The sequence below is a fragment of the Streptomyces sp. NPDC014734 genome (genome assembly GCF_043083325.1).
Lineage (GTDB): Bacteria > Actinomycetota > Actinomycetes > Streptomycetales > Streptomycetaceae > Streptomyces.
Genome location: NZ_JBIBYN010000013.1, coordinates 166,745 through 212,990, shown reverse-complemented (window position 1 = coordinate 212,990; position 46,246 = coordinate 166,745). Strand labels below are relative to the sequence as shown.

Annotated in this window: 42 protein-coding genes (1 of these 42 only partly in view); 34 read left to right on the top strand and 8 right to left on the bottom strand. The window is 72.7% G+C overall.

What is annotated here, in order from left to right; translation table 11 throughout:
* Positions 1–31 precede the first annotated feature (31 nt).
* Entirely contained in the window at positions 32–391 is a 360-nt protein-coding gene (locus tag ACF1CT_RS21925) for a hypothetical protein (protein ID WP_391785584.1), read from the top strand.
* Positions 391–1,125: a hypothetical protein gene (locus ACF1CT_RS21920; RefSeq protein WP_391785583.1), complete on the top strand. Its 735-nt coding sequence runs from the start codon at positions 391–393 to the stop codon at positions 1,123–1,125. Before ACF1CT_RS21925 ends, ACF1CT_RS21920 begins: the two co-directional genes overlap by 1 nt.
* A gap of 68 nt (positions 1,126–1,193) precedes the next feature.
* Here ACF1CT_RS21920 and ACF1CT_RS21915 read toward each other — a convergent pair whose 3' ends face one another.
* Positions 1,194–2,471 carry a DUF1015 family protein gene (locus tag ACF1CT_RS21915; RefSeq protein ID WP_391785582.1) on the bottom strand — a complete coding sequence of 426 codons (1,278 nt, stop codon included), beginning with the start codon at positions 2,469–2,471 and terminating at the stop codon, positions 1,194–1,196.
* Between the two features lie 71 nt (positions 2,472–2,542).
* Between ACF1CT_RS21915 and ACF1CT_RS21910 the strand changes: the two genes are divergently transcribed.
* Both ACF1CT_RS21910 and ACF1CT_RS21905 read left to right on the top strand, forming a co-directional pair.
* Positions 2,543–3,571, top strand: a complete 1,029-nt coding sequence (locus ACF1CT_RS21910; RefSeq protein WP_391785581.1) for an HAD hydrolase-like protein — start codon at positions 2,543–2,545, stop codon at positions 3,569–3,571.
* A 201-nt stretch (positions 3,572–3,772) separates the two neighbouring features.
* Entirely contained in the window at positions 3,773–4,582 is an 810-nt protein-coding gene (locus ACF1CT_RS21905; protein ID WP_391785580.1) for an ABC transporter ATP-binding protein, read from the top strand.
* Here the strand turns inward: ACF1CT_RS21905 and ACF1CT_RS21900 are convergent.
* On the bottom strand, positions 4,566–4,913 hold the full coding sequence (locus tag ACF1CT_RS21900; RefSeq protein WP_391785579.1) for an SCP2 sterol-binding domain-containing protein: 348 nt from the start codon (positions 4,911–4,913) through the stop codon (positions 4,566–4,568). The genes ACF1CT_RS21905 and ACF1CT_RS21900 overlap by 17 nt on opposite strands.
* Positions 4,914–4,956: 43 nt before the next feature.
* On the opposite strand from ACF1CT_RS21900, the gene ACF1CT_RS21895 reads away from it, so the two are divergent.
* The 6 genes from ACF1CT_RS21895 to ACF1CT_RS21870 all read left to right on the top strand — a co-directional run bounded on the left by ACF1CT_RS21895 (position 4,957) and on the right by ACF1CT_RS21870 (position 11,114).
* On the top strand, positions 4,957–5,307 hold the full coding sequence (locus ACF1CT_RS21895; protein WP_391785578.1) for a hypothetical protein: 351 nt from the start codon (positions 4,957–4,959) through the stop codon (positions 5,305–5,307).
* Between the two features lie 7 nt (positions 5,308–5,314).
* Positions 5,315–6,130 carry a TlyA family RNA methyltransferase gene (locus ACF1CT_RS21890; RefSeq protein WP_391785577.1) on the top strand — a complete coding sequence of 272 codons (816 nt, stop codon included), beginning with the start codon at positions 5,315–5,317 and terminating at the stop codon, positions 6,128–6,130.
* On the top strand, positions 6,127–7,032 hold the full coding sequence (locus ACF1CT_RS21885) for an NAD kinase (RefSeq protein WP_391785576.1): 906 nt from the start codon (positions 6,127–6,129) through the stop codon (positions 7,030–7,032). The genes ACF1CT_RS21890 and ACF1CT_RS21885 overlap by 4 nt, the downstream gene beginning before the upstream one ends.
* A gap of 164 nt (positions 7,033–7,196) precedes the next feature.
* Positions 7,197–8,942, top strand: a complete 1,746-nt coding sequence (gene recN / locus ACF1CT_RS21880; RefSeq protein ID WP_391785575.1) for a DNA repair protein RecN — start codon at positions 7,197–7,199, stop codon at positions 8,940–8,942.
* A 90-nt stretch (positions 8,943–9,032) separates the two neighbouring features.
* Complete coding sequence (locus ACF1CT_RS21875; protein ID WP_391785574.1) at positions 9,033–9,812, top strand: hypothetical protein; 780 nt, start codon at positions 9,033–9,035, stop codon at positions 9,810–9,812.
* Positions 9,813–10,016: 204 nt separating this feature from the next.
* Positions 10,017–11,114 (top strand): glycosyltransferase family 4 protein, encoded by a 1,098-nt coding sequence (locus ACF1CT_RS21870; protein ID WP_391785573.1) that lies wholly within the window; start codon positions 10,017–10,019, stop codon positions 11,112–11,114.
* Between the two features lie 51 nt (positions 11,115–11,165).
* Here ACF1CT_RS21870 and ACF1CT_RS21865 read toward each other — a convergent pair whose 3' ends face one another.
* Both ACF1CT_RS21865 and ACF1CT_RS21860 read right to left on the bottom strand, forming a co-directional pair.
* On the bottom strand, positions 11,166–12,824 hold the full coding sequence (locus ACF1CT_RS21865; protein ID WP_391785572.1) for a PucR family transcriptional regulator: 1,659 nt from the start codon (positions 12,822–12,824) through the stop codon (positions 11,166–11,168).
* A 367-nt stretch (positions 12,825–13,191) separates the two neighbouring features.
* Positions 13,192–14,994 carry a glycoside hydrolase family 15 protein gene (locus ACF1CT_RS21860; protein WP_391785571.1) on the bottom strand — a complete coding sequence of 601 codons (1,803 nt, stop codon included), beginning with the start codon at positions 14,992–14,994 and terminating at the stop codon, positions 13,192–13,194.
* A gap of 430 nt (positions 14,995–15,424) precedes the next feature.
* On the opposite strand from ACF1CT_RS21860, the gene ACF1CT_RS21855 reads away from it, so the two are divergent.
* From ACF1CT_RS21855 to ACF1CT_RS21795, 13 genes are all read left to right on the top strand, one after another.
* Positions 15,425–17,110, top strand: a complete 1,686-nt coding sequence (locus ACF1CT_RS21855) for a CTP synthase (protein ID WP_391785570.1) — start codon at positions 15,425–15,427, stop codon at positions 17,108–17,110.
* Positions 17,111–17,201: 91 nt separating this feature from the next.
* Positions 17,202–17,828 (top strand): NUDIX domain-containing protein, encoded by a 627-nt coding sequence (locus ACF1CT_RS21850; protein ID WP_391785569.1) that lies wholly within the window; start codon positions 17,202–17,204, stop codon positions 17,826–17,828.
* 514 nt (positions 17,829–18,342) lie between these two features.
* Positions 18,343–20,400: a tetratricopeptide repeat protein gene (locus ACF1CT_RS21845; protein WP_391785568.1), complete on the top strand. Its 2,058-nt coding sequence runs from the start codon at positions 18,343–18,345 to the stop codon at positions 20,398–20,400.
* Between the two features lie 134 nt (positions 20,401–20,534).
* Complete coding sequence (gene ald / locus ACF1CT_RS21840) at positions 20,535–21,659, top strand: alanine dehydrogenase (protein WP_391785567.1); 1,125 nt, start codon at positions 20,535–20,537, stop codon at positions 21,657–21,659.
* Between the two features lie 370 nt (positions 21,660–22,029).
* On the top strand, positions 22,030–23,148 hold the full coding sequence (locus ACF1CT_RS21835) for a ParA family protein (protein WP_391785566.1): 1,119 nt from the start codon (positions 22,030–22,032) through the stop codon (positions 23,146–23,148).
* A complete protein-coding gene (locus tag ACF1CT_RS21830) occupies positions 23,145–23,735 on the top strand; it encodes a hypothetical protein (protein WP_391785592.1) in 591 nt (196 codons plus the stop codon). Before ACF1CT_RS21835 ends, ACF1CT_RS21830 begins: the two co-directional genes overlap by 4 nt.
* A gap of 160 nt (positions 23,736–23,895) precedes the next feature.
* Entirely contained in the window at positions 23,896–24,996 is a 1,101-nt protein-coding gene (locus ACF1CT_RS21825) for a segregation and condensation protein A (protein ID WP_391785565.1), read from the top strand.
* Positions 24,993–25,640: an SMC-Scp complex subunit ScpB gene (gene scpB / locus ACF1CT_RS21820; RefSeq protein ID WP_391785564.1), complete on the top strand. Its 648-nt coding sequence runs from the start codon at positions 24,993–24,995 to the stop codon at positions 25,638–25,640. Before ACF1CT_RS21825 ends, scpB begins: the two co-directional genes overlap by 4 nt.
* Complete coding sequence (locus ACF1CT_RS21815; protein ID WP_391785563.1) at positions 25,640–26,746, top strand: pseudouridine synthase; 1,107 nt, start codon at positions 25,640–25,642, stop codon at positions 26,744–26,746. The genes scpB and ACF1CT_RS21815 overlap by 1 nt, the downstream gene beginning before the upstream one ends.
* A gap of 175 nt (positions 26,747–26,921) precedes the next feature.
* Positions 26,922–27,578, top strand: coding sequence for a nicotinamide riboside transporter PnuC (pnuC, locus tag ACF1CT_RS21810; protein ID WP_391785562.1), 657 nt, complete (start codon positions 26,922–26,924; stop codon positions 27,576–27,578).
* Entirely contained in the window at positions 27,575–28,654 is a 1,080-nt protein-coding gene (locus ACF1CT_RS21805; RefSeq protein WP_391785561.1) for an AAA family ATPase, read from the top strand. The genes pnuC and ACF1CT_RS21805 overlap by 4 nt, the downstream gene beginning before the upstream one ends.
* Positions 28,651–29,385: an NUDIX domain-containing protein gene (locus ACF1CT_RS21800; RefSeq protein ID WP_391785560.1), complete on the top strand. Its 735-nt coding sequence runs from the start codon at positions 28,651–28,653 to the stop codon at positions 29,383–29,385. The genes ACF1CT_RS21805 and ACF1CT_RS21800 overlap by 4 nt, the downstream gene beginning before the upstream one ends.
* Entirely contained in the window at positions 29,382–30,404 is a 1,023-nt protein-coding gene (locus ACF1CT_RS21795; RefSeq protein ID WP_391785559.1) for an ADP-ribosylglycohydrolase family protein, read from the top strand. Before ACF1CT_RS21800 ends, ACF1CT_RS21795 begins: the two co-directional genes overlap by 4 nt.
* A 128-nt stretch (positions 30,405–30,532) precedes the next feature.
* Here ACF1CT_RS21795 and ACF1CT_RS21790 read toward each other — a convergent pair whose 3' ends face one another.
* Positions 30,533–31,237, bottom strand: coding sequence for a DNA polymerase beta superfamily protein (locus ACF1CT_RS21790; RefSeq protein ID WP_391785558.1), 705 nt, complete (start codon positions 31,235–31,237; stop codon positions 30,533–30,535).
* A 153-nt stretch (positions 31,238–31,390) separates the two neighbouring features.
* Here ACF1CT_RS21790 and aroH point away from each other — a divergent pair, with 153 nt between their 5' ends.
* The 5 genes from aroH to der all read left to right on the top strand — a co-directional run bounded on the left by aroH (position 31,391) and on the right by der (position 35,879).
* Entirely contained in the window at positions 31,391–31,753 is a 363-nt protein-coding gene (gene aroH / locus ACF1CT_RS21785) for a chorismate mutase (RefSeq protein ID WP_391785591.1), read from the top strand.
* The gene (locus tag ACF1CT_RS21780) at positions 31,750–32,835 is read left to right on the top strand and encodes a prephenate dehydrogenase (RefSeq protein WP_391785557.1); all 1,086 of its coding nucleotides are present in this window, start codon (positions 31,750–31,752) and stop codon (positions 32,833–32,835) included. The genes aroH and ACF1CT_RS21780 overlap by 4 nt, the downstream gene beginning before the upstream one ends.
* 108 nt (positions 32,836–32,943) lie before the next feature.
* Entirely contained in the window at positions 32,944–33,660 is a 717-nt protein-coding gene (cmk, locus tag ACF1CT_RS21775; RefSeq protein WP_391785556.1) for a (d)CMP kinase, read from the top strand.
* Entirely contained in the window at positions 33,657–34,310 is a 654-nt protein-coding gene (locus tag ACF1CT_RS21770; RefSeq protein ID WP_391785555.1) for a lysophospholipid acyltransferase family protein, read from the top strand. The genes cmk and ACF1CT_RS21770 overlap by 4 nt, the downstream gene beginning before the upstream one ends.
* 99 nt (positions 34,311–34,409) lie before the next feature.
* Positions 34,410–35,879 (top strand): ribosome biogenesis GTPase Der, encoded by a 1,470-nt coding sequence (gene der / locus ACF1CT_RS21765; RefSeq protein ID WP_391785554.1) that lies wholly within the window; start codon positions 34,410–34,412, stop codon positions 35,877–35,879.
* 259 nt (positions 35,880–36,138) lie between these two features.
* Here the strand turns inward: der and ACF1CT_RS21760 are convergent, their stop codons facing one another.
* Both ACF1CT_RS21760 and ACF1CT_RS21755 read right to left on the bottom strand, forming a co-directional pair.
* Positions 36,139–36,498, bottom strand: coding sequence for a hypothetical protein (locus ACF1CT_RS21760; RefSeq protein WP_391785553.1), 360 nt, complete (start codon positions 36,496–36,498; stop codon positions 36,139–36,141).
* A gap of 137 nt (positions 36,499–36,635) precedes the next feature.
* Positions 36,636–37,436 (bottom strand): hypothetical protein, encoded by an 801-nt coding sequence (locus ACF1CT_RS21755; RefSeq protein WP_391785552.1) that lies wholly within the window; start codon positions 37,434–37,436, stop codon positions 36,636–36,638.
* Positions 37,437–37,789: 353 nt separating this feature from the next.
* Here ACF1CT_RS21755 and ACF1CT_RS21750 point away from each other — a divergent pair, with 353 nt between their 5' ends.
* The 4 genes from ACF1CT_RS21750 to ACF1CT_RS21735 all read left to right on the top strand — a co-directional run bounded on the left by ACF1CT_RS21750 (position 37,790) and on the right by ACF1CT_RS21735 (position 41,658).
* Positions 37,790–39,073 carry a glycosyltransferase family 4 protein gene (locus ACF1CT_RS21750; protein WP_391785551.1) on the top strand — a complete coding sequence of 428 codons (1,284 nt, stop codon included), beginning with the start codon at positions 37,790–37,792 and terminating at the stop codon, positions 39,071–39,073.
* A complete protein-coding gene (locus ACF1CT_RS21745) occupies positions 39,070–39,948 on the top strand; it encodes a transferase (RefSeq protein ID WP_391785550.1) in 879 nt (292 codons plus the stop codon). The genes ACF1CT_RS21750 and ACF1CT_RS21745 overlap by 4 nt, the downstream gene beginning before the upstream one ends.
* A gap of 115 nt (positions 39,949–40,063) precedes the next feature.
* On the top strand, positions 40,064–41,023 hold the full coding sequence (locus ACF1CT_RS21740) for a helix-turn-helix transcriptional regulator (protein WP_391785549.1): 960 nt from the start codon (positions 40,064–40,066) through the stop codon (positions 41,021–41,023).
* Between the two features lie 419 nt (positions 41,024–41,442).
* The gene (locus ACF1CT_RS21735) at positions 41,443–41,658 is read left to right on the top strand and encodes an I78 family peptidase inhibitor (RefSeq protein ID WP_391785548.1); all 216 of its coding nucleotides are present in this window, start codon (positions 41,443–41,445) and stop codon (positions 41,656–41,658) included.
* Between the two features lie 106 nt (positions 41,659–41,764).
* Here the strand turns inward: ACF1CT_RS21735 and ACF1CT_RS21730 are convergent, their stop codons facing one another.
* Positions 41,765–42,793, bottom strand: a complete 1,029-nt coding sequence (locus ACF1CT_RS21730; protein ID WP_391785547.1) for a phosphatase PAP2 family protein — start codon at positions 42,791–42,793, stop codon at positions 41,765–41,767.
* Between the two features lie 543 nt (positions 42,794–43,336).
* Here ACF1CT_RS21730 and ACF1CT_RS21725 point away from each other — a divergent pair.
* Both ACF1CT_RS21725 and ACF1CT_RS21720 read left to right on the top strand, forming a co-directional pair.
* Positions 43,337–45,034 (top strand): MFS transporter, encoded by a 1,698-nt coding sequence (locus ACF1CT_RS21725; RefSeq protein WP_391785546.1) that lies wholly within the window; start codon positions 43,337–43,339, stop codon positions 45,032–45,034.
* Between the two features lie 181 nt (positions 45,035–45,215).
* Positions 45,216–46,246: the 5' portion of an acyl-CoA dehydrogenase family protein gene (locus ACF1CT_RS21720; RefSeq protein ID WP_391785545.1), read on the top strand. The gene runs 184 nt beyond the window's last position; the window shows 1,031 of its 1,215 coding nt (coding positions 1–1,031); it begins with the start codon at positions 45,216–45,218; its stop codon lies off the right edge, out of view.

Below are 46,246 nucleotides of genomic sequence, written 5' to 3'. Positions count from 1 at the left end.
GTTCGGGACGACCGGCAGGGTGGTTTCCGTCGTGATGACCGTCGTGAGGACGGTCGTGGTGGCGGGTTCCGTCGGGATGACCGTGACCGGGACCGTGGTCCGCGTCGTGACGACGACCGTGGCGGGTTCCGTGGCCCGCGTCGCGATGATGACCGCGGTCCGCGTCGTGACGATGACCGTGGTGGGTTCCGTGGTCCGCGTCGGGACGACGACCGTCGTGGCGGTGGTGGCTATCGCGGGCAGCGTGACGACCGCGGCGGCTATCGCGGGCGCGACGACAGGGGTGGGTTCGGGCGCCGTGACGACCGTGACCGCGAGCCCATCAAGCGGCTTCCCATTCCCGAGGACGTCACCGGTGACGAGATCGACAAGGAGGTGCGGCAGGAGCTGATGAGCCTGCCGAAGACCCTGGCCGAGGACGTGGCCAGGAACCTCGTGATGGTGGCTCGCCTGATCGATGAGGACCCGGAGCAGGCATACGCGTACTCCAGGATCGCTCTGCGACTGGCCTCGCGAGTCGCCGCCGTGCGTGAGGCGGCCGGATTCGCCGCGTACGCGACGCAGAAGTACTCGGAGGCCCTCGCGGAGTTCCGGGCGGCCAAGCGGATGACCGGTTCCGTCGAACTGTGGCCCGTCATGGCCGACTGCGAGCGCGGACTCGGCAGGCCCGAACGGGCGTTGGCGATGGCCGGCGAGGCCGAGGTGCGGAAGCTGGACAAGGCCGGGCAGGTCGAAATGCGCCTGGTGGCCGCGGGGGCTCGGCGGGACATGGGGCAGCTCGATGCCGCCATCGTCACGCTGCAGAGTTCCGAGCTCGCCTCGAACGCCGTGCACGCGTGGACGCCGCGACTGCGGTACGCGTACGCCGACGCATTGCTGGCGGCAGGGCGCGAGGACGAGGCGCGCGAGTGGTTCGGCAAGGCCCTGGAGGCCGACAAGGACGGCGTCACGGACGCGTCGGACCGGCTCGCGGAGCTGGACGGGGTCGAGTTCGTGGACGCCTTCGTCGAGGACGAGAGCGACGAGGGAACGGCCGACGACGAGCGCGCCGCCCGGACCGAGCGCGAGGACACGGGTGAGGAAACGCGCGAGGACACGGGTGAGGACCGGCCGTCCGAGGCGTAGTACATGAAGGAAAGAGGGGCGGCACTCCGTAGCGGGTGCCGCCCCTCTTTCGCGTTTCGTGCCGCCGGTCAGTCGAGGGCGAGGCTTCGCAGCACCAGCCCGGAGGCAGGTTTGGGGCCGAAGGAGGTCGACTTGCGGGGCATGGTGACACCCTGCCGGGCGAGACCGCGGACGACCTCCTCGCGTACCGGATGCATCAGGACCGCCGTCGCGTCGTGACGTTCGGCCTGTTCCACCGCGGCCGCGGCGTCGTGGATGTACGCGATGTGTTCCGGGGCGTCCGGGATGCGCCAGACCCGGTCCAGGAGAGCCGCGTGCAGGACCGTGGCGTCGAGGGACTGCCAGGAGGCCGGGCGGTCGGTGGGGACCGCGTCGTGCAACAGGGCGGAGTCGGGGCGGTCGACGAGATGGAAGCCGCCGTCGCCCGCGAGCAGGAAGGCATTGCCCTCGGCCGTCGCCTCGGCGAGCGCGTCCAGGGCCCCGGGGAGCGGGCCGTCGATGGCGCGGACGCGGAAGAGACCGTTCAGCGCGTCGAGCGCGCCGGCGACGGGGAGGCGGTGCAGCAGCCGATGGATGGCGCGGACCCGGAGCGGGTAGCGGGCCGTGTCGACGAGCAGGACCAGGCCGAAGTCCCAGGGGCCCGGTGCGGTTTGCTCCCGTTGGAGGCGCAGGTAGGTGGCCCAGCGGTGATGGCCGTCGGCGATCAGAGCCTGGTGGTGGGTGAGACCCGCCTCGATCTCGGAACGCTCGGCCGGATCGGTGACCGCCCAGAGCCGGTGGTGGAAGCCGTCCTCGGTGGTCGTGGCGAGAAGGGGCGGGCGGTCGACGGTGCGCTCGACGACGGCGGTGGCACCCGAGGCGGTGCCGTCGCCGCGATAGGTGAGCAGCAGCGGTTCGAGGTGGGCCGCGGTGCTGCGCATGAGATCGGCCCGGTCCTCGACGACGTGTGTCATCACGTCCTCGTGCGGCAGCACGATGCCGTCGGCGGGGGAGGAGAGCTCCAGCGCGCCGATGACGCCACGTTGCAGGATCTCGTCGTTCCGCTGCTCGTAGACGTAGAGCATGGGCTCGGGATCGGGGGCGAGGACGCCCTCGGCCAGCCAGTGGTTCAGGGTCTCGGCGGCCTGTTTGTGACGGGCCGCGGCAGTGTCGGCCTGGGGCAGGATCAGCCGGACGATGTTGTGCGGGTCCGCCGACTCCAGGTGGTGCAGCCCGTCGGGGCGCACGACGACGTCGTACGGCGGTGACGTCACCGCGGCGAGGCTGCCGACCCGCTCGGGGACGTAGCGCAGCCCGCGGAACGGGACCAGACGCAGTCCCCGGCCGGCCGACCCTGGTGTGTTCATCCCTGCATCGTATGTGCGCGGCGGGGATACGCGATGATCGGGACAGAATCATGGATCGAGGAGCGCACAGAATGAGTCAGGCGAGCAGGACCAGGCCGAGCGGCAGCGGCACCGTGCTGCGCGAGGCGTACGACACGGCGCTGCTGGATCTCGACGGGGTGGTGTACGCGGGCGGTCACGCCATCGCTCACGCCGTCGACTCCCTGGGCGCGGCGAGGGCCGGTGGGATGCACCTCGCGTACGTGACGAACAACGCCCTGCGTACTCCGGCCGCGGTCGCCGAGCACCTGACCGGACTCGGAATCCCGGCCGAACCGGCCGATGTGATCACCTCCGCACAGGCGGTGGCCCGGTTGATGGCGGATCAACTGCCCTCCGGTGCGCGCGTACTGGTGGTGGGCGGCGAGGGGCTGCGTGTCGCGCTGCGGGAACGGGGTCTGGTACCGGTGGAGTCGGCGGACGACGAACCGGCAGCGGTGGCGCAGGGATACGGCGGGCCCGACATGGCGTGGGGGCGGTTCGCGGAGGCCGCGTACGCGATCGCGCGCGGGGTGCCGTGGTTCGCGTCCAACACCGACCTGACGATTCCGAGCGCCCGCGGGATCGCGCCGGGCAACGGCGCGGCGGTGGAGGTCGTACGCATCGCGACCGGGGCGGAGCCGCAGGTGGCGGGGAAGCCGCTGCCGCCGATGCACCGGGAGACGGTGCTGCGGACGGGGGCCGAGCGGCCGTTGGTCGTCGGGGACCGGCTGGACACGGACATCGAGGGCGCGTTCAACGGAGACGTGGACTCGCTGCTGGTGCTCACCGGGGTGACGGACGCGGCCCGGCTGCTGGCCGCCGCGCCCGAGCACCGGCCGACCTATGTCGACGCCGACCTGCGGGGGCTGCTGACCGGGCAGCCCGAGGTGACACGGGCCGCGGACCGGTTCGCCTGCGGGGGCTGGAACGCCTCGGCGCGTGGCGGCCGGCTGGTGCTGGAGGGGGACGGAGACGCGCTCGACGGGCTCCGGGCGCTCTGCGGTGCTGCCTGGTCGAACGCGGGGGACGGCACGTGCGGACTGGACGCGGGAAAGGCGATCGCCCGGCTCGGGCTGTAGTGGACGACTCCCCGGAGATTCAGTGGCAAAAAGGGTAGGCTAACCTAACTTTGTTCTGTCCGGTGTCGCCCGGCCCGGTGTCACTGTGCCGCGGTGTGCCCGTTCGGGCCGGCCGATCCGTGAGGCGGCCGGGGCCGGCTCCGGCCGTCGCCGCGGCATCCGGCCGTCCCACCCGATCACCGCCGACTCCGGGAGTACCCCATGCAGCGCCTCACCGCGGATTCGGTGACCCTCGGCTACGACCAGCGGGTCATCGCGGAGAATCTCTCGGTCGAGATACCCGACAACTCGTTCACGGTGATCGTGGGCCCCAACGCCTGCGGCAAGTCGACCCTGCTGCGCGCGCTCTCCCGGACGCTGAAGCCGTCCGGCGGGCAGGTGCTGCTCGACGGGCGGGCGATCCACGGCATGCCGGCGAAGAAGGTCGCCAGGACCCTGGGGCTGCTGCCGCAGTCCTCCACAGCACCGGACGGCATCACTGTCGCCGATCTCGTAGGACGCGGCCGGTACCCGCACCAGGGGCTGCTGCGCCAGTGGTCGCCCGAGGACGAGCGCATTGTCGAGGAATCGATGGCGGCCACCGGCGTCGAAGCGCTCGCGGATCGCCATGTCGACGAATTGTCCGGCGGGCAGCGGCAGCGGGTGTGGATCGCCATGGCGCTGGCGCAGCAGACACCGCTGCTGCTCCTCGACGAGCCGACGACGTACCTCGACATCCAGCATCAGATCGATGTCCTCGACCTCTGCGCGGAACTGCACGAGACGCAGGGGCGCACGCTGGTGGCCGTTCTGCACGACCTGAACCACGCCGCCCGGTACGCCACCCACCTCATCGCCATGAGGGACGGCGAGGTGATCGCCGAGGGCGCGCCGGGCGATGTCGTCACCGCGGACCTGGTGGAGCGGGTCTTCGGGCTGCGCTGCCAGGTCATCGACGACCCGGAGACCGGCACGCCCCTGGTGGTGCCGGCCGCCCGCGTGCGGCGTCGCGCCGCTACAGCAGCGCCCTGAGCCTCAGCAGATCGCGGAACCCGGCCTCCAGACGGACCCGGCCCGATCCCCACGCCTTCGCGAAGTTCAGCTCGCCGTCCACCATCGCCACCAGGTCGTCCCCGGTCATCGCGAGTCTGATCTCGGCCTTCTCCCGCGGCGGTCCGTCGACCGTGTCCAGGACCTGGATCCGGCCATCCGCCAGCCGACCGGTGAAGGTCATGTCGAGGTCCCTGATGTGGCAGCTCAGCGAGCGGTCGAGAGCGGCCGCGCTGCGCACGTCGCCGTCCGCCCCCGCGAGACTGCCGGAAAGTCTGTCGAGTGCGCTGCGGCACTCAGCCATGGTCGCCATCGTGATCGACGGTACCCCAGCCCTTCGCGGTAGCGTTTCCCGCATGAGCGACTCGACGCCGGGACCCGCAGCGGCGGCCGGAACAGCGCCCGCGGCGGCAGCGGCCGAGGCGGCGACGGATCCGTTCGCCGAGGCCGGGGAAGGGGCCGCCGGGTCCGCACCCGGCCCCGCCGCCCCCGCGCCCCTCGGCATCACCCGCACCCCCACCGGCGACGCCGGGGTCGACGCGCGACTGGAACGTCTCGCGGACGCCGACCACCTTCCGGCGGACGGACACGTCGAGGTGTACGAGGATGTACACCGTGGGCTGCGCTCCGTGCTGACCGCGCTGGACGCCGCACCCGCACCCGCACCGGTACCCGCACCGATGCCTTCGTACGACCACAGGAGCTGAACCGAACGTGGCAGGAGTGGCACGTCGCCGCCTCGACGCCGAACTGGTACGCCGTGAACTCGCCCGCTCGCGCGAGCACGCGAGCCAGCTGATCGCCGCGGGGCGGGTGACCGTCGGGGGCAACGTCGCGACCAAACCCGCCACCCAGGTCGAGACCAGCGCGGCCGTCGTCGTGACCAAGGACGACAGCGACCCCGAGTACGTCTCGCGCGGCGGGCACAAGCTCGCGGGCGCCCTTGCCGCCTTCGTGCCCCTCGGACTGGAGGTCGAGGGGCGGCGGGCGCTGGACGCCGGTGCGTCGACCGGCGGGTTCACCGACGTGCTCCTGCGGGCCGGGGCCGGGCATGTCGTCGCCGTCGACGTCGGCTACGGACAACTCGCCTGGTCGCTGCAGTCCGACGACCGGGTCACCGTCAAGGACCGCACCAACGTCCGGGAGCTGACGCCGGAAGACATCGACGGCAAGCCGGTGGACCTGGTCGTCGGGGATCTGTCGTTCATCCCGCTGGGCCTCGTCCTGCCCGCCCTGGCACGTTGCGCCGCCCCCGACGCGGACCTCGTCCTGATGGTCAAGCCGCAGTTCGAGGTCGGCAAGGAACGCCTCGGCACCGGGGGCGTGGTACGGAGCCCCGAACTGCGGGCGCAGGCGGTGCGGGAGGTGGCACGCCGGGCATGGGAACTGGGCCTCGGCGTGCGGGGGGTGACCGCGAGCCCGCTGCCCGGACCCGCGGGAAACGTCGAGTACTTTCTGTGGCTGCGGGCCGGAGCACCTGAGCTGGACCCCGCGGATGTCGACCGTGCAGTGGCGGAGGGGCCTCGTTGACGACGAATGCGGCACGAACTGTCTTTCTTCTGGCACACACCGGCCGCCCGGCCGCGATCCGCAGCGCCGAACTCGTCGTACAGGGGCTGCTGCGCAGCGGCATCGGTGTGCGGGTGCTCGCCATGGAGGCCCCCGATCTGCCGCTGCCGCCGTCCGTCGAGACGGTCACCGACACCACCCCCGGCGCCGCGGACGGCTGTGAACTGCTGATCGTCCTCGGCGGGGACGGGACACTGCTGCGCGGCGCCGAACTGTCCCGCGCCTCCGGGGTACCGATGCTCGGCGTCAACCTCGGGCGGGTCGGATTTCTCGCCGAGGCGGAGCGCGACGACCTGGACAAGGTGGTCGACCGGGTCGTCACCCGGGAGTACCAGGTCGAGGAACGCATGACCCTCGACGTCGTCGTGCGCAGCAACGGTGACGTCGTGCACACCGACTGGGCGCTCAACGAGGCGGCCGTGCAGAAGGTGTCGCCCGAGCGGATGCTGGAAGTGGTCCTGGAGATCGACGGCCGGCCGGTGACCGGCTTCGGCTGCGACGGGATCGTCTGCGCGACTCCGACCGGATCGACCGCCTACGCCTTCTCGGCGGGCGGGCCGGTCGTCTGGCCGGAGGTCGAGGCGCTGCTCATGGTGCCGATCAGCGCCCACGCGCTCTTCGCCAAGCCGCTGGTGACGTCTCCGTCCTCGGTGCTGGCCGTCGAGGTCCAGCAGCACGCCCCGCACGGGGTGCTGTGGTGCGACGGACGACGGACCGTGGAGCTGCCCGCGGGCGCGCGGGTCGAGGTGCGGCGCGGCGCGGTTCCGGTACGGCTGGCGCGGCTGCACCACGCCTCGTTCACCGACCGCCTGGTGGCGAAATTCGCCCTTCCCGTCTCGGGGTGGCGAGGCGCCCCGCACTGACCGGCGGACACTCCCCGGGGCGGGGTACGGAACGCTCCGGAAGTGCGCGTGGCAGGGTCCGGCCGCCCGGTCGGAGGTCACCCGCCACGCCCACGGGTGCACACGGGAGAGTGAACCGCGGGGGCGGGGCCCTTCGCGCATCGGGGCCCGGACCTCGTAAGGTCATGTCCGTGTTGGAGGAGATGCGGATACGGTCGCTCGGAGTCATCGACGACGCTGTGGTGGAGCTGTCACCCGGTTTCACCGCGGTGACCGGTGAGACCGGCGCGGGCAAGACCATGGTCGTCACCAGTCTGGGACTGCTGCTCGGCGGGCGTGCCGATCCCGCCCTGGTGCGGATCGGCTCCAGGGCCGCCGTCGTCGAGGGACGGATCACGGTGTCCCCGGGCGACGCCGTGGCGGCACGTGCCGAGGAGGCCGGGGCCGAGTTCGACGACGGCGCGCTGCTGATCAGCCGTACCGTTTCCGCGGAGGGACGTTCCCGGGCGCATCTCGGCGGCAGATCCGTACCGGTCGGAGTGCTCGCCGAACTCGCCGACGAACTCGTCGCCGTGCACGGCCAGACCGACCAGCAGGGCCTGCTCAAACCGGCCCGGCAGCGGCAGGCCCTGGACCGGTACGCGGGCGAGGGTGTCGCCGGGCCGCTGGCCGCGTACACCGTCGCGTACCGGCGGCTGCGGGCCGTGCTGACCGAGCTCGACGAGCTCACCACCCGGGCCCGCGAGCGTGCCCAGGAGGCGGATCTGCTGCGTTTCGGCCTCGGCGAGATCGCCGCGGTCGAGCCGCGCGCGGGTGAGGCCGATGAGCTGGCCGCCGAGGCGGAGCGCCTCGGGCACGCCGAGGCGCTCGCCTCGGCCGCGTCCCTCGCGCACACCGCGCTGGCGGGCAACCCCGAGGACCCGGAGGGCATCGACGCGACGACCGTGGTCGCGGCCGCCGGGCGGGCGCTGGACGCCGTGCGGGCCCATGACCCGGCACTGGCCCAGCTCGCCGACCGGATCGGTGAGATCTCGATCCTGTTGTCCGACGTGGCGGGCGAACTCGCCGGGTACGCGGACCAGTTGGACGCCGACCCGCTGCGGCTCGCCGCGGTGGAGGAGCGGCGCGCCGCGCTCACCGCGCTCACCCGCAAGTACGGCGAGGACATCGATGCCGTGCTCGTCTGGGCCGAGGACGGGACCGACCGGCTCGCCGAGCTGGAGGGCGACGACGACCGGATCGGTGAACTGACCGCCGAGCGCGACGCGTTGCGCGCCGAGCTCTCCGGCCTGGGGCAGGCGCTGACCGACGCGCGGACCGGGGCGGCGGAGCGTTTCGCCGGGGCGGTGACCGAGGAGCTCGCCTCCCTCGCCATGCCGCACGCCCGGGTCTCGTTCGACATCCGGCAGACCGAGGCGTCCGACGAAGGGTCCGGAATCGACATCGGCGGACGCAGTGTGGTCTGCGGGCCGTCCGGCGCCGACGAGGTGGAGCTCCTGCTCGCCCCGCATCCCGGCGCCCAGCCGCGGCCGATCGCCAAGGGGGCCTCGGGGGGTGAGCTGTCCCGGGTGATGCTCGCCGTCGAGGTGGTCTTCGCCGGCTCCGACCCCGTGCCGACGTACCTCTTCGACGAGGTCGACGCGGGCGTCGGCGGCAAGGCCGCCGTCGAGGTCGGGCGGCGGCTGGCGAAGCTGGCCAGGTCCGCACAGGTCGTCGTCGTCACGCACCTGCCGCAGGTGGCGGCCTTCGCGGACCGGCAGCTGCTGGTCGAGAAGACGGTCGACGGGGCGGTGACGAGCAGTGGCGTCACGGTCCTGGAGGGCGAGGACCGGGTGCGCGAGCTCTCCCGGATGCTCGCGGGCCAGGAGGACTCCCAGACGGCACGCGCCCACGCGGAGGAACTGCTGGCCGCGGCGCGGGCGGACGGGTAGCGCGGCGCGTGCCGCGGCGCCGGTCCGGTGATTGCCCCACCGGACCGGACGCCGGACCGGTGCCGCGGGGCGCTGCGTAGTCTGGTCCGCATGGGAACAGCGGACAGTCCTGGGGCCATGGTGTCCGGCGCCGTCGCGGCCGTCGTCGCCTCGGGCGTCTACCGGGCACTGCGTGCCGGGCCGCGTGGACGAGGGCGGCGGACCAACTACGCGGGCCGCACCGTCGATCTCTGCGCGGGACCGGCCTGCGCGCTCGGCGCGGTGGCCGGAGCGGCCGTCCTCCCGCTGCCCGCCCGTACCCGGTGTGCCGCGGCGCTCGCGGTGCTGGCGGCGGGCGGCTGCGGCCTGTACGACGACTTCGCCGGTGCCGACGACCCGCGCCGGGGGTTCCGCGCCCACCTCGGCGCGCTCCGGGACGGCGAGGTGACCAGCGGCGCGGTCAAACTCCTCGGCATCGGGGCCGCCGGGCTCGCGGCGGGCGCGATGATCCGGAAGCACCCCGTCGACCGGCTCCTGGCCGGCATCGTGATCGCCGGAACCGCACACCTCGTCAATCTGGTGGACGTCAGGCCCGCCGCGGCCACCGTCACCGTGCTCGCGCTCGGCGTTCCGGGGCTGCCGGGGGGCGGTACCGCGGCCGGGCTCAGTGCCGCGCCGATGGGCGCCGCGGCCGCGCTCGCCGCCGACGACCTGGCGGAGCGCACCATGATCGGGGACACCGGAGCACATGCCCTGGGCGCGGCACTCGGTGTCGCCGCCGCCGTGGGACGTGGCCGGGCCGGGCTCGCCGCCCATGCGGCGGGGCTCGTGGCCGCCGCGGTGCACGGGGACCGGGTCAGCCGGCTCGCCCGGTCGCTGTCCGGCCGCTGACAGGTCCGCCAGGGGCGGCCGGGGCGGCCGGGGCGGCGACACGGCAATGCCACGCCACTTCCTCACCCGTGCGGGTGGTGCGCCGCGGCCGGTTGCTGAGGTGCGCGCCGGGACGGCGGTCCGCCGGTGCCGGAACGTGCGTACGGACTGGCATCCTTGGCGGTGCCATTACCGCCGACTCGGGAGCCCCGGGAGCCATTCAACGTGTCACAGCTGCGTACGGTCCACGTCCTGGGCGGCGGCAGCGCGGGCAGCAGCGCCCACGTGAGTTCGCTCGCCGCGGGGCTGGTGGCGAGGGGCGTGCACGTCACCGTGTGCGCCCCGGCCGAACTGGACCGCGCCCACGACTTCTCCGGTGCGGGCGCCTGCTTCGCTCCCGTGCCGCGGCGGAGCGACCCCGTCGCGCTCGCCGCCCTGCGTTCGGCCTGCGCGGCGGCGGACGTGGTCCACGCGCACGGTCCGCACGCCGCCCTGCGTGCCGCTCTCGCGCTCGGCGGCCGCCGAGTTCCCCTGGTCGTCACCTGGCACGCCCGTGCCGACGGGGAAGGCGCGCGCGGCGGGTTCCTCCGCCTCATGGAGCGAAGGGCCGCCCGCGCGGCGGCAGTTGTGCTCGGCACGACGTCGGAGCTGGTCGACCGGGCCCGGCTCGGAGGAGCGCGCGATGCCCGGCTCGCACCGGTCTGCGCCCCCGTACCGCGCCCGCCCGGAACCGTCGAGGTGGACAAGGTGCGCGCCGAACTCGGCGCCCTGGACAGGCCCTTGATCGTCTCGTGCGGGAGCCTCGTACCGCATCACGGGTACGATCTGCTGCTCGACGCCGCCCAGGTATGGCGGGATCGCGACCCTGCCCCGCTGGTGATCGTCGCGGGGGAGGGGCGGCATCGGGCCGGTCTGCAACGCCGGATCAGGGACGGGGAGTTGCCCGTCCGGCTCGTCGGCGACCGCGATGACATCGATGACCTGCTCGTCGCCGCGGATCTCGCCGTGCTGCCCAGCCGGTGGGAGGCGCGCTCGGTGGCGGTGCAGCGGGCGCTGCGGCTCGGGGTGCCCCTGGTCGCCACGGCTGTCGGAGGAGTGCCGGAGCTCGTGGGGGACGGGGCGGAGCTCGTTCCGTACGGTGACGCCGAGGCGCTCGTGCGGGCGGTGGCAGGACTGCTCGGCGACCCGGGACGGCGCGAACGGCTTGCTGCCGCGGGGCTCGCGCAGGCCGCGAGCTGGCCGACGGAGGACGACACGGTCGCCCAGACGCTGAGCATCTACGACGAGTTGACGCAGCCGTTGGCGACGTCCCGGACGAGGTGAGCGACCCGCCCGCCCGCACCGGCGCGGCGCCGCGGAGCGCCCTCGCCGATGTCACGGGCCGTCGTGAGGGGAGCCGGCCGCCGGTCGGGGGGCGTGGCGGCGGGCCCGCAGGGCCAGGCTCAGGGCCAGGACCGCCTGCGGGTCGTCCAGATCGGTGCCGAGCAACTCACCGATGCGGGCCAGCCGGTTGTACAGGGTCTGACGGTTCAGATGCAGTTCGCGCGCCGTCTCCGCCTTGCGGCCCGCGTGGGCCAGATAGGTCTCCAGCGTCGGCATCAGCGGGGGGCGCGAGGTCCTGTCGTGATCGCGCAGCGGGCCGATCGCCCGGTCGACGAACGCCGCCAGATCGGGGTGGTCCCGCAGCCGCCACAGCAGCAGATCGATGTCCAGGCGCCGGGCGTCGTACCAGGGCCGGTCGCTGAGCCCCTGCGCCGCCGCGGCCGTCTCAGCGGCGTGCCGCAGCCCCGCGCCGACGGCCGCCCAGCCGCCCGGAACCCCCACCACCACGACCGGTGGATGCGCGCCTGCCCGCTCCAGACCGGCCCGCTCGACCCCGGCCCGCAGAGCCGCCGCGACCCGGTCCGCGACCGCCGTGCGCTCCGACTCGGACCGCAGCCCCAGCAGCACCGGAACCCGGCCCTCCACGGGGCGTACCCCCAGCAGTACAGGCACCCCCACCGACGAGAGCTCCTCCAGCACCGCACGCGCCAGCAGCGCCCAGTTCCCCGAGGCGGACAGCTCGGGCGCCAGCCGCATCACCACCGGCAGCAGCGGAGTCCCGCCCGGCTTGAAGCCCAGGACACGGGCCTGCGCCGGCGCGTCCTCCGGAGTGATCCGGCCCTCCGCGAGGTCCGTCAGGAAATCGCCCCGGCCGCGCGCCGCGAGCTCCTCCTCCTGCCGGGCCTGCATCAGCACCACGGCCAGGGTCCCGGCCGCGCGCTCCGCCGCCATCCGGTGCACCGGCACCAGCGGTCCCGACACGGCCAGCAGCACCAGCCTGGCCCGTACCGAACCGCTCCCCGGACCGCCGCCCGGGACGTCCACCAGCACCGAACCGGTGGGCGGCGATTCACGGGCGGCCCGGCCGCCGCGCATGCCGTCCCACACCTGGAGAGGATCGGCGCCGACCGGGCCGGAGCCGGGACCCGCCGCGTACAGCAGTTGGCCGTCCGCCGTCTCCAGGAAGACCGGGTTGGCCGTGAAGTCCGCGAGGATGCCCAGTACCTGGGGCACGCCCCCGCCGCCGAGCAGCGCCTGCGTACACCGCCGGTGCACGTCCTCGGCCTGCCGCAGCAGCGCGTAGTGACCGTTGACGATCTCGGTGTGTATCTCCTCGGTCACCGTCACGAACGGCACCTCGCGGTGCAGCTGCACCAGCGGCAGATTGGCCGCGCGGGCGGCGTCCACGATGGAGGCCGGGAGTCTGCTGAAGCGCGGCCCGAGCTCCACCACCAGCGCGGCGATCCCCCGGTCGGCGAGCCTGCGGACGAATGCCCGCTGCTCGGCGGGGCGGGCGCCGAGCCCCAGGCCGGTGGTCAGCAGCAGTTCGCCGCCCTTGAGCAGCGACGCGATGTTCGGCACCTCGCCCGCGTGCACCCAGCGCACCGTACGGTTCAGCCGGTCCGCACCGGCCACCACCTCCGGGAGGCCGCCGCGCAGCCCCGGCAGCTCAAGGGCCCGCTGCACGGTGATTCCGCCTTGCGTCTCCACTGGCTCTTGCCTCGCGCTTCCACTCGGGTCCGACGGGCGGTCGCCCCGGGCCGTGTCCGAACAATTCCGTGCGGGGCGGGCGCCGCCCCGCACGGGCCCTCGCCGCGTTGCCGGAAAGTCCTGGTGGCTCCCGCTGCAAGGACTTCCCGGCGCCTTGCGGCGCACCGCACAGGACGACGCCCGCCGATCCACGCGGAATTGTCGGACACGTCCTCATCCAGGACGGTACCGGTCCCGGACCCGCGAGGGGCGGCCGGGGAGAAACGGCTGCGCTCCGCCGGGCGGGCGCTCGGGTGCCGGTCCGGGGCCGGCCGGGGGAGGGGCGGGCTCCCGTGTCCGCGCACGGCGCGCCCGCCCCTCCCCGGGATCAGCCGACGTACGCCCCGCTGGCCGTCAGCCGCAGCGCCGTGTCGATCAGCGGGACGTGGCTGAACGCCTGGGGGAAGTTGCCCACCTGGCGCTGGAGCCGGGAATCCCACTCCTCCGCGAGCAGCCCCAGATCGTTGCGCAGGGACAGCAGACGCTCGAAGAGCTGACGCGCCTCGTCGACCCGGCCGATCATCGCCAGGTCGTCCGCCAGCCAGAACGAGCAGGCCAGGAACGCGCCCTCGTCGCCCTCCAGGCCGTCGACACCCGCGTCCTCGCCCTGGGTGGGGTAGCGCAGCACGAAACCGTCCTCGGTGGACAGTTCGCGCTGGATCGCCTCGATCGTGCCGATCACGCGCTTGTCGTCCGGCGGCAGGAAGCCCATCTGGGGGATGAGCAGGAGGGAGGCGTCGAGCTCCCGCGAGCCGTAGGACTGCGTGAACGTGTTGCGTTCCTCGTCGTAGCCCCGCTCGCAGACGTCACGGTGGATCTCGTCGCGCAGCTCGCGCAGGCGTTCCACCGGGCCCTCCGCGTCGCCGGACTCGATCAGCTTGATGGTGCGGTCGACGGCGACCCAGGCCATCACCTTGGAGTGGACGAAGTGACGGCGCGGGCCGCGCACCTCCCAGATGCCCTCGTCCGGCTCGTTCCAGTGCTTCTCCAGGTACTCGATCAGCTTGAGCTGGAGGCCCGTCGCGTAGTCGTTGCGGGTCAGACCGGTCATGTGCGCGAGATGCAGCGCCTCGGTGACCTCGCCGTACACGTCGAGCTGGAGCTGGCCCGCGGCGCCGTTCCCGACCCGGACCGGGGCGGAGTTCTCATAGCCGGGCAGCCAGTCCAGCTCTGCCTCGCCCAGCTCGCGCTCGCCCGCGATGCCGTACATGATCTGGAGGTTCTCCGGATCCCCGGCGACGGCCCGCAGGAGCCACTCGCGCCAGGCGCGGGCCTCTTCGCGGTAGCCGGTGCGCAGCAGCGAGGACAGGGTGATCGCGGCGTCGCGCAGCCAGGTGTAGCGGTAGTCCCAGTTCCGGGAGCCGCCGATGTCCTCGGGGAGCGAGGTGGTCGGCGCGGCGACGATGCCGCCGGTCGGCGCGTAGGTCAGGGCCTTGAGGACGATGAGCGAACGGACCACGGCCTCCCGGTAGGGCCCGTGGTAGGTGCACTGGTCCACCCACTCCCGCCAGAACTCCGCGGTCGCGTCCAGCGAGCCCTCGGGATCGGGCAGGGCCGGCGGCTCGTGGTGCGAGGGCTGCCAGCTGATCGTGAACGTGATCCGGTCACCCGGCGCGACCGTGAAATCGGAGTACGTCGTCAGGTTCTCGCCGTACGTGTCGACGGGGGAGTCGTGCCAGACCGAGTCCGGCCCGGCGACGGCGACCGTACGGCCGTCGACCTTGTGCACCCACGGTGTGACGCGCCCGTAGCTGAACCGCATCCGCAGTTCGGAGCGCATCGGCACCCGGCCGCTGATCCCCTCCACGATCCGGATCACCTGGGGTGCGCCGTCGCGCGGCGGCATGAAATCGGTCACTCTGACCGTTCCGCGTGATGTGTCCCACTCCGATTCCAGGATGAGGGAATCGCCCCGGTAGCGGCGGCGGTCGGCGGACGGCGGCTGTTCCCCGTCCTCCCGCTCCGGCCCCAGGCGCCAGAACCCGTGTTCCTCGGTACCCAGCAGTCCCGCGAAAACGGCGTGAGAATCGAAGCGGGGAAGGCACAGCCAGTCCACTGTGCCGTCCCGGCAGACCAGGGCGGCGGTCTGCATGTCTCCGATGAGTGCGTAATCCTCGATGCGCCCGGCCACGTGCATCTCCAGTCGAACGGCCTTGTCGCCCCGTAGGGCATTACTGCGGGTCAGGAGGTCGTCGCAAGGGGTTGTTGTGGGGGAAACCCGCCGACTCGGTACCTCGCCCGGAGCGAGTGTCCGAGCAGGATACGACGCACCCGGGTGATCTGCGCGACGGTCTTGACAAGCGCCTGAGCCGAACGGGTGCGGCGTGCGCGGCCCGTGACGATCGTGTGCGGTGAATGTGGATGATCTTGTGCGGCGGCGGGTGCGGGATACGGCCGGGAGCAGGCCCTCCTCGGCGCTGATACCCTGGTAGCCCGTGGACCGGTGGTCGTCGGCGAGAGCGGACGAGGCCCCCGAACCGCAGCGACGGCACCGCCGGAATCTCCGGTCGGCAATGCCGGCACGCCCCTCACGATCGCGACCACGGGAGCCCCCTTTGGCTATGCAGCCCACATCCACGACGACCAAGCACATCTTCGTCACCGGGGGTGTCGCCTCTTCCCTCGGCAAGGGTCTGACTGCCTCCAGCCTCGGCGCCCTTCTCAAGGCGCGCGGTCTCCGGGTCACCATGCAGAAGCTCGACCCGTACCTGAACGTCGACCCGGGCACGATGAACCCGTTCCAGCACGGCGAGGTGTTCGTCACCAACGACGGCGCCGAGACGGACCTGGACATCGGCCACTACGAGCGGTTCCTCGACGTCGACCTCGACGGTTCCGCCAACGTCACCACCGGCCAGGTCTACTCGCAGGTGATCGCCAAGGAGCGGCGCGGCGAGTACCTCGGCGACACCGTGCAGGTCATCCCGCACATCACCAACGAGATCAAGCACCGCATCCGCCGCATGGCCACCGACGACGTCGACGTCGTGATCACCGAGGTCGGCGGCACGGTCGGCGACATCGAGTCGCTGCCGTTCCTGGAGACCGTCCGCCAGGTCCGCCACGAGGTCGGCCGGGACAACGTCTTCGTCGTGCACATCTCGCTGCTCCCGTACATCGGCCCCTCCGGCGAGCTCAAGACCAAGCCGACCCAGCACTCCGTCGCCGCGCTGCGCAACATCGGCATCCAGCCCGACGCGATCGTGCTGCGCGCCGACCGCGACGTGCCGACCGCGATCAAGCGCAAGATCTCGCTGATGTGCGACGTCGACGAGGCCGCCGTGGTGGCCTGCGTGGACGCCAAGTCGATCTACGACATCCCGAAGGTGCTGCACACCGAGGGCCTGGACGCCTATGTCGTGCGCAAGCTCGACCTGCCGTTCCGGGACGTCGACTGGACCACGTGGGACGACCTGCTGGACCGCGTCCACAACCCCGACCACGAGGTCACCGTGGCGCTCGTCGGCAAGTACATCGACCTGCCCGACGCCTACCTGTCCGTCACCGAGGCGATCCGGGCCGGCGGTTTCGCCAACAGGGCCCGGGTCAAGGTCGAGTGGGTCGCCTCCGACGACTGCAAGACCCCGGCGGGCGCCGCGGAGCAGCTGGCCGGCGTCGACGCGATCTGCGTCCCCGGCGGCTTCGGCGACCGCGGTGTCGACGGCAAGATCGGCGCGATCCGGTACGCCCGTGAGCACAAGGTGCCGCTGCTCGGCCTCTGCCTCGGCCTCCAGTGCATCGTGATCGAGGCGGCGCGCAGCCTCGCCGAGATCCCCGACGCCAACTCCACCGAGTTCGACCCGGCCACCGCGCACCCCGTCATCTCGACGATGGAGGAGCAGCTCGCCTACGTCGAGGGCGCCGGCGACCTGGGCGGCACCATGCGGCTCGGCCTGTACCCGGCGAAGCTCGCCGAGGGCTCGCTGGTCCGCGAGGCGTACGACGACCAGCCGTATGTGGAGGAGCGTCACCGCCACCGCTACGAGGTCAACAACGCCTACCGTGCCGAGCTGGAGAAGAAGGCCGGACTGGTCTTCTCCGGCACCTCCCCCGACAACAAGCTCGTCGAGTACGTCGAGTACCCGCGCGAGATCCACCCGTACCTGGTCGCCACCCAGGCCCACCCGGAGCTGCGCTCCCGTCCGACCCGCCCGCACCCGCTCTTCGCCGGCCTGGTGAAGGCGGCCGTCGAGCGCAGGACGGGCACCGCGGCCGGGAGCGGGAAGACCGCGGCCTCCGGCAAGTAGTACGGCGCCACGCAGGCATTACCGTTGACCGGGGCACGGGTCCGAGGAGGACACGTGCCCCGGTTTCCGGTTTTCTCGTGGAAGGACGCAGATGGGTTTTCAGGACACCCCCGAGGAGTGGCAGGTCACCGCGACCGAGACGCCCTTCACCGGCAACAAGACCAGCGTCCGCACCGACGAGGTGGTGATGCCCGACGGCACGGTCGCGCGCCGTGACTACCAGGTCCACCCCGGATCGGTCGCCGTGCTCGCCCTCGACGAGGAGGACCGGGTCCTGGTGCTGCGGCAGTACCGCCACCCGGTGCGCCACAAACTCTGGGAGATCCCGGCCGGACTGCTCGACGTCCCCGGCGAGAACCCGCTGCACGCCGCCCAGCGCGAGCTCTACGAGGAGGCGTACGTCAAGGCCGAGAACTGGCGGGTGCTGACCGACGTCTACACCACACCGGGCGGCTGCGACGAAGCCGTACGGATCTTCCTCGCCCGCAACCTCTCCGAGGCGGACGGGGAGCGTTTCGAGGTCTCCGAGGAGGAGGCCGACATGGAGGTGGCCCGGGTGCCGTTGCGGGAGCTCGTGCGGGGCGTGCTCGCCGGGGACCTGCACAACAACTGCCTCGTGGTGGGTGTCCTCTCGCTCGCCGCGGTGCTCGCCGGGGACGGGGTCGACTCGTTGCGTCCGGCCGAGGCGCCGTGGCCGGCCCGTCCGTTCGAGGCCTGACGGCCCGCGGAGACCGCCGCGGCCGGGACGGTGCGCGTGCCCCGGTCCGGCCCCACGGGGCCGTCCGGGGCCGGACCGCCCGTCCGGTCGTGCGGAAGCGCGTGCGAGGCGGGCGGTCCGTGCCGGGACGGTGACATCGGTGGCCACCCCTCCGCCGGGTGCCGCGGGGTTAGGCCGTGTCTGACAATTCCACGCGGGCGGGCGCCGCCCCGCACGGGACCTCGCCGCGTTGCCGAAAAGCCCTGGTAGCTCCGCTACAAGGACTTCCCGGCGCCTTGCGACGCACCGCACAGGACGACGCCCGCCGATCCACGCGGAATTGTCAGACACGTCCTAGGCCGACGGCACCTCTCATGGCGTCACCTCAAGTCATCTGTTCGGAAAAGACGCTGATCCGATCAGGCGATCTCCACGCCGCGCTCCACGGCGACCGCCCGGACGCCTGAACTACGCTCGGAACGCCCCGACCGGAGTCCCGGCGGGCAACCGCGTGCAGCGAAGTGGAGCGTGGCCCGTGACGGATCAGGCGGTGGACACCGGCGGCCCGGCCGAGGTGGCGGGAAGCGAGGAGCCCTCCGGCGCCGCCCCACCCCGATTCTTCGGCCGTGCCCGTGAGTTGAAGGCGCTGCGCGCCGACATCGAGCGCGCCGGACTGGACACCATGGCGGGTCGCAAGGCCGCCCGCGCCCGGGTCCTGCTGATCGCCGGACGTCCCGGCTCCGGACGTACCGCCCTCGCGGAGGAACTCATCGGGCTCCTGACCGACGACCACCCCGGCGGTCCGCTCCGGGCCCGGCTCACCGACCCCGGGGGCGAGCCCGTCCCCACCGAGCGCACCGCCCGCGAACTGCTCGACCAGCTGGGGGTGGCCGGGCCGCCCGGCGCCGACGGCGACGAACTTTCCGAGATGGTCCGCGAGGCGCTCGACGGACGCCGCGCGCTGCTGTTCCTCGACGACGCCGTGGACGCGGAACAGGTGGACCCGTTGCTCCCGGACGACGCCGACTGCCTCGTCGTCGCCACCTCCGGGGGCCCGCTGACCGGCATTCCGGGCGTGCGCCCCTGCACCCTCGGCGGCCTGGACGCGGCCTCCGCCGTCCGGCTGCTCGCCGACGCCATCGGCCAGGTGCGGATCACCGTCGACCCGCGGACCGCGGAGACCCTCGCCGAGGAGTGCGGGGGACTGCCCACCGCCCTGGTGCTGGTGGGCGGCTGGCTCGCCGCCCACCCCATGGCCTCGGTCGCCGACGCCACCAAGCGGCTCCGTGAGCTGCCGGAGGACCCGGACGGATCCGCCGGCGCCCGGCCCCTGGCCCGCGCCTTCCGGCTGGTCCACGACTCCCTGCCGCCCGCCGCCGGCCGGATACTGCGTCTGCTCGCCCTCGCCCCCGCCGGGCTGGTCGACGCCCACACCGCCTCCGCGCTGGCGGGCTGCTCCGTCTCCGCCGCCCGGACGACCCTCGACGACTTCGTGGCCATGGGACTGCTGCGCGGCGACGCGGCGGACCAGTCGCGGTACGAGGTGCCCGGCTGTCTTGTCCCGCTGCTGCGGGCGTTGCTGGAGGCGACGGACCGGCCCGGCGAGATCCAGCTCGCCAGGGCCCGGATGCTGGAGCGGACCGTGCGGCTGCTCCAGTCCTGCCGGGCGGCCACCGAACCCGAGGGTTCCCCGGCGCGCGACAAGCTCGCCGCGCTGCCGCGCTCCCTGCGCTTTCCCGGTCCCGACGCCGCTGCCGACTGGCTGCGAAGCCGTCGGCCGGCCCTGCTGGCATCGGCCCGGCTCGCCGTGGCCGACGGCGAACTCGACACCCTGGCGAGGCGATTGGTGTCCGCCCTGGTGCGGGCGCTCGCCGTGCACCGGGGCACCGAGGCCGCGGCACCCGACCTGTACGGACTGCACGGCCTGGTCCTGGCCGTCGCCGAACGCCGCGACCTGCCGCGGGAACGGGCCGCCGCCCTGCTCAACCTCGCCGACCTCGACGCCGGGACCGGGCGCACCCGGGAGGCGCTGACCCGCTACCGGGCCGCGCTGGACGCCGGACGGCTCGCGAAGGACCTGTACGCCACCGGCCGCGCGATGGAATCCGTAGGCGGTGCCCACGCCGAGCTGGGGGACTACCAGCGGGCCGCCGACTGGTACGGGCGGGCGCTGGCGCAACGCCTGACCCAGGGCGAGCGGGCCGACGAGGCACGGCTCTACGGGCGGCTGGGCGCCGTCCACACCTACGCCGGACGGTACGGCGAGGCCCTGCGGAACTGGCGTGCCGCCGCGGCCGGGTACCGCAGGCTCGGCGACGTGCCGGCCCAGGCGCGGGCGCTGAGCGAGGCGGCCCGGGTGCAGGAGTACGCGGGACGGCCGCGCGAGTCGCTGCGCACCTGCCAGGAGGCGGTCGACCGGGCCGCGCGGGCGGGCGACGCGCGGCTGCAGGCGGCGCTGGAGCTGCGGCTGGCCGACACACTCGAACGGCTGGGCGACCCGGCCGCGGCCCGGCTGCACCGGGGCCTCGCCGACAGATTGCTGGAGGAGAAGGGTCCGGCCTGCGAAATCCGTAGTGCAGTGACTGAAAATTAATGCTTTGTAAGGCTAGACAGTGAGAAACCCTTCATTAGACTGGCTCTGCCGCGTGTGTTCGCGGTGTCTCCATTTACGCAGTGTCTATCCGGGTATGTGTACTCATGTCCGGGTAACCCTCTGAGCCAAGGACCGTGATCGACGTGAAGGTCGGCATCCCCCGCGAAGTCAAGAACAACGAGTTCCGCGTGGCGATCACGCCTGCCGGTGTGAACGAGCTCGTCCGCCACGGCCACCAGGTCGTCGTCGAGGAGAACGCCGGGGCCGGCTCCTCCATCACGGACGGGGAGTACGTCGCCGCCGGGGCGCAGATCCTTCCCACGGCCGACGAGGTCTGGGCCACCGCCGACCTGGTGCTCAAGGTCAAGGAGCCGGTCGCCGAGGAGTACCACCGCCTGCGCAAGGACCAGACGCTCTTCACCTACCTGCACCTCGCCGCCTCCCGCGAGTGCACGGACGCGCTCCTGGAGTCGGGCACCACGGCCATCGCGTACGAGACGGTCGAGACCGCGAACCGCGCTCTCCCGCTGCTCGCCCCCATGTCCGAGGTGGCGGGCCGGCTGGCCCCGCAGGTCGGCGCCTACCACCTGATGCGCTCGGCCGGCGGTCGCGGCGTGCTGCCGGGCGGCGTCCCGGGCACGGCGGCGGGCAGGGCCGTGGTCATCGGCGGCGGTGTCTCCGGCTGGAACGCCACGCAGATCGCCGTCGGCCTCGGCTTCCACGTCACGCTGCTCGACAAGGACATCAACAAGCTGCGCGAGGCCGACAAGATCTTCGGCACCAAGGTGCAGACGGTCGTCTCCAACGCCTTCGAGCTGGAGAAGGCCGTCGTCGAGGCCGACCTCGTCGTCGGTGCCGTGCTCATCCCCGGCGCCAAGGCCCCGAAGCTGGTCACCAACGAGCTCGTCGCCAAGATGAAGCCCGGAAGCGTACTTGTCGACATCGCGATCGACCAGGGCGGCTGCTTCGAGGACTCCCACCCGACGACGCACGCCGAGCCGACCTTCAAGGTCCACGACTCGGTCTTCTACTGCGTCGCGAACATGCCGGGCGCGGTGCCCAACACCTCCACCTACGCCCTCACCAACGCCACGCTGCCGTACATCGTGGAGCTCGCCAACCGCGGCTGGGCCGAGGCGCTGCGCCGCGACGCCGCGCTCGCCAAGGGCCTCAACACCCATGACGGGAAGGTCGTTTACCGCGAGGTGGCCGAGGCCCACGGCCTGGAGCACGTCGAGCTGAACTCGCTCCTCGGCTGATACGGGTCAACACCTCCCGTCAACCTCACGCGTCGGGCCGGACCTTGCCGGGCAGGGTCCGGCCCGACGCGTGCCGGGCGGCGGGCGGTCGCCGTTCAACTCGTCTCGAACGTAACCCTTCAACCGATTCGTGCACCCGATAAAGGTCCTCCTCGGTGCCCGCGCACCCTTGACAGGGAGGTGTTCGATTGCCGACACATCGGGCCGGGTCCGGCGGATTGTGTTGCTGCGAAGCGGTGACACGCCATAGAGTCGCCAATCGTCGGCATGGTGCCACGCTGACCTATCGATAAGTTTCCTGGTCACTTCCAAGGAGGTAAGACGACTTGTGAATGAGTCGACAATTACTCCCGGGGGTGTTCAAGCAGGGATGCCCGCACGGGGCCGGGGCCCGCACGGGCTGGAGGCTGTCGGCTCCGTCGCTGTCCGCACCTTCGCCACCAATCAGCACATGACGACAGCAGCCCCCCAGATGATGGACGGCCTACACGTGAACGCCATGGCCGGCAACGAGAGTGGCCGAGACACCGCCCACTTCGCCGACTTCGACGAGCCCCAGGGGCATTTCTACGACCCCGATGCCGAGTACGAGCCCGATCCGGAGTACGCGGCCACCCTCGCGCCCGACGCCGCCCGCCAGCGCCGCGAGCGGATCGGCCCGACCGGTCGGCCCCTGCCCTACTTCCCGATCCCGGGTCCGCTGACCGATCACGGCCCCGCGAAGATCATCGCGATGTGCAACCAGAAGGGCGGCGTCGGCAAGACCACGTCGACCATCAACCTGGGTGCCGCGCTCGCGGAGTACGGGCGCCGTGTCCTGCTCGTCGACTTCGACCCGCAGGGAGCCCTGTCGGTCGGGCTCGGCGTCAACCCGATGGAGCTCGACCTCACCGTCTACAACCTGCTCATGGAGCGGGGCATGTCGGCCGACGAGGTCCTGCTGAAGACCGCGGTCCCGAACATGGACCTGCTCCCCAGCAACATCGACCTGTCGGCCGCCGAGGTGCAGCTGGTCAGCGAGGTGGCCCGGGAGTCGACGCTCCAGCGCGCCCTGAAGCCGCTGATGGCCGACTACGACTACATCGTGATCGACTGTCAGCCGTCGCTGGGCCTGCTCACGGTGAACGCCCTGACGGCCGCGCACAAGGTCATAGTCCCGCTGGAGTGCGAGTTCTTCGCGCTGCGCGGCGTGGCGTTGCTCACCGAGACCATCGAGAAGGTCCAGGAGCGGCTCAACCCCGAGCTGGAGCTCGACGGCATCCTCGCGACCATGTACGACTCCCGTACGGTGCACAGCCGCGAGGTCCTCGCGCGCGTCGTCGAGGCGTTCGACGACCACGTCTACCACACGGTCATCGGACGCACTGTGCGCTTCCCGGAGACCACGGTCGCGGGCGAGCCGATCACCACGTACGCCTCCAACTCGGTCGGTGCCGCCGCCTATCGCCAGCTCGCCAGGGAGGTGCTCGCCCGGTGTCACGCCGAGTGAGTCTGCCCGGAGCCGACGAACTGTTCCGTACGACCGGGGGGATGGGGCTCCAGGCCTCGTCCCCGGTGGACCGGCGACGCAAGGCGAACGGCGAGGCCCGGGTGCCCGGGCCCGCCGGTGAGAACGGCCCCGGGAGCGAGGGGCCCGGGGGATCGGCGGACGCGGCCGAGGGCCGCGAGGAACACTCCGCGGCGGAGACCGACACGGGGGGATCGCGCGGCCGGAACGCCGAGGGCGACCCGGCCGCGGCCTCCCGGCGCGGAGCCCGGTCGTCCGCGCAGGCGTCCACCCCGGTTCCCGCGCAGGAGGTTCCCGCCCCCGCCGCCCAGCAGCAGCGCGGGCGCGGTGGAGGCCGCGGGGCCAATCGGCGGCCCAGCGGCCGGGAGCGTCACGACGAGAAGATCACCGTCTACGTCTCGGCCGAGGAACTGATGGACCTCGAACACGCCCGCCTCGTGCTGCGCGGCGAGCACGGGCTCGCCGTGGACCGGGGGCGGATCGTCCGCGAGGCGGTGGCGGTGGTCCTCGCCGATCTGGAGTCGCGGGGCGACGCGAGCATCCTCGTACGGCGGCTGCGCGGCCGCTGACCGGTGCGGCGCCGGTAGCCTGCCGGGGGAGTGCCGCCCGGGGCCGCGTCCTCGAAGTGTCGTCGTTCGGCAGACGGCGGTTTCGAGGACACGGCCCAGCGGCCGTCCCGCCCGTACGGGCCGCTCCCGCCGCCCGCGACCCGCTGCCCCTGGATCCCTCATGCCGACGACCGACGAGCCCGCCCGCGCCCCCCGCCGCCCCCTGGGGCGCGGTCCGGGCGGCCGGGCGACACCGGAGCCGGTGACTGCCGGGGGCGTCGAGGGTTCCCGGCCCGCCGAAGCGGGCGGGTCCACCGGACCCGGGGAGCCCGTGCCGGCCGTGACGCCGCCACCCGCCGTGGCGCCCCGAGGGCCCGTGGCCCCGACGCCGCCCGCTCCCGCCGACGCCGCCATTGCCGGCACCGGTACCGGCGACGACGCGGCGGTGTCCGTTCCGCCCCCCGAGCCCGCCGACGACGGACGGTTCACCGTGCGGCTGGCGAACTTCGAGGGACCGTTCGACCTGCTCCTCCAGCTCATCTCCAGGCACAAGATGGATGTGACCGAGATCGCGCTGTCCAGGGTCACCGACGAGTTCATGACGCACATTCGTGCGAGGGGGCCGGACTGGGACCTGGACCGGACCACCGAGTTCCTCGTCGTCGCCGCGACCCTGCTCGACCTGAAGGCCGCCCGGCTGCTGCCCGCCGCCGAGGTGGAGGACGAGGCCGACCTGGCGCTGCTCGAAGCGCGGGACCTGCTCTTCGCCCGGCTGCTCCAGTACCGTGCGTACAAGCGTGTCGCGGAGATCTTCGACGGCCGGCTGGCGTCGGAGGGGCGGCGCTTCCCGCGTACCGTGGGGCTGGAGCCGCACCACGCCGAGCTGCTGCCGGAGGTCGTCCTCGGTATCGGCGCCGAGCGGTTCGCGGCCCTGGCCGTGAAGGCGATGAGGCCGAAGCCCGTGCCGCAGGTCTACGTCGACCACATCCACGCGCCGCTGGTCAGCGTGCGGGAGCAGGCGGGCATCGTGGTGGCGCGGCTGCGCGAGCTGGGTGAGCTCACTTTCGGCGAGCTCACCGAGGACGCCCCGGACACCCTCACCGTCGTCGCCAGGTTCCTCGCCCTGCTGGAGCTGTACCGGGAGAAGGCCGTCGCGCTCGACCAGGCCGAGGCCCTCGGCGGCCTCCTGGTGCGCTGGGCCGGGGCGGAGGGCGCCGACCCCGTGGTGACGGACGAGTTCGACACCGAGACGCAGGACGTCCAGGAGGATGGGAAGGCATGACGCAGCAGGACACCACGGGCTCCGCCGTCGCGGACCTCGACCTGAAGCCCGCCCTGGAGGCCGTCCTCATGGTCGTCGACGAGCCCGCCGCCGAGGAACACCTCGCCAAGGTGCTGGAGCGGCCCCGCCGGGACGTCGCCGACGCGCTGCGCGAGCTTGCCGACGAGTACACCGTCCAGCGCCGGGGCTTCGACCTGCGGCAGGTCGCGGGGGGCTGGCGCTTCTACACCCGTCCCGCGTACGCGGCGGCCGTCGACAACTTCGTCCTGGACGGGCAGCAGGCACGGCTCACCCAGGCGGCCCTGGAGACCCTGGCGGTGGTCGCGTACCGGCAGCCGGTCAGCAGGTCGAGGGTCTCCGCCGTCCGCGGAGTGAACTGTGACGGGGTCATGCGGACCCTGCTCCAGCGGGGTCTGGTCGAGGAGGCGGGCACGGAACCCGAAACAGGTGCGATCCTGTACAGGACGACGAACTACTTTCTGGAGCGGATGGGCCTGCGTGGCCTGGACGAGCTCCCGGAGCTCGCGCCCTTCCTCCCCGAGGCGGACGCGATCGAGGCCGATACGCCGGAGGGTGTGCCGTCGTTCGATCCGGACGCACCGGACACCCCGGATACTCACGCAGACGACAAGACGGAATTTTGATGCGAAGCAGTGGCAGGAACAGCGGAAGCGGCGGCGGCCGGAGCGGCGGCGACCGGAATCCCCGGGGTGCCGGCGCGGGTCGCGACGGCCGGCAGGAGCAGCGCCCCCGTCGGCCCCGGCCGGAGGAGCGCCGCTACGACGTGGGCGCCTCCGGGGAGCGGAGCGGCGACGCACCCCGCAAGGGCCGTGGTGCCGCCGCCCGCGGCGGCGCCAAGGGCGGTCCCAAGCCCCCGCAGGCCCGGGGCGCAGGCCCGGGTGCCCGGCGCGGCCAGGGCGCCCCGTCCCGTCCGCGTGAGCTCGACGCCAAGATCGAGCAGCGCAACCGGGACCGGTACGCGGGCAAGCCCGACGTCAAGCCCCCCAAGACCTTCCCCGGCGCCGAGCAGGAGGGCGAGCGGCTGCAGAAGGTCCTGGCCAGGGCGGGGCTGGGCTCGCGCCGTGCCTGCGAGGAGCTCATCGAGCAGGCCCGGGTCGAGGTGAACGGCGAGATCGTCCTGGAGCAGGGCCGCCGCGTCGACGTGCACAAGGACGAGATCAAGGTCGACGGGCTGACCGTGGCCGCCCAGTCGTATCTCTTCTTCGCGCTGAACAAGCCCGCCGGTGTCGTCTCGTCCATGGAGGACCCGGACGGCCGCCAGTGCCTCGGCGACTACGTCAACAACCGCGAGACGCGTCTCTTCCACGTGGGCAGGCTGGACACCGAGACCGAGGGCATTCTCCTGCTCACCAACCACGGCGAGCTGGCCCACCGGCTGACCCACCCCAAGTACGGGGTGAAGAAGACCTACCTGGCCGCGATCCAGGGACCGCTCCCGCGCGACCTCGGCAAGCGGCTCAAGGACGGCATCCCGCTGGAGGACGGGTACGCCCGCGCCGACCACTTCCGGGTCGTCGAGAACACCGGCAAGAACTACCTGGTCGAGGTGACCCTCCACGAGGGCCGCAAGCACATCGTCCGCCGGATGCTCGCCGAGGCGGGCTTCCCGGTCGAGCGGCTGGTGCGGACGGCCTTCGGCCCGATCCCGCTGGGCGACCAGAAGTCCGGCTGGCTGCGCCGCCTCACCAACACCGAGGTCGGCATGCTCATGCACGAGGTCGGTCTGTAACGACCTGGTCGTCGACGGCGAGCGGGCCGTCGACGCCCCGCGACCCCGGCTCCGTCCGGTCGAGGCCCGCGGCCGGTCCCTGTCCCGAAATCGGGGGACAGGGACCGGCCGCGGGCCTTTTGCCATGTCCGTTCCTCCTTTATAGTCAGAATGACTATTAAAAAAGGAGGCGGGAGTGGTTCTCGCGGATGTTCTCGATCCCCTGCAACAACCCCTGGTGACGGTCCTCGGCACCCCGGTCGCCTGGACCGAGGTGCTCGGCTTCGGCAGCGGGGCGTTGTGCGTCTGGTTCGTGGCCCGCCAGCACCTCGCCAACTGGCCGATCGGTATTGCCAACAACCTCTTCTTCATCCTGCTGTTCACCCAGTCCGGCCTGTACGCCGACGCCGGACTCCAGATCGTCTTCATCGCCCTCGCCGCGTACGGCTGGTGGACCTGGACCCACGGGGGTGGACCGGGCGCACCGGACCTTCCGGTGCGGCGCACCACCCGCACCGAATGGACCTGGCTGCTCGCGGCGGGAGCGGTGGGGACCCTCGCCCTCACGGTCCTGCTGGACCGTGCCACCGACTCCACCGTGCCCTTCTGGGACGCCCTGACGACCGCGCTGTCCCTCACGGCCACGTACGGGCAGTGCCGCAAGCTCGTCGAGTCGTGGTGGCTCTGGATCGCCGCCGACGTGGTGTACATCCCGCTGTACGCGTACAAGGAGCTCTACCTGACCTCCCTGCTGTACGTCGGCTTTCTGACGCTCTGCCTGATCGGACTGCGCAACTGGCGGCACGACCTCGCCGCGCGCCGGCCGGCGCGGCCGGTGGAGGTGGCGGCGTGAGGCGCTTCGGGCACGGCCTCGTCCTCGGCAAGTTCTATCCGCCGCACGCCGGCCACCACCACCTCGTGCGCACCGCCCGGGACCGGTGCGCACGCCTCACCGTGCTGGTCTGCGCCGCCTCCGTCGAATCGGTGCCGCTCGCCGACCGGGTGGCCTGGATGAGGGAGGCGCACCCGGACGTGCGGGTGGTGGGCGCCGTCGACGACATCCCCATGGACCTCCACGACCCGGCGATCTGGGACGCGCACATGGCGGTCTTCACCGGCGCCGTCCCCGAACCGGTGGACGCCGTCTTCACCTCGGAGTCGTACGGGGACGAACTGGCCCGCAGGTTCGGCGCCGAATCCGTCTGCGTCGACCCCGGCCGCACGGTCTTTCCGGTCTCCGGCACCGCCGTCCGCAAGGACCCGGTCGGCTGCTGGGACTTCCTCGCACCGCCCGTACGCGCCGCGCTCACCCGCCGGGTCGTCGTCCTCGGCGCGGAATCCACCGGCACCACCACGCTGGCCCGTGCCCTCACCGACCACTACCGGCGGCGCGGCGGGGTCTGGACGCACACCCGCTGCGTCGACGAGTACGGGCGGGAGTTCAGCGAACGGAAACTTGCCGCACTGCGCGAACGGTGCCCCGGGGCGCAATGGGAGGACGTCATCTTCGACACCGAGGACTTCCCGCTGATCGCCGAGGCGCAGAACGCCGCCGAGGAGGCGGCCGCGCGCACCGGGTCCCCGGTGCTCTTCTGCGACACCGACTCCTTCGCCACCACCGTCTGGCACGAGCGGTACGTCGGCGGCCGCAACCCCCTCGTCGAGGAGACCGCGGACCGGGCCGCCCACCACCTGTGGCTGCTCACCGACCACGAGGGCGTCGCGTTCGAGGACGACGGACTGCGCGACGGCGAGGAACTGCGCCCCTGGATGACCGACCGCTTCCGCGCCGAACTCACCCGCACCGGGCGGCGGTTCGTCGAGGTCTCCGGAAGCCGGCCGGAACGTCTGGCCGCCGCCGTCGCCGCCGTCGACGCCCTGCTCGCCACCGGCTGGGACTTCGCCGCACCCCTCCCGGAGCGGCGATGAGGCCGGACGCCCCCGCGGGCTACGACCCGCACGCCTTCGAGCCCTTCGCCGTCACGGTCGACCTCGCCGTGTTCACGGTCCGCGCCTCGGGGCTGAACGTCCTGCTCGTCGAACGGGGCGAGGACCCGTACCAGGGGCACTGGGCGCTGCCCGGCGGCTTCGTCCAGCCCCGGGAGTCCGCCGAGGACGCCGCCCGCCGGGAACTCGCCGAGGAGACCGGACTCACCGAGGACACCGCCCGCGCCCTCCACCTGGAACAACTGCGCACCTACAGCGCCCCGGACCGCGACCCGAGGATGCGGGTGGTCTCCGTCGCCTACGCCGCGCTCGTTCCCGACCTGCCCGAACCCCGGGGCGGCGGCGACGCCGCCAGTGCCCGGTGGTCGGTCGCCGGGTCCGCCGGCCCACTCGCCTTCGACCACGACCGCATCCTCGCCGACGCACACGACCGAATCGGGGCCAAGCTCGAATACACCTGTCTGGCCACCGCGTTCTGCCCGTCCGAATTCACCCTGGGGGAACTCCAGCAGGTGTACGAGACGGTCTGGGGCGTCGAGCTGGACCGGCCCAACTTCCGGCGCAAGGTCCTCACCACTCCCGGCTTCGTCCAGGCCGTGGAGGGACCACCGCGCCGGACCGGCGGACGGGGGAAGCCCGCAGCGCTCTACCGGGCGGGCGCCGCCACCGCTCTGCACCCTCCACTCCTGAGACCGGAAGGAAGAAGCACGTGATCGTGACCAGGACCATCACCAAACAGGCCGCCACCGGCGCGCTGACCGGGCTCGCGCTCGGCGACGCACTGGGCTTCCCGACCGAGTTCAACAACGTGCCCTCGATCCTCGCCAAGTGCGGGCCGTGGCGGCAGATGCGACTGCCGAGGCCTGCCTTCGTCAGCGACGACACCCAGATGACGCTGGCCGTGGGACGGGGCCTGCGGACCGCCATGGACCGCGGGCTGCTCACCCCGCTGCGGCTGGTCCGCCCGCTGCGCGAGGAGTTCGTCGACTGGTACCACTCGCCCGACAACAACCGCGCCCCGGGCCGCACCTGCATGACCGCCTGCCGCCTGCTCGACAGCGACCGGCTGTGGCAGGAGGCCAGCCGGACGGGCTCCAAGGGCTGCGGCGCCAACATGCGGGTCGCACCGGTCGGGCTGGTCCCCGGGCTGAGCGAGGAACAGCGCTCCGGCGCCGCCCAGTTGCAGGCGGCCCTCACGCACGGACACCCGACCGCGCTCGCCGCGGCCGACCTGATGGCACGGGCGGTGTACCTGCTGGCGCAGGGCGCGGCGCCGGTGGGCCTGCTCGGGCAACTGCGCTCGTACGCGTACGAGAACAGTCGCACCTACCTCACCCGCTGGCTCGGCGACCTCTGGCGGTACGCGGGCGACGCCTCGCCCGAGCGGTACATCGAGCGCGGCTGGGACGAGTGCCTCGACGCGCTGGCCCGTGTCCAGGACGCCCTGCTCGTCCCGTACCCGGAGACCGACCCCTGCGAGGCGACCGGAGACGGATGGACCGCGGAGGAGGCGCTCGCCACGGCCCTGCACTGCTTCCTGCTCTTCCCCGACGACCCGGTCACCGCCGTCCGGCGGGCCGCCTGCACCCGTGGCGACTCGGACTCGCTGGGCTGCCTCACCGGAGCGCTGGCCGGCGCGCACATGGGCGCGGGCGCCTGGCCCAAGGAGTGGTCGGAGCGGATCGAGTACCGGAGCGACCTGCTGTCGCTGGGGGCGCTCTGGGACTCCTGATCCATGTGCGGGAAGAGACGGGGAAGCCGGGGCCGGCCGTCCCGCGTCGGACGTGGACCTTCGGGGGGTTCATCTCCGGTCCGGACCGGCCTGCCGTCCGCCTGCGGGGGCACCACCGTCCCGCGGGGCTACGCCGGGTCGGCCGCGCGGGCGGACGCCCGGCGGGTGCGGACCAGGAAGTCCTCCACGCGTGCCCGGTCCGGTTCGGCCGGCAGCGGCGAGGAGACGACCGCCGCGTCGTTCTCCTCGGCGAGGCGGGCCATCCGGCGTTCGATCTCCGGCCACGGAACCTCGCCGCGTTTCACCGCCAGCAGATCGTCCCGGGCCCCGCCCACGTCGATGACCAGCTCGCCGGTGCGCAGCAGATCCCGGCCGCCGGCCAGCAGCCGCAGCAGGTGCATGGCGTGCTTCCAGCGCGGCCGCCCGTACCGCCGGACGTCGCTCTCCAGCTTCCGGCGCTGGCCCGAGGCATAGCGGACGAAGGTCAGGTGGGCCCGCCGGGAGAGGAACGCGTCGCGCAGGGACAGGAGTTCGCGGCCCACCTCGTCGACATGCTCCACCAGCGGGGAGTGCAGGCACTCCAGCACGTTGGGGTTGGCGCGGAGCGCCAGCTCGCAGAAGCGCTCCAGCTCCCAGGAGAACTGCTCCCGGGCGGGCCCGTCGACATGCGTCGGCGGCTTCTCGAACCGCCAGAACAGCGGGGTCGGCGCGAGGAAGACGCCCCGCCGGTCGGTGTCGCTGTCCTCCGTGGCGAGTCCGAAGGCACGCGAACCCATCACGCAGGCGTACACCGTGTGGTCGCGCACGAGGGCCTCGGATGCGGGAGTGATCATGCCGGTGAGCGTACGGGGGCGAAAACGTGTTGCACCGGGATTTTCTCCGGCGCCGGCCGCCCCGGCGGGCGCCGCGCGCCCACCGGGCACCAGGGGGCAGCCCTTAGGCTGGTCGCGCAGAAGGATCACGTGGGCGAGAGGCAGGAGCACGGCGTGGCGGTACGAGCGGTCCGTGGAGCCGTCCAGCTGGAACAGGACGAGGCGGGGCACATGGCCGAGCGGGTCGCCGCGCTGCTCACCGAGGTTCTGCGGCGCAACGAGTTCGTCGCGGACGACCTGATCAGCATCTGGTTCACCGCCACCCCCGACCTGCACAGCGACTTCCCGGCCGCCGCGGCACGCGGCATCGGTATCGTCGACGTGCCGCTGATCTGCGCCCAGGAGCTCGACATCGCGGGGGCCATGCCCCGCGTGGTGCGGATTCTCGCCCATGTCGAGACCTACCTCCCCAAGTCCGAGATCGCCCACGTGTACCTCGGCGCCACCGCCGCCCTCCGCAAGGACATCGCCCAGTGAGAACCGCCCTCGTCATCGGAACGGGCCTCGTCGGCACCTCCGCAGCCCTCGCCCTCGCCGGCCGCGGCATCCAGGTCCACCTCGCCGATCACGATCCGCAGTCGGCCCGCACCGCGACCGCGCTCGGCGCCGGTACGGACGAGGCGCCCGAGGGACGCGTCGACCTGGCGGTCGTCGCCGTGCCGCCCGCCCACGTGGCCCCGGTGCTGGCCGCCGCCATGCGGGACGGGGTGGCGCGGGGCTACCTCGACGTCGCCAGCGTCAAGGGCGCGCCGCGCCGCGAGCTGGAGGCCCTCGGCCTCGACCTCACCCCGTACATCGGGACACACCCCATGGCGGGCAAGGAGCGATCCGGCCCCCTCGCCGCGACCGCCGACCTCTTCGAGGGGCGCCCCTGGGTCCTCACCCCGACCCGGGACACCGACACCGAGGTCCTCAACCTGGCCCTGGAACTCGTCGCGCTCTGCCGCGCCGTCCCGGTCGTGATGGACGCGGACGCCCACGACCGGGCCGTCGCCCTGGTCTCCCACACCCCGCAGCTGATCTCGTCGATGGTCGCCGCCCGGCTGGAGGAGGCCGACGAGGCCGCCGTGCGCCTCTGCGGGCAGGGCATCAGGGACGTCACGCGGATCGCCGCCTCCGATCCCCGGATGTGGCTGGAGATCCTCTCCGCGAACCCCGGACCGGTCGCCGACGTGCTGGCCGGGGTCGCCGCCGACCTGGACGAGACGGTGCGCGCGCTGCGCGGTCTGCAGTCCGCCGACGACGAACGGCGCCGCGAGGGCACCGAGGGCATCGAGGACGTCCTGCGCCGCGGCAACGCGGGCCGGGTGCGGGTGCCCGGCAAGCACGGGACGGCCCCCGCCTCGTACGAGACGGTCTCCGTGCTCATCAGCGACCGGCCGGGCGAACTCGCCGGGATCTTCGCCGACGCCGGCCGGTCCGGGGTCAACGTCGAGGACGTGCGCATCGAGCACGCCACCGGGCAGCAGGCGGGCCTGGTCCAGCTCATGGTCGAGCCGAGCGCCGCCCCCGGGCTGACCGCGGCCCTGCGCGAGCGCGGCTGGGCGATCCGCCAGTAGGCCGGGAGGCGGTTGTCCACAGGGGTGCCGGGGACCGCCCCGGCACTCGGTAACCTTGTGCGGTGCGGGTACCCGCGCCCCGTCCGCCCACTCCGAGTCATCAGGAAGGTGTCCACCACCGTGGAAACCGCAAGCGCCGCCGCCCGGACCGCCCCGGCCGCAGTGATCGTCGCCATCGACGGCCCCTCCGGCACCGGCAAGTCGAGCACGTCCAAGGCCGTCGCCGCCCAGCTCGGTCTGAGCTACCTGGACACCGGCGCCCAGTACCGGGCGATCACCTGGTGGATGCTGAACAACGGCATCGACGTCGAGGACGCGACGGAGGTGGCGACCGCCGCCGCCAAGCCGGTCATCGTCTCCGGCACGGACCCGGCGGCCCCCACGATCACCGTCGACGGCGAGGACGCCTCCGGCCCGATCCGTACGCAGGAGGTGACCTCCCGGGTCAGCGCCGTCAGCGCGGTCCCCGAGGTGCGCACCAGGATCACCGAGCTGCAGCGCACCATCGCCTCCGCCGCCGAGCGCGGCATAGTGGTCGAGGGCCGGGACATCGGCACCACCGTGCTGCCCGGAGCCGACCTGAAGATCTTCCTCACCGCCTCCCCGGAGGCGCGGGCGGCCCGTCGCAGCGGAGAGCTCAAGGGCTCCGACCTCGCCGCCACCAAGGAGGCGCTGATCAAGCGGGACGCCGCCGACTCCGGCCGCAAGACCTCCCCGCTGGCCAAGGCGGACGACGCCGTCGAGGTGGACACCACCGAACTGACTCTTCAGCAGGTCATCGAGTGTGTCGTCACCCTCGTCGAGGAGAAGCGGGCCGCGAAGTGACCCGAGCCACCACGGCCTCGCCCCGCGGCGCGGCGGTCGGGCGCGGGATCGGGATCGGCCTGATGTACGGGCTGTGGAAGCCCCGTGTCCTGGGCGCGTGGCGCGTTCCCGCCTCCGGACCCGTCATACTCGCGGTGAACCACTCGCACAACATCGACGGTCCGATGCTGATGGGCACCGCGCCCCGGCCCGTCCACTTCCTGATCAAGAAGGAGGCGTTCGTCGGTCCGCTCGACCCGTTCCTGCGCGGAATCGGTCAGCTGAAGGTGGACCGTACGACCGCCGACCGCACCGCCATCACCGGCGCCCTCGGCGTGCTGGAGAACGGCGGAGCGCTCGGGATCTTCCCCGAGGGCACCAGGGGCGAGGGCGACTTCGCCTCCCTGCGTGCCGGGCTCGCGTACTTCGCGGTACGCAGCGGGGCGCCGATCGTCCCGGTGGCCGTCCTGGGAAGCACCGAGCGCCGCGGACGGTTGATATCGGCACTGCCGCCGTTGCGCAGTCGGGTCGATGTCGTCTTCGGTGACGCCTTCGCGGCGGCCTCCGCGGACGGCCGCAGGACGCGCAGGGCGCTCGACGAGGCGACGGAACGCATCCAGGCGCGGCTGACCGCCCACCTGGACGAGGCCCGGCGTTTCACCGGGCGCTGAGAGCCGCCCCGCCGGAGTGCGGGGCGGTTCGAGCAAGACGTGAGTAGTGGGCCGCCCGATCGCGGCCCATCGATGATGAGGCAAAGAGGAACGGACTTCATGAACGACCAGATTCACTCCGGGGGCTCGGACCACGAGCACGGAGCGCTTGGCGACGCCGAGTACGCGGAGTTCATGGAGCTCGCCGCGGAGGAGGGCTTCGACGCGGAGGAGGTCGAGGGCGCGATCGGCGAGGCCGGTCACGGACCGCTCCCCGTCCTCGCCGTCGTCGGCCGCCCCAATGTCGGCAAGTCGACATTGGTGAACCGGATCATCGGCCGTCGTGAGGCGGTCGTCGAGGACCGGCCCGGCGTCACCCGCGACCGCGTCACCTACGAGGCCGAGTGGGCGGGCCGCCGCTTCAAGGTCGTCGACACCGGCGGCTGGGAACAGGACGTGCTGGGCATCGACGCCTCCGTCGCGGCCCAGGCCGAGTACGCCATCGACGCCGCCGACGCGGTGGTCTTCGTGGTCGACTCGACCGTCGGCGCCACCGACACCGACGAGGCCGTCGTCAAGCTGCTGCGCCGGGCCGGGAAGCCCGTCGTGCTGTGCGCCAACAAGGTCGACGGGCAGAGCGGCGAGGCGGATGCCACCGCGCTCTGGTCGCTGGGTCTCGGCGAGCCGCACCCGGTCTCCTCGCTGCACGGCCGCGGCACCGGCGACCTCCTCGACGCCGTGCTCGAAGCGCTTCCCGAGGCCCCGGCCCAGCGCTTCGGCACCGCGGTCGGCGGCCCGCGCCGGATCGCCCTCATCGGCCGTCCGAACGTCGGCAAGTCCTCGTTGCTGAACAAGGTGGCCAACGAGGAGCGCGTCGTCGTCAACGAGCTCGCGGGCACCACCCGCGACCCGGTCGACGAGCTGATCGAGCTCGGTGGCGTCACCTGGAAGTTCATCGACACGGCAGGCATCCGGCGCCGCGTCCACCTCCAGGAGGGGGCGGACTACTACGCGTCGCTGCGTACCGCCGCCGCCGTGGAGAAGGCCGAGGTCGCCGTCGTCCTGATCGACGCGAGCGAGTCCGTCAGCGTCCAGGACCAGCGGATCATCACCATGGCCGTGGAGGCCGGGCGCGCCCTGGTGATCGCGTACAACAAGTGGGACACCCTCGACGAGGAGCGGCGCTACTACCTGGAGCGCGAGATCGAGACGGAGCTCGCGCAGATCTCCTGGGCCCCTCGGGTCAACATCTCCGCCGTCACCGGCCGTCACATGGAGAAGCTGGTCCCGGCGATCGAGACCGCCCTCGACGGCTGGGAGACCCGCGTCCCCACCGGCAGGCTGAACGCGTTCCTCGGCGAGATCGTGGCCGCCCACCCGCACCCGGTCCGCGGCGGCAAGCAGCCCCGGATCCTCTTCGGCACCCAGGCGGGCACCAAGCCGCCGCGTTTCGTGCTGTTCGCCTCGGGCTTCCTGGAGCACGGCTACCGGCGGTTCGTCGAGCGCCGGCTGCGTGAGGAGTTCGGCTTCGAGGGCACCCCGATCCACATCTCGGTGAGGGTCCGCGAGAAGCGCGGCCGCAACAAGTAGCGACCCCGAGCAACACATGACGGAGCCCCGGACCGGTTCGCGAACGAGCGATGCGGTCCGGGGCTCCGCCATGCGGTTCGGGCATCGCACGGCTCAGAGTCTGTCGGGTGACCTTCGGCCGGAAAGCGGACGCGGGATGGTGCGTGCGGTTCCAAGGCGTCGGGATGGCCCAGTGGCGGAGCTCCTCGGTCATTCCGGCAACGCCGGAAGCGTGCGTGCCAGGGCGTGGCCGCCCGGTCAGAGGTCACCCGAGAGGCTCTCAGGCGTCGCGCGACCCCGGCGGAAGCGCCGCAGGCCGGACGCGCCCGGAGTGCCGCCCCACCCGCTGCCAGGAACCGGAGGCCCCCGGGTGCCCGCTCGGTCCGCCGTGTGCGGCGGACCCGTTGTGCACGGAGAGCCCGGTGGAGAAGCCTGCGGGCTGACCGGCGGAGTGCCCGGAATGGCCACTCAGCGGGACCCGGCCGGCGAAGAGGCCGAGGCCGAAGGCCACGAAGCCGAGATTCTCCTCACCACTGCGATCACCCGGCAGCGCCCGGAACGACCGCCGGTACTCGGAGTACAGCGCGTCGTAGATCGGGGTCTGGGACGGGCCGCCCGATGGCTCCCGCGAGGGGCGCATGGCAGGGATCGGGTTCGGGCGCTGATGGGAGGAGTCGTATGAGTGCACGTATCTGCCAACGACCCCACGGTCCGTCGGATGCGGGCCCGGCCGAGAAATAGCTGTTCGCCGCAGACCCGGGGACCCGGCGGACGCGATCAGGTCCCGGCCAGCGGCATCGCGGCGGCGACCAGCAGTCCGTCGGCCGCCGCCTTGTCCAGGGCGTCCCGCAGCAGGTCCTCGCGCGGCTGCTGGCCGATCGACCCCGCCGGGGCGGCGAAGAGCAGCACGGTCCGGGACTTGTTGGCCGCGTTCCGCCAGCCCTCGGTCACCTGGAGCGGCGCGTGCGCCTGCCACCAGGCGATCGGGGCCCCGCCGTCGGTGCCCGGCTGGAGCACGGCGTGCAGCCGGCCCACGGCGAGCAGGATCGACCAGCCGGGCAGGACCGCGGGCGCCCGGTCCAGCCGGTGGACCGGCTGGAAGCCCTGCTCCAGCAGGAGCCGGAGGAATTCGTCGCCCTGACTGCCGTCCGTGCCCGGCCGGACGATCGCGCCGGTCGGCTCGACGACGAGGGCCGGGTGGAGCTCGTCGTCGATCAGCACGAGGCCACTGGTGATGCCGAGGACGGCCTGATCGGCACCGACACCTTCCGGGTTCCCCGGCCGGCCCTGCGGCCGCCCCTCGCCGGCCGTGATGCTGCGCACCGCGCCCTGCAACTGCTCCTCCGCGACCTGGACGACCTGGGAGGGGATGCACGTCGCGTGGGCGAAGGCGAGAACGGCCGTCTCGCCGCCGACGAAGAGGACGGTGCTGGTGCGTTCCTGCTCGGAGTCGCCGGGGGTGCGGCAGGAGGTGCAGTCGTAGTGGCCCGGGGCGTTGTCGCCGACGAGCAGCCGGTCGGCTTCGGCGTCGCCGATCTCGGCACGTACGTCCTCGCTGACGTCGAGCATGCGCGGCACGGGTGGCTCCTCGAACTCGGTGCGTGTGCCGGGTGCTTCCCGGCTCATGAAAGGGACAACGGGCGATCCGCGGCCGGAGTCACGCGAGAAGGGGAACGTAATCGAACCAACTGGCGCGAGGCGTGAATCTCGCGGTGCGAGGGGTGGTTGGGCCAAGTATGTAGCGATTGGTGCCGGATGATGTGGTCCATTTGGTCATGCACCACTGCGCTGATACATCGACAAATCAGGAAAGCGGGTGAACGCGGAGGTGGCCGAAACTGGTACGGGTTCGGAGGAACCTTCGGCCCGCCCGTGCCGTCCTGCCAAGTGTTGCCCGCCGTTGATCAGTCGAACGGGAGTCATGGCGTTCCATGCACATTTCCTTCCTGCTCCACAACGCCTACGGAGTCGGGGGGACGATTCGTACGACGTTCAACCTCGCCGAGACGCTGGCCGAGCACCATGACGTCGAGATCGTGTCCGTCTTCCGGCACCGGGACGTCCCGGCTCTGGGCGCCCCGGCGGGCGTCGTCCTGGGCCACCTCGTCGACCTGCGGAAGAAGAGCCCGGCATACGACGGGGACGCCGCCGACCACGCCCGCCCCGCGACCGTCTTCCCGCGCGGCGACAGCAGGTACCGCCAGTACAGCAGGCTGACCGACGCCCGGGTGGCGGCCCATCTGCGCTCCCTGGAGGCGGACGTCGTCGTCGGCACCCGGCCCGGGCTCAACGTGCAGATCAGCAGGCAGGCCCGGCGCGGTCCGGTGCGGATCGGACAGGAGCACCTGACCCTCGACAGCCACGGCTACCGGCTGCGGCGCGAGATCGGGCACCGCTACACGTTGCTCGACGCGATCACCACCGTCACCGAGGCCGACGCCCGTGCCTACCGGTCCGTGCTCAAGCTGCCCGGGGTACGGATCGAGGCCATCCCCAACAGCGTGCCCGCCCCCCGGATCGCGCCCGCCGACGGCACCGGCAAGTGGGTGATCGCCGCGGGGCGGCTGCACAAGGTCAAGCGGTACGACCTGCTCGTGCGCGCGTTCGCCGACGTGGTCGCCGTCCGCCCGGACTGGCGGCTGCGCATCTACGGGGCCGGTGACGCGACCGGGAACGAACGCCGGGCGCTGCTCGCGCTCGTCGGCGAACTCGGCCTGCACAACCACGTGTTCCTGATGGGCTCGGTCAACCCCCTGGAGGCCGAGTGGCCCAAGGGATCGATCGCCGCGGTCACCTCGGACCGCGAGTCGTTCGGCATGACGATCGTGGAGGCGATGCGCTGCGGTCTGCCGGTCGTCGCCACCGACTGCCCGCACGGCCCCCGCGAGATCATCGAGGACGGCACCGACGGACGACTGGTGCCGGTCGGCGACGCGGCGGCCGTGACCGACGCCCTCCTCGGCCTGATCGAGGACGACGAGCTCCGGCACCGCTTCGGGCGCGCCGCACGCACCGCGTCCGAGCGGTTCGACCCGGCGCGGATCGCCGAGCGTCACGAGCGCCTCTTCACCGAACTCGCCTCCCGGGCCCCGCACGACCGCTCGCACGGCGCCCTGCGCACCACACTGCACCGCGCCCGCGGCACGGTGCTGGACGGGGCGTACGCCCTGCGCTACAAGGCGGCCGACGTCATCCGCAGGAGGAAGCCCGCATGACCGCCCCCGCGCGACGACACACCCCCCGCGCCGACTGCACCGCGGACCCGGACGGAACCCTCGTCTTCGAGCTCGGCGACCCCGGCGACCCCGGCGACCCCGGCTCCGGACCCGTTCCGCACGGTGCGGGGGAGGGGCCGGAGCTGGTGTTCCGGCTGCGCGGGGGCACGGGCGACGACGCCGTGCTCCGGCTGCCGCTGGGGCAGACCGGCGGCGGGCGGCTCCGGGCGGTGCTGCCGGCCACCGCGGAAACGGCCGGGGGCCGCTGGGACGTACGCCTGCGCGGGCCGGGCGAGGACGACGAGGCGGCGGTGCCGGTCGAGCCCGGGATCAGGGACCTGCGCCACCTCGTGGACCGTGCGCCGGAGACCGGACGGGTCGCGGTCCGTGTCCCGTACCCGACCGCCGACGGCCGGCTCGCCCTGCACTGCTGGGTCCGCTCACCGCACGCCGAGGCCGGGACGGTGACGTTCGACGGGGACGCGATGACCGTCGAGGGCACCCTGTACGGGGTTCCGCTCGGCGACGGCGCCCGGGCCGAGGCGAGGGCACCCGGCGACCCCGGCCGGGTCCGCCGGGTGCCGGTCACCGGGAAGGAGGGCTCGTTCTCCTTCACCCTTCCACTGGACGGACTGGGCGACGGGCCCGTGCGGGACGAACAGTTGTGGACGCTCTGGCTGATCCCGGGGACGGCCCGTGGCGGACCGGCCGGTGAGGTGCGGGTCTCCCGCCTCCTCGACGACGTCTGGGACCGGAGGAACATCTTCGTCTACCCGGGCCGGGACATCGGCGCGGGCGTCCGGGCGACCCCCTGCTACACGGGCGACAACGATCTCTGCGTGCGCGTCGAGCCCGGTCCGCCGCCGGCCGGGTAGACCGCCGGGTGCGGGGCGATCCGGGGCCCGCGCGGAGCAGCGGCCCCGTGGGCCGGTGGACCGCCGGGGCCGATCGCGGACACGAACCGTCCGCGACCCCTGGCAGACTCCTGCCATGGTGGAGACCTCGGCACGGCTGCTGCGACTGCTCTCACTGCTCCAGACCCACCGGGAATGGGCGGGAGCCGATCTCGCCGATCGACTGGGGGTGACCCCCCGGACGGTCCGGCGCGACGTCGACAAGTTGCGCGGACTCGGCTACCCGGTCAACGCCAGCCCGGGTACCGGTGGCGGGTACCGGCTCGGTGCGGGGGCCCGGATGCCGCCGCTGCTCCTCGACGACGAGGAGGCCGTCGCCGTCGCCGTCGGACTGCGCACCGCGGCGGGCAACGGCGTCGAAGGCATCGGGGAGAGCTCCGTGGGCGCCCTGGCCAAGCTGGAGCAGGTGCTGCCGGACCGGCTCCGCCGCCGGGTGAACGCGCTCAGCACGTTCACCGTGCCGCTGCTGCGCGCTCCCGGTACGTCGGCCGCCGACCCGGGCGTCCTCACCGAACTGGCCGGGGCCTGCCGGGACAGCGAGCGGCTGCGCTTCGCGTACCGGGACCACTCCGGCTCCGTCTCGCGCAGGACCGTCGAGCCGCACCGGCTGGTGTGCACCGAGCGCCGCTGGTACCTCGTCGCCTGGGACCTGGACCGCGGTGACTGGCGGACCTTCCGGGCGGACCGGATCACTCCACGGCCGCCGCACGGACCGGGATTCGTCCCCCGCGACCCACCGGCCGAGGACCTCGCCGCCTACGTATCGCGGGGGATCTCCACCACCGCCTACACCACCCGCGCGGTGGTGCGGCTGAGGACGGACATCGAGCGCGCGGCCGAACACCTCTCGCCGTTCGCCGGGGTGCTGGAGGCGGAGGGCGCCGGGAGCTGCCTGCTGCGCACGGGAGCGGTGAGCCTCGATGTGATGGTCGTTCACGTCCTGATGCTGGGGTTCGACTTCGAGGTGGTCGAACCGCCGGAGCTGAATGACGCGATCGTACGGGCCCGGGACCGGCTGTCCCGGGCCGTCGGCTGAGCGGCGCCGTCGGCGGCCCGGGACGCGGCGGCGCCGATTCCCCGGTCCGGGGTTTGTCCCGACGCGGACGGCCTCGGCCCCGCTCCGCGACGCGAATTTTGTGACCAAAGGATAAGGGTGCCATAAGGAAGCGTGAATTCCCGGTGGCATGCTCATTTGCGGCGCTTATCGGATGTGAAAATCGGGGCCGTCCGGACCGGTGTATTCGGTTTCGTTCACGGCACCTTCCCGCGGTCCTCCGACGGGATTTCCGATTACTGTCCGTCGGGTCGCGGACCGTGCGTCCGGGACATGTGGGCGCGGCGGCACACGTGTCGTGATCCTGTGACACAAGTGTGACCGGCAGGGGATGTGCGGATGCCCTGCGACGGACGCCGACGCGGCTTCCGTCGAGGCCGAGGGCCGCCTACGGTGGGGGTATGGCGCCCCTACCGACCCCACCGGCTCAGCCCCAGGACACCCCCGGCGCGTACGTCGGCCTCGCCGCCGACGCGGCCGAACGGCGGGCCCGCGGCCGAGGCTGGAGCACCGTCAGATCCCTGCCGCCGGGCACGGTCGTCACCATGGAGTTCCGTGCCGGGCGGATCAACTTCGAGGTCGCCGACGCGGTCGTCACCCGCTGCTGGGTGGGCTGAGTCCCGCACCCGTCGCGACATGACCGAGGGCCCCGGCGCAGGCCGGGGCCCTCGGTCATGTCGCGACGGGGGAGCGGTCGTGCGTACCGGCCCCCGCCGTACCGGGTCAGCCACCCGCCACCGGGCGGGCGGGAGCGGTGCCGCCGCGCGGCGTGCGTTCCGCGTTCGGCGGGCGACGGCTGCCGGTCGGGGTGACCGGGCTGCGCTCCGAGCGGGCGGGATGGGCCTGGTGCGGCGGGACCGGATGGCCGCGCGGCCGCGTGGCCACGGCGGGGGCCGGGGGGCCGCCCGCGGCGACCGGCTCCAGCACCTGGTCCGCGGTCGGGGCGTCGACACCGTCCGGCCGGGGCAGCGGCGCGGTCCGGGGACCCGCGATCGTGACGGGCACGGGGGCAACCGGACGGCCGAGTCCCCGCAGGCTCTCGCGCTGGACGAAGACCCACGTCTCGGTCCGGGCGATCAACGGCTCGACCCAGGGCAGCCCCAGCAGGATCAGCAGCCCGGCGGCCCAGCCCAGCAGGACGTCGCTGAGCCAGTGCGTACCGAGGTAGACGGTGGTGAGCCCGACACCGAGCGAGACGATCGCCGACATGGCCGACAAGTAGCGCCTGGCTCTCGGGGTGGTGGCCAGGTAGGCGAGGATTCCCCAGGTCACGACCGCGTTGGCGGTGTGGCCCGAGGGGAATATATCGCCGCCGGCGAAGAGATCCGCGGAGCCGATCTGCGTCGCGTAGTGCGGGCCGAGCCGCCCGAGACCGATCTTGACCGCGCCCACCGTGGCGTTGAGCAGCAGCAGCGCCGCGGCGAGCGTCAGCAGGGGGCGCAGTGTGTGCTGCCGCCACGAGCGCCAGCCCAGCCAGCAGGCGACCATGGTGGCCGTCGGGCCGCGCTGGCCCAGCACGATGTAGTAGTCGAGGAACGCATGGATCTCCGGCCACTGCTGATACGGCCGGAAGAGCATGACCTTCCAGTCCAGTGCCACCAGCCAGGAGGAGACCAGCACGGCGACGACGATGGCGGCGTAGAACGCCAACGTCCCGCCGAAGAGCGCGATGCGGTGACGGCTCATCCGCGGTGGCTCTATCTTCGGCGGTTCCGGCTCCCGGTCCAGGCGGGCAAAGATGTCGGTACGCACCCAATCGACGTTACAGCGAGTTAGCTCGCGACCAGGGCGATCAGGTCTCTTTGTGATGACGATGTGATGTGGAACATGTCTCGGCCGGGCCTTAATTCCTTATCCGGAGAAGCCTTTCGGAGTGCCTGTGCGCTATTGATTTCGCACTTATTTCGGAAGGGTGTTTGCCGTAGTCGGAAAAAACGCGGAAGGCGTCGGTGCGGAATTGACCGGCCCTTCCCGGAGGGGGAAACGGAGGGTATGCGTCCGGTCACCGAACGCTCGGTTGGTGGGCCCGGCGGTCACTCCGGGAAACGGGCCGAGTACCTTCGTGCCGGGCGCGGAGCCCGTCCGCGCAGGTCGGAGGGGTGAGTGGCGTCCCGCGCCGCGGCGCGGGCCATGCTCCGCGGCCGACGGGGGTATGAGGTGGGACACATGTGGGTTCTCCGAACTCGCGTACGCTGACGCAGCACTCGCCCGTCGATGCCGGGCCCCGAGTGGAAGCGGACCCACCGCGTCCCAGGCTGGCCTGCCGAGCGCGAGGACCTTTTGGGAGGTACATGCATGTCCGGGACGACCACAGCCCGATTCCGGCTGCGCGCAGCCGTCGACGGTGCCAACCGATGGGTCGTCCTCGTCGTCCTCTGCCTCAGCCTGCTGCTCGTGGCGCTCGACGCGACCGTGCTCCACGTAGCGGTGCCGGCCCTCACCGAGGACCTGCGGCCCAGCGCCGTCGACCTGCTCTGGATCGTGGACGCCTACCCCCTGGTCTGCGCCTCGCTGCTGATCCTCTTCGGCACCCTCGGCGACCGGGTCGGCCGCCGCCGGGTTCTGCTGCTCGGTTACGCCCTCTTCGGGATCGCCTCCGCGGTGGCCGCGCTGGCGGGCAGTCCCGCCGTACTGATAGCCGCCCGGGCCCTGCTCGGGATCGGCGGGGCGATGATCATGCCCGCGACGCTGTCGATCCTCCGCCAGGTCTTCCCCGACCGCCGCGAGCGGGCCGTGGCGATCGGGATCTGGTCCGCGGTCGCCGCGGTCGGGGCCGCCACCGGGCCGGTCGTCGGCGGGTTCCTCGTCGAACACTTCTGGTGGGGCTCGGTCTTCCTGATCAACATCCCGCTGATGGCCCTGGTGCTGCCCGTCGGCCGCCTGCTGCTGCCGGAGTCCCGCGGCGGTGACGACGGCCCGTGGGACGTGCTCGGCGCGCTGATGGCCGCGGCCGGGGTGCTCGGGGTGGTCCTCGGGGTGAAGCGCGCGGGCGCGGGCGAGGGGCTGCTCAGCCCGACCGCCTTCGTTCCGCTGTTCGCAGGGGCGGCGCTGCTGATCCTCTTCGCGCGGCGTCAGAAACGGCGCACGCACCCGCTGATCGACATCGGGATGTTCTCCCGGCCCGCCTTCTCCACCTCGGTCGGCTGCATCATCGTCGCGATGCTGGCCCTGGTCGGGCTGGAACTGATAGCCGTGCAGTACCTCCAGCTCGTTCTCGGACTGAGCCCGCTGGAGACGGGACTGCGGTTGCTGCCGCTCACCTTCGCGGCCATGGCCGCGGGCGCCACCGGCTCGTACACACTGCACCGTGTCGGGCCGCGCCGGATGGTCGGCTCGGGCTTCGTGCTCACCGCGGCCTCGGTGCTGGTCCTTACCGCGATGGGCCGTCAGGACCGCCCGGCCCTGCTGGCCGCCGCCTTCGTCGCCCTCGGCTTCGGGCTCCAGACCACGCTCTTCGGGGCGTACGAGTCCATGCTCAGCGACGCCCCCGCGGACCGGGCGGGCGGGGCGGCGGCGATCGGCGAGACCTCCTACCAGCTCGGGGCGGGCATGGGAATCGCCCTGCTCGGCAGCGTCATGAACGCCGCCTACGTCCCCGGACTCGCGGATCTGTCCGACAAGGGCGTCCCCGCCGCCGACAGCGCGGCCGCGGCCCACTCGCTGGGCGAGGCGTACCAGGTGGCGGACCGGCTCGGCGGCCCGCTGGGCGAAACGCTGCGGACCACGGCCCGCGGCTCCTTCATCACCGGGCTGCACGTCACGCTGGTGGTGAGCGCCGCCCTGCTGCTGCTCGGGGCGCTCGCGGCGCTGCGACTGCCGCGCGCGGCGGAGTCACCGTCCCCTGCCCCCGGCGAGCCGGAGGAGACCGGACCCGACGAGGCCCCCCAGGACACGGTCCGGGCACCCCGTACGAGCACCGCGCTGCCCCGGCTCCCGGGGCAGGCCCGCCGTCGGCCCGCCGGGGCGACCGGCTCTGGACGGGTGGGACGCTGAGCCGTAACGTCGGCACGACGTCATGACCAGGGCGTGTTTCGTCACACGCCCCGACACCGCCAGTTCCGGGCCGGTCGGCCCCGAGGAGGGGCGCGGGACCGGCCGGGTGCGTGCCCGGCCCCGCGGCACCGTCCCCGTACCGTCCGGCCCCAGCATCGTGCCGGCCGCCGGAGGCGCCCTCATGTCCACCACCCCGTCCCCGAAGCTCCCGCCCTTCGACCCCGCCGACCCCATCGGCATCGACGATCTGCTCGCCGCGGAGGACCTCGCCATCCGCGACACCGTCCGCGACTGGGCCGCCGACCGGGTCCTGCCGCACATCGCCGAGTGGTACGAGAAGGGCGAACTGCCCGGCATCCGCGAGCTGGCCCGCGAACTCGGTTCGCTGGGCGCCCTCGGGATGTCCCTGCAGGGGTACGGCTGCGCGGGAGCCACCGCGGTCCAGTACGGGCTCGCCTGCCTCGAACTGGAGGCGGCGGACTCGGGCATCCGCTCGCTGGTCTCCGTACAGGGGTCGCTCGCCATGTACGCCATCCACCGCTACGGCTCGCAGGAGCAGCGGCAGCGGTGGCTGCCGGGCATGGCGGCGGGCGAGATCATCGGCTGCTTCGGCCTCACCGAGCCGGACCACGGGTCCGACCCCGCCGGGATGCGGACGTACGCCCGGCGCGACGGCGGAGGGGACTGGGTGCTCACCGGCCGCAAGATGTGGATCACCAACGGCTCGGTCGCCGGGGTGGCCGTCGTCTGGGCGCAGACCGACGAGGACGGTGCGGCCGGCGGAATTCGCGGATTCGTCGTGCCGACCGACGCCCCGGGCTTCTCGGCGCCCGAGATCCGGCACAAGTGGTCCCTGCGCGCCTCGGTCACCAGCGAACTCGTCCTGGACGAGGTGCGACTTCCGGCCGATGCCGTACTGCCCGGTGTCACCGGTCTGCGCGGCCCGCTCAGCTGTCTGAGCCACGCCCGCTACGGCATCGTCTGGGGGGCCATGGGCGCGGCGCGCTCGGCCTTCGGGGCGGCCCTGGACTACGCGCGGACCCGGGAGCAGTTCGGACGGCCGATCGGGGGCTTCCAGCTCACCCAGGCCAAGTTCGCGGACATGGCCGTGGAACTGCACAAGGGCATCCTGCTCGCCCACCATCTGGGACGGCGGATGGACGCGGGCACGCTCCGTCCGGAGCAGGTGAGTTTCGGGAAGCTCAACAACGT

Coding starts and splice junctions, on each gene's coding strand:
- ACF1CT_RS21760 (WP_391785553.1), bottom strand. CDS start 36,498: ATGCGCCCCTCGCGGGAGCCATCGGGCGGCCCGTCCCAGACCCCGATC.
- ACF1CT_RS21750 (WP_391785551.1), top strand. CDS start 37,790: ATGCACATTTCCTTCCTGCTCCACAACGCCTACGGAGTCGGGGGGACG.
- ACF1CT_RS21835 (WP_391785566.1), top strand. CDS start 22,030: ATGCCCGCACGGGGCCGGGGCCCGCACGGGCTGGAGGCTGTCGGCTCC.
- ACF1CT_RS21725 (WP_391785546.1), top strand. CDS start 43,337: ATGTCCGGGACGACCACAGCCCGATTCCGGCTGCGCGCAGCCGTCGAC.
- der (WP_391785554.1), top strand. CDS start 34,410: ATGAACGACCAGATTCACTCCGGGGGCTCGGACCACGAGCACGGAGCG.
- ACF1CT_RS21855 (WP_391785570.1), top strand. CDS start 15,425: ATGCAGCCCACATCCACGACGACCAAGCACATCTTCGTCACCGGGGGT.
- ACF1CT_RS21735 (WP_391785548.1), top strand. CDS start 41,443: ATGGCGCCCCTACCGACCCCACCGGCTCAGCCCCAGGACACCCCCGGC.
- ACF1CT_RS21920 (WP_391785583.1), top strand. CDS start 391: ATGAGCCTGCCGAAGACCCTGGCCGAGGACGTGGCCAGGAACCTCGTG.
- scpB (WP_391785564.1), top strand. CDS start 24,993: ATGACGCAGCAGGACACCACGGGCTCCGCCGTCGCGGACCTCGACCTG.
- ACF1CT_RS21740 (WP_391785549.1), top strand. CDS start 40,064: ATGGTGGAGACCTCGGCACGGCTGCTGCGACTGCTCTCACTGCTCCAG.
- ACF1CT_RS21850 (WP_391785569.1), top strand. CDS start 17,202: ATGGGTTTTCAGGACACCCCCGAGGAGTGGCAGGTCACCGCGACCGAG.
- ACF1CT_RS21875 (WP_391785574.1), top strand. CDS start 9,033: ATGGGAACAGCGGACAGTCCTGGGGCCATGGTGTCCGGCGCCGTCGCG.
- ACF1CT_RS21800 (WP_391785560.1), top strand. CDS start 28,651: ATGAGGCCGGACGCCCCCGCGGGCTACGACCCGCACGCCTTCGAGCCC.
- ACF1CT_RS21905 (WP_391785580.1), top strand. CDS start 3,773: ATGCAGCGCCTCACCGCGGATTCGGTGACCCTCGGCTACGACCAGCGG.
- ACF1CT_RS21825 (WP_391785565.1), top strand. CDS start 23,896: ATGCCGACGACCGACGAGCCCGCCCGCGCCCCCCGCCGCCCCCTGGGG.
- ACF1CT_RS21745 (WP_391785550.1), top strand. CDS start 39,070: ATGACCGCCCCCGCGCGACGACACACCCCCCGCGCCGACTGCACCGCG.
- ACF1CT_RS21900 (WP_391785579.1), bottom strand. CDS start 4,913: ATGGCGACCATGGCTGAGTGCCGCAGCGCACTCGACAGACTTTCCGGC.
- ACF1CT_RS21915 (WP_391785582.1), bottom strand. CDS start 2,471: ATGAACACACCAGGGTCGGCCGGCCGGGGACTGCGTCTGGTCCCGTTC.
- ACF1CT_RS21910 (WP_391785581.1), top strand. CDS start 2,543: ATGAGTCAGGCGAGCAGGACCAGGCCGAGCGGCAGCGGCACCGTGCTG.
- ACF1CT_RS21895 (WP_391785578.1), top strand. CDS start 4,957: ATGAGCGACTCGACGCCGGGACCCGCAGCGGCGGCCGGAACAGCGCCC.
- ACF1CT_RS21815 (WP_391785563.1), top strand. CDS start 25,640: ATGCGAAGCAGTGGCAGGAACAGCGGAAGCGGCGGCGGCCGGAGCGGC.
- recN (WP_391785575.1), top strand. CDS start 7,197: ATGTCCGTGTTGGAGGAGATGCGGATACGGTCGCTCGGAGTCATCGAC.
- ACF1CT_RS21790 (WP_391785558.1), bottom strand. CDS start 31,237: ATGATCACTCCCGCATCCGAGGCCCTCGTGCGCGACCACACGGTGTAC.